This is a genomic window from Aquabacterium sp. (assembly GCF_050725395.1).
GTDB lineage: Bacteria > Pseudomonadota > Gammaproteobacteria > Burkholderiales > Burkholderiaceae_C > Aquabacterium.
Map to the genome: position 1 here is coordinate 1 of NZ_JBOHHL010000001.1, position 56158 is coordinate 56158.

Here is a 56158-nt window from a genome sequence, read left to right on the forward strand (position 1 = left end):
GGGCTGCCCAGCCAGGCAGCGCCGGCATACAGCAGACCGCCCAGGATCGCGACCAGCGGCAAGGTTTTAAGCAGGGCGGAAGTGCGCATGGGCAAATCTGGTCAGAAGGGAGGAAGCCAAGGCGGTATGTTGGGCCGGGCCTGGTCCAACCGGGTGTCGGCTGCCCGACAGTGTGGGGGAAACCTCGCGGGCTTTCAGTTCCGGGCCATCCTGCCGATAATGACCTCACCATGCCCTATGTCCTGCGCTCAACCGATGGCCAGATCCTCAGCCTGCACCGAGAGGCCGAAGAGGTGGCGGAGTTCCTGCCGCCCGACGATCCTCAGGTGCGGGCCTTTCTGCGCGGCGATGGCGATGGCGAAGGCGCACCGGCCCAGCAGTTCGCCAGCCTGGACGCCGACCTGGTGCGGGTGCTGGAAGACCTGATCGATGCGCTGATCCAGCGCAACATCCTCATGGTCACCGACCTGCCGGTGCAGGCCCAGCAAAAGCTGTTCGACCGCAAGAGCTTCCGCAGCAACCTGAAAAACTACTCGCTGCGCCTGTTCGATGCCGACCCCGACGCCTCGCGTCCCATCGAGGTGGTCCCGACGGATTTCGACAACTCCCTGTGACCCCTTGGGGTGGCCGCGGCCAGTGGCCACGCCGTCTTCGCCTGGGTGTCATGATGGCGCGATGACGACGCCGACGACCACCCGCTTCAACTGGATGACGACGCTGGGCTTGGGCCTGGTTCTGCTTACCCTGCCGCCCCAGGCCGCCGCACAAGACTTGCCCGATGTGGTGGTCACGGCCACCCGCACGCCCCAGGCCGCTTTCGACATCGCCGCCTCGGTGGACGCCGTGACCGGGCAGGCCCTGCGCCATGCCGGCCCCTTGGTCAACCTGTCGGAGGCCTTGACCCGCGTGCCTGGCCTGTCGGTGCTGAACCGGCAGAACTACGCGCAAGACCTGCAGATTTCCAGCCGTGGTTTTGGCGCGCGGTCCACCTTTGGCGTGCGGGGCGTGCGCCTGTACGCCGACGGCATCCCCTTGACCATGCCCGACGGACAGGGCCAGGCTTCTTCCATCGACCTGGGTTCGGCGCAGCGCATCGAGGTGCTGCGTGGCCCCATGTCGGCGCTGTATGGCAACGCGGCGGGTGGTGTCATCCAGGCCTTCACCGAAGATGGCCCGCCCACGCCCGAGGTGACGCTGGGCTACGCCGTGGGCCGCGATGGCTTCCACCGCGAGTCGCTCAAACTGGGCGGTGAGACGGGGCGGCTCAACTACGTGATCGATGCCAGCCATTTCGAAACCGATGGCTTCCGGGACCACAGCGCGGCGCGGCGCGACCAGGTCCATGCCAAGCTGAAATGGACCTTGCAGGACGGTGCCACGGTGACGCTGGTGGGCAGCGACCTGAACATGCCCGGGGTGCAGGATCCCTTGGGCCTGACCAAGGCGCAACTGGCGCAGAGCCGCACGCAGGCGGGCACCAATGCCCTGGCTTACAACACCCGCAAGGACATCGCCAACCAGCAGGTGGGCCTGGTCTATGACCAGCCCTTGAGCTTTGGCGAAGTCCGGGTCCTGGCCTACACAGGCACGCGCCAGGCCAAGCAGTTCCAGGCGATCACCACCAACCTGCAGGCACCGGCAGGCTACCCGGGTGGGGTGATCGACCTGGACCGCTCATTCACGGGCGTGGATGCCCGGCTGACCTGGCGCACGCAACTGGCGGCACAGCCCTTCTCGCTCACCGGTGGCGTGAACCTCGACCAGATGGACGAGCACCGGCAGGGCTTTCAAAATTTTGTTGGCGCGCAAACCGGCGTGCTGGGCGACTTGCGCCGCGACGAGGACAACCGGGCCCGCAACCAAGACCAATACCTGCAAGCGCAGTGGGACCTGGGCGAGCGATGGGTGGCCAGTGCGGGCGTGCGCCACAGCCAGGTGTCTTTCCGCTCGCGAGACCACTATGTGGTGGCGGGCAATGGCGACGACAGCGGCGGCATGGACTTCGCTGCCACCACGCCGGTGGCAGCGTTGTTGTGGAAGCTGCGGCCGGGCACGCACCTCTACGTCACGGGCGGCAAAAGCTTTGAAACACCCACCCTCAACGAAGTGGCCTACAAGACCAACGTGGGCACCGCCACCGGTTGGAACACGGACTTGAAAGCCAGCCATGGCCGGCACCTGGAAGCCGGCCTGAAGCAAGCATTGGGCGATCGGGGGTGGTGGAACCTGGCCATGTTCCGCACCCGAACGGACGACGAGATCGCCGTGGCGGTCAATTCGGGCGGCCGCGCCACTTACCAGAACGTGGGTCGCACCGAACGTCATGGCGCGGAGGCCGCCATGACGTGGCGCCTGGCCTCGAGCTGGTCGGCATACGCCTCGGCAGCCTGGACACAAGCCCGGTACCGCGATCCCTTCACCAGCGTGGCGGCAGGCAACACCAGCACCGTGCCGGCGGGCAACGACCTGCCCGGCGTGCCTCGGCAAACCGCGTTTGCTGAACTGAGCTGGCGCCCCAACCCTGCCTGGCACGCGGCCATCGAGGCCCGTCACACCGGACGCATCTGGGCGAACGACGCCAACACCGAGGCCGCTTCGGCCTACACGGCCTGGGCCTTGCGGGCAGGCTGGACGCGGTCTTTTGGCGCCTGGCGCTTGAACACGCTGGCCCGCATCGACAACCTCAGCGACCAGCACCAGGTCGGCTCCTTGATCGTCAACGAGGGCAATGGCCGCTATTACGAGCCCTCGCCCGGGCGAAGCGCCTTGCTGAGCGTGCAGGTCACTCGCGGGTTTTGAAGAAGGGGCTCAGCGGATCACCCGGTGCGTGAGTGCCGGCAACTGCTGGCGCACCTTGGCCTGGTGCGCACGGTCCAGCGCCGCCATCACCACGCCGGGTCCTTCGGCGTGCACGGCCAGCACCTCGCCCCAGGGGCCGATCAGCATCGAATGGCCAAAGGTGCGGCGGCCGTTCTCGTGTTCACCACCTTGGGCCGGGGCCAGCACGTGGCACAGGTTCTCGACCGCGCGGGCGCGCAGCAGCAACTCCCAATGCGCCTGGCCGGTGGTGTGCGTGAAAGCGGCGGGCAGCACCAGCAGGTCGCAGGGCTGGTCTTTCGTCAAGGCCCTGAACAGCTCGGGAAAGCGCAGGTCGTAGCAGACCGACAGGCCGATGCGCCAGCGGCCGCCGGCACGATCGGTCACCTCGAAAGCCACCGGCTCCGACCCCGGCAGCAAGGTGTTGGATTCGTCGTAGCGGCGCTCGCCATCGTCGAAGCAGAACAGGTGGATCTTGTCGTAGCGCGCGACGCGCTGGCCTTGTGGGTTGAAGACCAGCACGCTGTTGAACACATGCTGGTCGTCCGGGCTTTGCAAGGGCAGGGTGCCGCCGATCACCCACACGCCATTCGCCTTGGCGGCACTCGCCAGCATGGCCTGCATGGGGCTGAGCGCGGTGTCCGGAGCCAGGGCATCGGCCAAGGGCTCGGCGATCGCCAGCTTGTCGGCATCGCGCTGGCCCATCAGGCAAAAATACTCGGGCAGGGCGACCAGCTCGGCGCCGGCTTGCGCCGCTTGGGCGATCAAGGCCTGGGCCTGGGCCAGGTTCTCGTCCACGCGTGGGGTGGACACCATTTGAAGGGCGGCAACTTTCATGGCCCTATCGTAGCGCTGCGGCCCACAAATCGTCAGCGCATGTTTCCGACGTGGCGCGGCCGCGCCAGGCGGGCGTCGCCTGCGGCTATGCTCTGTGCATGGCCAACCTGGTGGACCCCCCCTTTTCGACCACGCCCGACACGGCGGCCCTGCCCGAAACGCTGCGCGCGTACATCGCGCAGATCGAGGACGCCCGCGAGCGGGGCGCCTGCCTGCGCGTGCGCGGCCACGGCAGCAAAGATTTCCTGGGCGACCCCACCCGGGGTGAGTTGCTGGACACACGGCTTTGGCGCGGCGTGGAGCAGTACGAGCCCAGCGAACTGGTGATCAGGGTGCGAGGAGGCACGCCGTTGTCGGAGGTCGAAGCCTTGCTGGCCGAGCGTGGCCAGTACCTGTCTTTCGACCCCCCCCGTTGGGCCTTTGCCCAGAGCGAGCCCTTGGGCCCCACCGTCGGTGGCATGGTGGCCAGCGGTTTCAGCGGCCCGGGCCGCGTCAGCCGTGGCGCCGTGCGTGACCACGTGCTGGGCGCGGGTGTGCTCAACGGCCGTGGCGAAGTGCTGCGCTTTGGCGGCTCGGTGATGAAGAACGTGGCCGGCTTCGACCTGTCGCGCTTGATGGCCGGGTCCATGGGCACCCTGGGGGTGATCCTGGACGTGACCCTCAAGGTGATGCCGCAGCCCGTGGCCACGGCCACCATCCGCATGGACATGGTGGAAACCGATGCCCTGGCCCAGGTCAACCAGTGGGCGGCACAGCCCCTGCCGCTGGACGCTTCCGCGTGGTGGGACGACCTGCTGGTGCTGCGCTTGCGTGGTGCCCGGGCGGCGGTGGAGTCTGCCGTGCTGCGCCTGTGCAAGGAGCGCGAGGGCGAGCTGATCGGACAGCCCGTGGCCGAACCTTTCTGGCAAGGCCTGCGCGACCACACGGACGAGTTCTTTTTGCGTGCCCGCGATGCGGTGGGCCAGGCCGGGCAGCAAGGCGTGAGCTTGTGGCGCCTGTCGGTGCCGCCCACCACCGCGCCGCTGGGCCTGCCCGGCGAGCAACTCACCGAGTGGTTCGGTGCGCAACGCTGGGTGTGCACGTCAGCGCCAGCTTCGGTGGTTCTTGACGCCGCTGCGCGGGCCGGTGGGCATGCCCAGGCTTTCTGGGGCCCGCAGGTTTTGCCTTTGGTCCACGAGCCCGCCATGTCGCCGGTGCTGCGCCGCTTGCACCAACGCGTGCAGTCCTCATTCGATCCCCACGGGGTGTTCAACACGGGGCGCCTGGCCGCCTTTGCCCATGCAAACCCAGCTGTCACCTGAATTCGAATCCACCGCCGAAGGCCAGCAGGCCAAAGGGGTGTTGCGGCAATGCGTGCACTGCGGCTTCTGCAATGCCACTTGTCCCACCTACAAGCTGACCGGCAATGAACTGGATGGCCCGCGTGGCCGCATCTACCTGATGAAGCAGGTCTTCGAGGGGCAGGTGCCCACGCGCACCACGCAGCAACACCTTGACCGCTGCATCGGCTGCAACCATTGTGAAAGCACCTGCCCCTCGGGCGTGCCCTATCACGAGCTGCTGGCCGTGGGCCAGGCCGTGGTCGATGAACGCGTGCAGCGGCCACGCCAGGAGCGCTTGATGCGCTGGGCCCTGCGCACGGTGATGCCTTCGCGCTGGTTCGCGCCGGCCTTGCGGGTCGGGCAATTCTTGCGGCCGGTGCTGCCGGCCCGTTTGCGGGCCAAGGTGCCTCTGCGCGCGCCCCTGCCGCCCCCTGCCTGGCCCGATCCCAGGAAAAGCCTGAACACCCGTCAGATGCTGATGCTCAAAGGCTGCGTGCAACCGGCTTTGCGTCCCCACATCGATGCCTCGACCGCCCGCGTGCTGGACGTGGTGGGCGTGCGCGCGGTGGTGGCACCGGCCTCGGGCTGCTGCGGCGCCATCCAGGGCCACCTGGGCGACGTGGCCGGCGCCAAGGACCGTGCCCGGCGCAACATCGACGCCTGGTGGCCATTGATCGAAGGCCAGACCCCCATCGAGGCCATCGTGGTCAACGCCTCCGGTTGTGGCGCCTGGGTGCGCGACTACGGCAAGCTGCTGGCCGACGACCCCGTGTACGCCGACCGCGCGCGCCGCATCGGCGACATGGTGCGTGACCCGGGCCAGCTGCTGCCCGACTGGGTGCCCCTGCTGTCCCGCCGCATGGCCCGCCGGCCCATTGGCTCCCTGGGGGCGGTCACTTTTCACCCGCCTTGCAGCCTCAGCCACAGCCTGAAACTCAGCAGTGCCGCCAAGCCCGGCCCGATCGAAAAAGGCCTGCGCGACCTGGGCTTCGACGTGCGCCTGGCCACCCGCGACAGCCACCAATGCTGCGGTGCCGGCGGCGCCTACAGCGTGCTGCAGCCAGAGATGTCGCTGCAACTCCGCGATCAGAAGCTGAGCCACCTGGAAGCGGCTGGCGCCCACGTGATCGCCAGCGCCAACATCGGGTGCATCTCGCACCTGCAAGGCGGCACCGCCACACCCGTCAAGCACTGGGTGGAGCTGCTGGACGAGGCCCTGTCGGGCTGAGCTGGCGGGCTCCTTAGGGCCACCCGCTTTTCAAAACCTGAAATAAGACCGCGCCGGGGGCGTTGTTTCCCCAGCGCGGTGCGCTCGCCTGCGCGACCATGTGGCATGACTGAACACCGCCTGTGTGGCATAGCCCATCGTGAAATAGGTCCGGTTTTTCCACAGGCGGAACATTCAGTAACGACTGCCGGTGCCGATATCAGTCGGAAGCCGTGGATGGTATTGGATGAAGCCGAGGTGCCCTGAATGAACAATGAACTGACTTTCTCCCGCCGTGTTGCACGGGGTTTCACCTTGATCGAGATGATGATCGTGGTGGCGATCATCGGCATCCTGTCGGCGGTGGCCTACCCGGCTTACACCGACTATGTGCGGCGTGGGGCCTTGCCGGATGCCTTCAGTGGATTGTCGAATGGCCAGATCAAGATGGAGCAGTACTACCAGGACAACCGGACCTACCTGAACGGTTCGACCTGCGGTTTTGTGCCAGATGCCACCAAATACTTCACGTTTGCCTGCGGTGATAGCCCAACGGCGAGCACCTATGTCCTGCGCGCCACTGGCCGCCTGGCCGCCGCGGGCCACGTTTACACAGTCAATCAAAGCGGCGTCAAGGCCACGGAGACGTTCAAGAATGCGGCCGTGTCAACCGCGCCAGGCACCACCTGCTGGCTGAGCAAGTCCGCGACCGAGTGCTGATGACCATGAAGTTCCAACGCGGCATTTCCATGATCGAGGTGGTGGTCACCATCGCCATCATGGGCATCCTGATGGCAGCGGCCATGCCCAGCGTGGGTGACTGGCTCCGCAATGCCAAAGTGCGCAACACCGCCGAATCCATTCAGAATGGTTTGCAGCGGGCACGCATGGAGGCGGTTCGTCTCAACAAACCGATGTCCTTTTACCTGGTTTCAGACTTGACCAGCGGATGCGTCCTGTCTGCCAGTTCCGGCACGTGGGTGGTCAGCGCCGTCAGCCCGGTGGGTCATTGCGACGCGCTCCCGTCGGCCACGGTATCGCCCATGATCGTGGCCAAGGCAACCGTCGCCGATGGCGGCGGTGCAGGTACCGTGGCTGCCACCACGGGCACGACCAACGCCACCACGGTGACTTTCAATGGTCTTGGGCAGATCACCACAGCAAGTGCTGGCACCGCGATTCGAATCGTCAATGTCAGCAATGCTGATTCGCCTTACAAGCGCCGCGTCGAAATATCCCTGGGTGGCATGGGCCGCTTGTGCGACCCTGACTTGGCAATCAATACAGGTGATTCGCGCGCTTGCAACAATGCCCTGGTCAACTGACATCGCCATGAAGATCGCGCGCCGCCAAACCGGTTTCATGCTGATGGAGGTCTTGATCAGTGTGTTGGTTTTTTCGGTGGGTGTGATTGCCTTGGTCAGCCTGCAGGCTGCCATGACGCGCGCCCAGACGGAGGCCAAGATCCGGGCCGATGCCAGTTATCTGGCGACAGAACTGGTGGGCCTCATGTGGTCTGACATCAGCAACCTGGCGAATTACGACAGTGCCAACTGCGCGGGCTACAACACCTGCAAAATGTGGCTCTCCAAGGTCAACAAAGCTTTGCCGTCTTCGGCAACCCTGACGCCGAGCATTTCAGTGGTCAGCGCGGCAGGTGCCTCGAAGGGCGATGTGTCCATCACCATCCGGTGGCAATTGCCCAGTGGTGATGTCCACAAGTATTCGATGACCACCACGATCCGTGGGGCCACTTGACATCATGCGGGTACGTGGATTCACCTTGATCGAGTTGATGGTGGCGGTGGCTTTGGGTCTGGTCGCCACGATCGTGATCGCGCAGGTTTTCCTTCAGTCCGAGGGTAACAAGCGTTCAACCACCGCTGGCAGCGATGCCCAGGTGGCCGGCGCTTCGGCCCTGTTTTCAATGCAGCGTGACATCCAGATGGCAGGCTATGGCTTGACAGGCATGCCCGCTGCGGTAGGTTGTCCCACCACGGCGAAAAAAAGCGGAACCGCGGTGTTGACCAGTGATCCGCTGGTGCCAGTTCACATTGCCAGCAGTGGCAGCAACAAGGTGTCTGACACCGTGACGGTCCTGTACAGCCAGGGCGCCATGGGCTATTCCGTTCCGATCAAGGTGACGGAAACGCACCTGCCCACCGACCCGTCCTTCTTGGTGCCCTCAACTTGGGGCGTGACCGCCGGTGACCTGTTGGTGGTCGCTCCGGCCACTTGGACGGCGGGCACCAGTGAATGCACGCTTTTCCAGGCGACGGCCTCCACGGACGCCACCCGGGTCAAGCACGATGGCGCCGTGTCGTGGAACACCAACCTTGGCACCACGATTCCTGCGGCAGGCTACCCGGCGGGCAGTGTCTTGCTCAACCTGGGCAGTGCGCCTGTGCGGCGCAGATACTCTGTCAACACGGGCACCTGGAACCTGCAAGGGCTCGAGTTGGGGGCCAGCGATGCGCGTGATCTGTTTCCTCAGATCGTGTTGCTCAAAGCGCTGTATGGCAAAGCTTCGGTGGCCAACGGGCCCGTGGTGAAGTTCGAAGTCGCCGCGCCGGCGACTAATGCAGATTGGCGTCTGGTGCAGGCCATTCGGATTGTTGTGGTGGCTCGCAGCGCGCAAAGGGAAAACCTCAAAGACCCCAAGGTGACCGCGGCCGCCAACCTGGTTTGGGACATGGGCCCATTGGCTGTGGTGAGTGGCAGCACAGCCTGCAACGGCAACAGCAAATGCCTGACGCTGGATGTCAGCGCTACCGGAACCGACTGGGAGTACTACCGCTACAAGATTTTCGACGCCGTGGTGCCCATGCGCAACGCGGTTTGGAATCAATGAGGTGAGCATGAGCCACACGCATCGCCCATGTGTGCTCGGTGCGGGCCAGCGCGCTCGGCAGAAGGGCGTGTCTCTCATTTTTGCGCTGATCACTTTGGTGTCGTTGATGTTGGCCGCCATTGCCTTGGTTCGCTCTGTGGACTCCGGGTCGCAGGTTCTGGGCAACATCGGTTTTCAACAGGACGCCACGGCCTCGACGGACCGGGTGACGCGCGAGGCCACCAACACCCTGGTGAGCTGGAAGGAGGCGGGTGTCGATCTGACCGTCAGCTCGGCTGCCACCTCGGTGAGCAACAGCAGCACCGGCTTTTATGCCACCGCCCCGGCCAATCTGGACGCCACAGGCCAGTTGGGATCGCCATCGACCCACACCTTGGTGGACTGGGACAACAACAATTGCGGGGGCGCTGCTGCCGCCTGCCTGTATCCCCACTCGGCCGACACCACCGGCATGAGCCCAGGCTCGACCGCCAGCTATGTGATTCTCCGGCTGTGTGAAACCGCCGGGCCTTTGGGCACCAGCAATTGCGCGCAGCCATTGACGTCCTCGGGTGGCAAACCCTCCAACAATGGCGCATGCATGGCAGGGCATTGCGCCATCGCTGGCGCGGCAGTCGGGCAATATTTTCGGATCATCGTGAGAGTGACGGGTGCGCGGAGCACTGCAAGCTACACCGAAACCATCGTGCAGTACTAGGTCACCAAGGATGGGACGCATCATGAACAACACATCAAGAGCAAGTCGCACACGGATGCTGGCCAAGGGTCTGCTCGCCGCTTGTTTGCTGGCCATCTTGCCGTGCCCGTCATGGGCCGCCCTCACCAGCATCTCCAGCGACCCCTTGCCCACCTTGGTGGCCAGTGGCGCCAAACCCAACATTCTCTTCATCCTGGACAATTCGGGCAGCATGGGCTTGGACTACATGCCGGACGACGCCAGCGACACCACCACCTATGGCTACAAGTCGGCTCAGTGCAATGGCGTGGCCTATGACCCGACCTTCAACTATGTGCCGCCCTTGAAGGCCAATGGCACGTCCTACCCCGACGCCAACTTTTCTGCAGCAGCGCCCAATGGCTTTGGGCCCACGCCCAGCGCGGGGAAGGCGTATCACAGCGATAGCACGGTGACCACGGGCCTGGGCACCAAATCGTTCGCCTTCACCAGCGGCTTCTTGGCCGGCTTGTTCAATGGTTTCAATTTCCTGGCAGGCGTGCCAAATTGGGCGGTGGGTGACCTCGTCACGGCCATCGACTCAGGCGATGACAACCATTGGGTCATCGGCACGATCACCAATATCTCGACGTCGGGCATCTGCGTATTCCCATTCTCATGTACACGAACCGTGACCATCAATGTGACCAGCTTCAGTGGCACCGATGCGGCCTCGGATTGGAAGGTCAACAAGCTTCAGTTGGACAACCTGGCCAACAGCACGTATTACACCTACAACAGCAATGGTAGCCAACCCAAGATGGGTTGGACATACACGGCGACGGGTTCGGTCAATTCAACCTTCAAGGCCGAGTGCAACAGCCATCCAGCCACTGACCCCAATGAACCAGGCGATAACAAGTTCACGGGGGTGACGGTCACGGCCGCGTCGGCCGAGGCGCAACGTTATGCCAATTGGTATCAGTATTACCGTACCCGCATGCTGATGATGCGCACCGCGGCTGGGCGGGCCTTCCAACCTCTGTCAGACCAATACCGCATTGGATTCTCGACCATCAACAACACGGGCATCACCGAGAGCAGCACGTTGTCCGTCATTTCTGCAGGCAATGCCTTCTTGAATGTGCGCGACTACGACAGCACTCAGCGCGGCCTGTTCATGGAGCGGCTGTACAGTGCCACGCCCAAAGGCGGCACACCACTGCGCGGGGCCTTGAGCAAGGCGGGGATGTACTTTGCCAAAAAAGTCCCCGACCAGAGCTACGACCCCATGCAGTACGTCTGCCAGCGGAACTATGCTTTCCTGTCGACCGATGGCTACTGGAATGACAACAGCAACCCCAAGCAGTTGAACAACTCCACCGACATCGGCCAGCAGGATGGCTCCGATGTCTTGCCTTTCAACGATGGCGCGTCGTCCACGTCCACCACCGTGACCACGGTTGTCGAGCGCAAGCAGACCACCACGCCCGTGACGGTCTCGCAAAATTATGCGCAGAACAAGTTGGCCTATCCTTCAGGCGGCTGTTTCCTGTCGCACATGGAAACCAAGACCCCTCAAACTGCCACCACCTCGGCCAGTGGCTTTCAAGTCGTCACGACGGACTGGACCACCAAAACCACGGTCGCCGTCACCAACACCGGGGGGGCTGTGTCGACCAATACCTCGACGGTCACCACCAGCAACCAAGTCAGTTCCACCGGCCCAACGCCGCCCTCCGCGCCTGCGGCGGCTTCTTCGGCCTGGGTCAGTGGCGCCACCACGAATACCTGCGTTTTCTCGAACTCTGCAGCCGGGGCCAGCCCAGTCGGCGGCGTGGCCACCACAGTCACAGGCCCTGTGGTGACGGCCACCCTGTCCACCACCACGACGGTGGCCCCTTCCACGGTCACGACCTCGGGCGGAGTTTCGAACACCCTGGCCGATGTCGCCGAGTATTACTACCGAACCGATTTGCGCACCAGCGCCCTGGACAACTGCACAGGCGCGCTTGGCGTGGGCACTGACGTGTGCGACAACAGCAAGCTGACGGCCGCAGGCCGCGACACGGCCACCTGGCAGCACATGAGCACCTTCACACTGGGCCTGGGTGTCAATGGCGTGCTGGCTTACGACAAAAATTACCTCAACCACGCGACAGACAAGTCCACAAGCTATGGAAAATTGATCCTTGGCAAGGACGAAAACAACAACCCTTACTACTGGCCTTTTCCCACCGAGGACAAGGCGACCACGGTGGATGACCTGTGGCACGCTGCGGTCAATGGGCGTGGACAGTACTTTGGGGCCAACAATGCCACGGACCTGACCTCTGGCTTGACAGGCGCTCTCGCCGGCATGAACAACCGTCCAGGCGCTGGTTCGGCGCCGGCAGTGAGCGATCTCAGTCCGACCAGCACGGCCTTGGTGTTTTCGGCGAAATACCTGTCCACGGAATGGTCGGGCGACCTGTGGGCTTACGCCATCGATGCCAAGGGTAATGTGGCCAGTACGCCGCTGACCGGGACAGCCCAGGCCGGGGTGGACAACCTGTCGCTGCGCGCCGCGGGTGGCACCGACAGTCGTGTCATTTACTACCGCCAGCCGGGCACGACGACATTGAGGCCCTTCACCTTTGTCAATCTCAGTGCCGATGGCCTGGGGGGGGACTTCACGAACTTCTGCTTGAAATCAGTGTCGGACACAGCCACTGTCTACCCCCTGCAATGCGCCACCCTCGACGCCACCAGGGCGGGCTATGCCAACAGCGGCGCCAACATGGTCGCTTGGTTAAGAGGCAGTTACGCCTACGAAGAAAGCACTGCCAGCAGCTCCCTCTACCGCATGCGCATGCATGTGCTGGGCGACATCGTCAACAGTGAACCGGTTTACTTGAAAACCGCGCCCTTCAGTTACACGGACTCCGGTTATGCCGCCTTCAAAACCAGCGTGGAACAACGCAAGGCCGTGGTGTACGTCGGCGCTAACGATGGGATGCTGCATGCTTTTTCTGCCGAAACCAGCGACCCCAGCAATCCCCTAGGCAAGGAGCTGTGGGCTTTTGTGCCCACGGCGGTGATGCCGAACATGAGTCGACTGGCCAACACCGACTATGGCAACCGGCACCAATTTTCCGTGGACGGTTCGCCAGCGATTGGTGACATCCGGGTTGGCTCCACCTGGAAGTCCATCCTCGTGGGCGGCTTCAATTCAGGAGGCAAAGGCTACTACGCCTTGGACATCACCGACCCTGCCAGCCCCAGGATGTTGTGGGAATTCACGCAGGCTGCCGTCGCAGACAGCACGGCCAGGAATGTCAAAGACCCCGATCTGGGCTTGAGTTACGGCAACCCCATCATCACCAAGCGGGCCGATGGCACTTGGGTGGTGGTCTTTGCGTCGGGCTACAACAACACGGGCCCGGGCTACCTGTACGTGCTCAATGCAGAAACAGGCGCCTTGCTGCTCAAGATACGGACCAACAATCCCGGCACCACGGCCGTGGGCACGGCCGCCACGCCCAGTGGCTTGGCGCCCATCAATGCGTGGGTGGACAACCCGACGGACAACACGGCCAAGCGTTTTTATGGGGGCGACCTGCTGGGCAACCTCTGGCGCTTCGACATCGACAACCTTGTTGCACCGAACGGTGCGGCCCAGCGACTGGCGTCATTCCTGGTGGGCTCCAGCGCGAGCACGCCCCAGCCATTGACCACCAGGCCTGAGCTGTCCTACGTCACCTATGGCGGGGTTGACTACCCTGTGGTTTTTGTGGGCACGGGCCGGTATCTGGCCGCCACTGACTTGACGGACACCACCGTGCAGTCCATCTACGGCATCAAGGATCGTTTGACTGCCTCGGACTGGGGTGATGTGCGGGCCAATGGCACTGTCGTACAGCAGACGGTCACGACCACCGGTAAAAACAGATCGGCGTCGTCGAATTCGGTCAACTGGTCATCCGGCGGGGTGGCGGGTTGGCGGATTGATCTGCCGGACGCCAAGGAGCGCATCCGAGTCAACATGGCGGCAAATTTTGGAATACTGGTGGCCCATTCAACTCTTCCAGGAGCCAGCAACTGCTCCGTGACCGCTGCCACGGGATGGAAATACACCATCGATCAACTCACCGGATCGAACGTGCCGGGGGCCGACTTTGGCACGTATCTGGATTCAGCCATCGCGGGATCGACTTACATGCTGATCGATGGCAAGGCAAAACTGCTCACAACCGGTGACGATGGCGGGCTCTCCGGAGGTGGCGGCGGTGGCCAGCCACCTGCCGGCGGCGGCGGCTCTTTCAAGCGGGCGTCCTGGCGCGAGCTGATCAGCAATTGAGTGTTGCGCCGTGTTTGCCAGTGAGGCTTCAATTTTCGGGATGAACCGCCGCCTGATGGCCTGTGCCTTGAGCGCCATGGCCTTGCATGGGGCGGTGCTGTCGTGGGCCATGCTTTGGCATCGTCCGTCGCAGACCGAGGCGAACGCCGCCCTTGAGCAGCCCATGCGGGTTCGCATCATGTACCCAAACGCCCAGGCCTCGCCTGTTCAGTCGGTGTTGTCGTCGGAGCCTGAAGTCAGCGTCCCTGCGCCAGCTGAGCAGCGTGTGCTGGCGGTTCAGCAGCAGACTGCCGTGGGCGGTCCTTTTGATGTGAAGTCCAGCCTGTCTGGTGAGGGTGACATGGTCGAAGACGACTACGTCCCGCGCCATCGGCTGACGGTGGTTCCTCGCCCCACGGCTTCGATCGCCGTGCCATTTCCGCAGGACTTCGAGGACAAGGCGCGCTACAAATTCACCATGAATCTGTACATCGAAGCCGATGGCCGGGTCGGCCGGGTCGAGTTCGAAGGAGCGCCTTTGCCTGACGTTCTTGAGCGTGCAGCCCGCACAACCTTTGAACACGCCCGATTCACACCCGGCCAAGTCAACGGCCGCATCGTCAAGTCACTGATCAAGATCGAAGTGGACTTCGACAACCTGGCGGCCAGTTAAAGCCGCCCCTGGTCCGCGCACCACTCGCTCCACGACCCCGCATACAGCCGCGAGCCCGCCAATCCCGCGTGCTCCATCGCCAGCAGGTTGTGGCAGGCCGTGACGCCCGATCCGCATTGATGCACCACGGTGTGCAAAGGCTGTGAGCCCAGCAGCGACGTGAACTCCTGGCGCAGCAGGTGCGGGCTCTTGAAGCGGCCATCGGCCCCCAGGTTCAACTGGAAGAAGCGGTTGATGGCACCGGGGATGTGGCCACCCACCGGGTCCAGCGTTTCGTTTTCGCCGCGAAAGCGGTCGGGGGCGCGCGCATCGACCAGTTGCATGAACTCTCGGTTGCCCAGGTGCGTCTGCACGAAGTCGATGCGGGTCAATTGGCCTTCCCGCGGCGTCAGGTCGATGTCCGATGCCGGCCGCGAGGTGGTCGCCTGGCTGACCTCGAAACCCTGCGCCAGCCATTGGGCCCAACCGCCATCCAGCACGCGCACGCGCGGGTGCCCCATCCACCGCAGCATCCACCAGGCGCGCGAGGCGAACATGCCGCCGGCATCGTCATAGGCCACGACCTCGGTGTCGGCCTTCAGTCCCCAAGCGCGCACCGTGGCCAGGAAAGCTTCCGGCGTCGGCAAGGGATGGCGGCCATTCAAGCCGGTCTTGGGGCCCGAGAGATCGCGGTCGAGGTGCGCGTACACGGCGCCGGGCACATGGCCCGCCAAGTAGGCTTGCTGGCCCGCGTCGGGCGCGGGCAGGCTGAAGCGGCAATCCAGCACGAGCACGTCGGTGCCAGGCTGGTTCAGCAGGGTGGCCAGGTCATTGGCCGAGATCAAGGTGTGGCTCATGCGTCGGTGCGGTTCAAGGCGGCTTGAAGGGCGTGGATCACGGCGGCGGGTTCTTCGTGCACCAGCCAGTGCGTGGCCTGGGGCAGCCGGGTCACGTGCAGGTGCGGTACATAGGCTTCCAGGCCGTCGAGCAGGCTGGGCGGCAGGGCGGCGTCGGCCTCGCCCCAGATGACCGTGGTCGGGATGTTCACATGCAGCATGGCCTCGGGCAAGGTGATGTGCATGACCGGGTCGGTGGGGGCCGTGGGGGGGTGCAGTGGCGAAGCGCGGTAGTAGTTCAATGGGCCGCTCAGCCCGGCCGACCAGGCTTGGCGGTAGTGGTCACGCAACCCGGGCGTCAGCCAGGTGGCGCCGCCGAATCGCTCGAAGAAGGACCACATGCCGGCGAAGTCGTCGGCCTGCAACCGCGTTTCAATGCCGGGCTGGCGCAGCAGGTTGATGTAATCGCTGGCGGCTTGTTGCTCGGGGTCATGGCGCAAGGCGTTCATGAACAGGGCGGGGTGGGGCGCGTTCAGGATCACCAGGCGCTGCATCATCTGAGGTGCCATGGCGGCCAGGCCCCAGGCGATGGCGCCGCCCCAGTCGTGCGCGATCAAGGCGGCAGCGGGCGCGCCCAGCGCCTGGATCAGGGCCAGCACATCGGCCCCGATCAATTGGGCGCGGTAGTCCTTCACCTCGGGGGGTGAATGCGAGCCGGGGTAGCCGCGCAGATTGGGGGCCACGCACCGGTAGTGCTCGCCGAAGTGCGCCAGCAACTCGTCCCAGGCGAAGGCCGCTTCCGGGAAGCCATGCAGGAAGACCAGCAAGGGCGCGTCTTCCGGGCCGGCCACGCGGCAATCGAGCCAAGGCGCGACTTGGCCGGGGCCAGGCGATGGCAGGTCGACGCGGCGGGTGGTGATGCTGGCCATGGTCGGGCGCTTCAGAACAAGGCCATGCTCAGCTTGCGGCGGTACTGGTCGATGACGGGGTCGGCGCTGGCGACCTCGTGCTTGCCCGCGATCTCCAGCTTGCCCTTGGTGTCGGCGGCCACCGCGGCTTTGGCCGAGGGCTTGGGCACCGGCTTGCTCATCACTTCCAGGATGGCGATGTAGGTCTTGCGGGCCAGCTCGTCGGACCAGGCCTTGTCGCGCATGATGATTTCGAGCAGTTCGTCCATGGCGAGCGTGAACTGGCCGACCGCGAAATGCTGGCGGGCCAGGTCGAAGCGGGCCTGGAAGTCGCGCTTGTTGGCCGCCAGGGCCTCGTTCAGCGCGGCGGCGGGACGCAGGTCGGGCGCGGCTTGTGCGGCTTCGATGTAGCGGCCGAAGGCGGTCACGCGGGGCTCGGCCAGCAGGCCCGTGGCGCGCGAGGCCATGGGTTCGAACACGCTGGCGGCGGCCACCGCGTTGCCCTCGGCCAGCAGCAGCTTGATCAGGTCGTAGCGGGCTTCATCGTTGCTGGGGTCGCGGGCCAGGGCGTCTTCCAGCAGATCAAGCGCCGAGGCGGTGTCGCCCGAAGCGGCCAGTTGCTCGGCCTGGGCGGTCTCCAGCTCGGATTCGAGGGCGCCTTCGCCGGGCACGTGCTTGTCCAGGAACTCGCGGATCTGGGCCTCGGGCAGGGCGCCCACGAAGCCGTCCACCGGCTGGCCGCCCACGAACATCACGCAGAACGGGATGGAGCGCACGCCGAACATCTGCGACAGCTGCCCGGCGATCTCTTGTTGCTCGTCGGCGTTCAGCTTGGCCAGTTGAAAGCGCCCGGCGTAGTCGACTTCCAGCTTCTCCAGCACCGGGCCGAGCGCCTTGCAGGGGCCGCACCAGGGGGCCCAGATGTCCAGCAGGATGGGCACTTGGGCGGAGCCGGCCAGCAGGTCGGTTTCAAAGTTCTCGAGGGTGATGTCGATCATGGTGGCCGGTAGCGCCTAAAATTGCAGGTTTTACGTAAGGAGCGAGCCGGTGAATGACGCGACTCCCTTGATTGGCGTGGTGATGGGTTCCAGCAGTGACTGGGACGTGATGCGCCATGCCGCCGACATTCTCACCGAGTTCGGTGTTCCCTTCGAGGCGAAGGTGGTTTCCGCCCACCGCATGCCCGATGACATGTTCGCCTACGCCGAGGCGGCGCGCCAGCGCGGGCTGGTCGCCATCATCGCGGGCGCGGGCGGCGCGGCGCACTTGCCGGGCATGCTGGCCGCCAAGACGACGGTGCCGGTGCTGGGCGTGCCCGTGCCTTCGCGCCACCTCCAAGGCGTCGATTCCCTGCATTCGATCGTGCAGATGCCCAAGGGCATCCCGGTGGCCACGTTTGCCATCGGCACGGCCGGTGCTGGCAACGCGGCCTTGTTCGCCGTGGCCATGCTGGCCCAGAACGATGCCCGCCTGCGTGACGCCCTGGACGCGTTCCGCGCCCGCCAGACCGACGTCGCTCGCCACATGACCCAAGACCTGAGCCTGGACGCCAAATGACGCTTGACGTGATCCTGCCGGGGGCCACCCTCGGGGTGCTGGGTGGCGGCCAACTGGGCCGCATGTTCGTGCACGCTGCCCAGTCCATGGGCTATGCCACGGCGGTGCTCGACCCCGATCCCGCCAGCCCGGCCGGCCTCGTGTCGCACCACCACCTGAAAGCCGACTACCTGGACGCCGCTGCGCTGGCCGAACTGGCCAAGCTCTGCGCGGCGGTCACCACCGAGTTCGAGAACGTGCCGGCCCAGGCGCTCGACGCCCTGGCGGTGAGGCGTCCCGTGGCGCCTGCGGGTGCCGCCGTGCTGGTCTGCCAGGACCGCGCTCGTGAGAAGGCCCACTTCGTGGCCAGCGGCGTGCCCTGTGCGCCCCACGCCTTGATCGAAACGCCCGAGCAACTGGCCGCCATCACCGACGACCTGCTGCCAGGCATCCTCAAAACGGCCCGCCTCGGTTATGACGGCAAAGGCCAGGTCCGCGTCAAGACCCGCGCCGAACTCGCCCAGGCCTGGGACGACCTGAAGCACGTGCCCTGCCTGCTGGAAAAGATGCTGCCCTTGGCCTTCGAGGTCAGCGTCATCGTGGCCCGTGGCCGCGATGGCCAGATCGTGCACTTCCCCGTTCAGCACAACCTGCACCGCGACGGCATCCTGGCCGTGACCTCGGTGCCCGCGCCGGGCGTCAGCGAAGCCCTGTCCGTGCAGGTGATCCAGGCCGCGCAGACCCTGGCCGCTTCCCTGCACTACGTGGGCGTGCTGTGTGTCGAATTTTTCATCTTGCAGGATGGCAGCCTCGTCGCCAACGAGATGGCGCCGCGCCCCCACAACTCCGGCCACCACACCATCGACGCTTGTGATGTGTCGCAGTTCGAGATGCAGGTGCGCGCCATGACCGGCCTGCCCCTGGTGGCGCCGCGACTGCACAGCCCCTGCTTCATGCTCAACCTGCTGGGCGACCTGTGGTTCGACGATGCCGCGCCCACCGTGCAACGCGAGCCCGACTGGGCCGCGGTGCTGGCCTTGCCTGGCACGCACCTGCACCTGTATGGCAAAACAGAAGCGCGCCGTGCCCGCAAGATGGGACACCTGACGGTGACCGGCCCCACGGCCGACCTTGCACGTGACGTGGCCTTGAAAGCAGCGGCCATCCTGGGCCTCGAGCCTTTCTAAACTGTCACCCATGCGACTGCTCGATCCCGCCACCCAACCTGACGCCATTGAACTAGCCGCTCAACGCCTTGCCGATGGCGGGCTGCTGGCCCTGCCCACCGAAACCGTCTATGGCCTTGGTGCCCGCGCCGACGACGATGCCGCGGTGGCCCGCATCTTCACGGCCAAGGGCCGGCCCAGCAACCACCCGCTGATCGTGCACGTGGCCAATGCCGAAGCTGCCTGGCAGTTCGCGTCGGCCGTGCCTTTGGTGGCCCAGCAGTTGATGGACCGCTTCTGGCCCGGCCCCTTGACGGTGATCGTGCCGCGTGCGCCCAATGTGGGCGCGGCCTCCGCTGGGGGGCAGGACACCATCGGCCTGCGTTGCCCCGACCACCCCGTGGCCTTGAAGCTGCTGCAAGCCGCCGCGCGCCTGGGCGTGCCTGGCGTGGCCGCGCCCAGCGCCAACCGCTTCGGCCGCATCAGCCCCACGCGGGCTGAACATGTCATCGACGAATTCAAGGACCAGGGCGATGGCCTGGACGAAGTCTGGGTGCTGCAAGGCGGTTTTTGCGATGTGGGCATCGAATCGACCATCGTCGATTGCACCCGCGCCCACCCGGTCATCCTGCGCCCCGGCCGCCTCACCCGTGACGAGATCGAGGCCGCTGCGGGTGAACCCGTGGGCCTGTCCACGCCTGAAGCACCAGACGCCGATGCCCCTCGCGCCTCCGGCACCCTGCTCGCGCACTATGCCCCACGCGCCAAGCTGCGCGTGATGGGCGACACGCAACTGTCATCGGCCCTGGACCTGATCGAGCCCGAGTTGGCCGCCAAGGCCATGACGAACAAATCGGCCGTCAAGCCCGGCATCGCGGTGTATTCGCGCAGCCTTTGGGCGCACCGGCCGGCCAGCCCAGGCGTGGTGCAACGCGCCATGCCGGCCGATGCCATCAGCGCGGCGCACCATTTGTTTTCCGATTTGCGCGAACTCGACGCCCTCGGCGTGGACCTGATCTGGGTCGAACAGCCCCCGGTCGATCCCGTCTGGGACGGCGTGCGCGACCGACTCGCCCGAGCGGCGGCCGCTTAACACCTCCTTTACGCGACTCTAGTAAGCTTCGGCCCTGCTCGTCGCCCCTCATCCATTTTTTGGAGTGTCCATGTTCCGCATCACCGATACCGCCCGACTTCTGAACTCACGCCGCGCGGGTGTGGCGTTGGCGGCCTGCCTGGCCACGACCGTTCTGGTGGCCGGTTGCGGTGGCGGTGACCGGGTCAAGCCCTTCCAGCCCTCGCAGATCATCGCGTTTGGGGATGAGAACAGCGCGTTCGATGACACGGCGACGACCGGTGCGCCACTGGTGGATTTCCGGACCATCACAGGGGCCCCGAGCTCGACGGCGGACGTGCCTTACCGGGCGCGCTACACCATCAACGTGGTGGCGGACCGGCCGAATTTCTGCAAGACAGCCCTGCCCACGGATATTTTCTGCGCCGGCAGCGCGGCCCTGGTCAGCACCGACTACCCCAGCAGCAGCTCCTTCTTTTTGCCGCAGACCGCCACGGCCGTGGTGGACAAGTACAGCCTGGTCAGCGGCGTGATTCCCGTCGTCAACGAGGTGGTCACGGGATCGTTCAACGATGCCGCGTCGCCCGCCCCGACCATCTACCTCACGACCGACCACGTCTACTACTGCTCCACGGACTTCGCCGATGACCACGGCAACTGGGTGCAGCGCCTGGCCCATGGCCTGGGCGGTGGCCAGTTGAACCTGGGCGGCGCCACGGGCTGTCCGCAGGATGGTGGCGGCAGCCGCTCCTATGCCAAGTGGGGCGCCAAGGTGGCCGACGTGGGGACGCAGTTCAACGACCACCGTGCGGAGTTGCGCGACGGGGTGCTCGTCACGCTTCTGGCGGGCCAGAACGACATCATGGCGGCCTATGCCGAGGTCAGGGCAGGGACGTTGAGCGCAGAGAACGCCCAGATCCGGATGCGCGAACAAGGTGCGATCCTGGGCGGGATCATCAAGAACATCGTGGCCACGGGGGCCCGCGTGGTGTACCTCACGGTGCCAGACATGGGCAGATCGCCGCGGGCGGTGCTGGATGGCAAAATCGGCTTGGCCAACGACCTGACCAAGGCTTTCAATGAGGGTTACCTCAACGTGGGCGGCCTGACCTACAGCACGGGGACCAATGGCCACAAGATCGTGAAGGTGGACGGCTACAGCCTGATCTCGTCGCTGGGCGCCACCTACTCGGACTACGCCTGCCAAACGGACCCAAGCAAGGTCACGATGCCCAACGGCAGCACGTTGCTGAGCGCATTTCCCAGCATCAACGCCGTCGGTCAGGAGAGCCTGAAGGCCAAGGCCTTGTTGCTCAATTGCCGGTCCAACAACCTGAGGGTCGTGTTGGGTGATTTCACCGCCTCGACCCCCACCGAAGAGATCCGTGGGTACTACCCCAATTACCTCTGGGCCGATGACCAGCGCCTGGCGCCCCTGGGCCATGGGAACCTGGCCAACCTGGCCATCGCCCGCATCCGCGATCAGCTCTGATCCTGAAGGTGCCCGTGGCGCACCTTCATCCCCAGGATGGTCACCGCCGCCGAGCCGATGGCCTTGACACAGGCCGGGTCCACGAAGCTGACCAGTTGTTGCTGCGGTGCGTTGTTCATCGGTCGTGCACCGTCCAATCGACCAGGGCGGCCAGCGCGGACCGGGCCGCATTCGCCTTGGGGTCGTTGATCACCCCGACGACCACGTAGCGGCGGCCTGAATCGCCCAGGGCCACCCCGGCCACCGAGGCCACGCCATCCAAGGATCCCGTCTTGAGGTGCGCCCGCCCGGTTGCGGCGCCCATCCGGCGTGCCGTGCCATCGACGCCCGCCAAGGGCAAGGAGGCGAGCAAGTCGGGCATGGCCGGGCTGGCCCACAAGGCCTGCAACCAGCGGCCCACGCACGCGGCCGAGGCCGCTTCCGTTCGCGACAGGCCCGAGCCGTTGTCCATCACCAGGGCATTGCCGGCGCAAGGCGAGGTGCCGGTGCTGGCGTCGAGCGTCGACTGCACCACGTACTGCGTCACCACCGCCCGGGCGGCGTCCAGCGTGGCGGGGCCCAGGGGGCTGCGCGCATCGGGCGCGGGCGCGCGGCCCAGCGTCAGGAACAGCTGCCGGGCCATCACGTTGTTGCTGAATTTGTTGATGTCGCGCACCACGGTGGCCAGCGGCGGCGATTCCCAGGTGAACCAGACCGGGGTCTCGGGTGGCCAGGGCCCCGAGGCCAGCACCTGGCCTTGGAGCAGCCCGCCCGCCTGGCGCCAGGCCGCGTCCAGCATGCGTTCCGTGTGGTCCTGGCGCGGCGTGCCAGGCCAATGCAAGGGCCAGTCGCGTTCGCCGCAAGCCCGGGGGTAGCGGCCTTTCAGGGCGATGGTCCAGCCCGTGGCGGGCGGCGCATCGGGGCGCAGTGTCAGGCCCATGGCTTCGCGCCAGTCGCCGCAAGGCGCCTTGTCGTCCAGCGGCACTTTGGCGTCCAGGCGAACGCCGCTCAGTTCCGGTTCCATGCTGACCCGGGCCCAAGCGGGGTTGGCCACATCGGGGCGCAGGCGCAGGGTCACGGCCTGGTGAGACAGCAAGAGGGCGTCGGGGCCAGCGTTGTGCGGTTTCAGGGGCTGGTCATCGAAGGCGGCGGGATCGTGTTCGGGCGCGGCAAAGGCCGAGCGGTCCAGCAGCCAGTCGCCCCGGATGTCGCGCAAGCCGGCGGCGCGCCATCGCAGCATCATCAGGTTGACCCGCTCGACGACCAGGCTGGGGTCGCCTTCGCCGCGCATCAGCAGCGGGCCTTCCAGCGCGCCGTCGGGCCCCAGGCGTCCGCCCAATGCCACCTGCGTGCGCCAGGTGAAGGCCGGGCCCAGGGTCTGCAAGGCCGCGCCCGTGGTGAACAGTTTCATCACCGATGCCATGGACCGCACCACGTCCGCGCCCAGGCTGAGCCGAGTGTTGCCGCCTTCGACGGGGTAGACCAGCATCGACACCGAGGCCGCGGGGATGCCGGCCGCCTGCAGGGCCTGCTGGATGGCGGGCGGCAAAAGCGGTGCCGGAGGTGGTGGGGGCGGGGCTTCGGCGGCGGCCCAACCAGCCGCGCTCCACAGTGCCAGCAAGGGCGTGAGCCGCCAGTGAGCGCCGCGGCGGTGTGAACAAGTGTGGGTCATGGCCGCATCATAGAAGGCGGCGTTGGCTACACTTCCCGCCATGCTCCCCCTTGATCCCGTTTCTCATTTGACCGCCACCGCGGCTGCCCCAGCCCGGCCCTGCCTGCTGGCGCTGGACACCGCGACCGAGGTGGTCCACCTGGCGCTGGTGGTGGGGGAGGAGGTGCGCGCCCTGGCCGTGGAGGGTGGCGCGCAGGCCTCCAGCAGCACCTTGCCAGCCCTGCAAAAACTGCTGGCCGACGCGGGTCTGGCGTGGTCCCAACTGGACGCCATCGCCTTCGGCCGAGGGCCGGGGGCCTTCACCGGTTTGCGCACGGCCTGCTCCCTGGCACAGGGCTTGGCCCTGGCGGCCGACTGTCCCGTGATCTCGCTGGACACCTTGATGGCGGTGGCGGAAGACGCCCGGCAGGCCGATCCTTCGGTCTGGGCCGAAGGCGACACCCTGTGGGTGGCCCAGGATGCCCGCATGGGCGAGCTCTACGTGGCGGCCTACCGCTGGCTTGGCACCCATTGGCAGGCGGACACCGACCCTGGCCTGTGGGCCCTGGGCGTTGCCCGCGAGCGCTGGGACGACGGGGCCGCAGGCGCGGCACGGCGGCGCATCGCCGGCAACGCCCTGCTCGCGCATCCTGCCACTTTCGAGGGTTTGAGCGCGGCCAGCTGGCCGCAAGCCGCGCCGCGCGGGGCCGCCTTGGCCGCCTTGGCCACGCGGGCCTGGTCCCGTGGCGAGGTGGTGGACGCCGCCCTGGCCCTGCCTTTGTATGTGCGCGACAAAGTGGCGCAAACCACCGCCGAACGCCTGGCGGCCAGGCGCGGGTGAGCGCGACAATCCAGCCCACCATGTTCTCGCCCCAACGTTCCACCGCTTCTTTCCTAGGCCAGCCGGCCGATGCGACCGCTTTCGCCGACCGCGTCATGACCGAGGCCGACATCCCCGCCGTGCTGGAAATGGAGCGCCTGGCCTGTCCGCACCCCGTGCACGCCTGGTCCGAGGACAACTACCGCTCCTCCCTGAACAGCGGTTATTGGATGAGGGTGCGCACGCACATCGGCACGGGCCAGATCGTGGGCGTGTGCGTGGCCATGGACGGGGTCGATGAAATGCACCTGCTCAACATCGCGATCGACAAGGCCTGGCACGGGGCCGGGCTGGCGCGCGGCCTGCTGGGCACGCTGTACGATTTCTGCCGCCAATCCGGCGTGCCCCTGCTGTGGCTGGAGGTGCGGCCGTCCAACGAGCGCGCGCTGGGGGTGTACCGGCGCCAGGGCTTTGTCCAGGTCGGGGTGCGCAAAGGCTATTACCCCGCGCCTGGCGGCCGCGAGGATGCGCTGGTGATGCGCCTTGATCTGCAGGTGGCCCCGTCATGAGCTGGTCCGAACGCCAACGCGCCATGCTGCGTGAAATGGGCATCCCGGCTTTCTGGCCGGTGCCGCCGGAAGCGCCTGCCGACGCGCCAACCTTGCCGGAGGCCGCCCCCCAGGCGCGCCCTTCGCCGGCCGAGGCCCCTTCTTCCGACCCCGTTCGCCGTCCAGAGGCCATCACGGCGGCGCCACCCCCTGCCGTGGCCCGTCCTGCCCGGCCTGAAGCCAAGGCCCCCGTGTCCCTGGCCGCCGCCGCGACCGCCGGGGTGGACGCCATCCTCCGCCACCGCCCCGAAGGCATCGACCAGATGGATTGGCCGACCCTGCGCCAGGCCGTGGCCGGGTGCACCGCCTGTGGCCTGTGCGAAAGCCGCCAGCAGACCGTGTTCGGCGTGGGCCACGAGCAGGCCAGCGTGATGATCATCGGTGAGGCCCCGGGCGAACAGGAAGACCGACAGGGCGAGCCCTTCGTGGGCCGCGCCGGCCAGTTGCTCGACCGCATGCTCCATCCCGTGGACCTGACCCGGGCCGATGCCGCCGCCAGCCGCCAGGTCTTCATCGCCAACGTGCTCAAGTGCCGTCCGCCCGGCAACCGCAACCCCCTGCCCGCCGAAGTGGCGCAGTGCGAGCCTTACCTGATGCGCCAGATCGCGCTGGTCAAGCCTCGCGTCATCATCGCCATGGGGCGCTTTGCCGCGCAGTCCTTGCTCAAGACCAGCGAGCCCATCGGCCGCCTCCGCGGGCGCCTGCACGAGGTGCAGGGCACGCCCGTGGTGGTCACCTACCACCCGGCGTACTTGCTGCGCAACCCGGTCGACAAGGGCCTGGTGTGGGACGACCTGTGCCGGGTGCGCGAACTGTTGTTGAGTTGACTAGCCGTCCAGGTACCTGCGCCGCCGGAACAGCATCACCAGTCCCACCATCACGACCGTCATCAGGGCACAGGCGACCCAGAAGCCCAGCTTGGTGTGGATCAGCGGCAGGAAGTCGAAGTTCATCCCGAAGATGCCGGTGATCAGGTTCAGGGGCAGGAAAATGGCGGTCAGCACCGTCAAGGTCCGCATGATCTGGTTGGTGCGGTTGCCCTGCAGCGAAAAGTGCATCTGCACCGCGCTTTCCGACGACGACTCCAGCCGGCGCACATGCCCCAGCACGCGCTCGATGTGCTCCTGCACATCGCGTGAGCGCACGCGCAGCACCTCGCGCTCGCGGGCGGCCGCGGGTTCGGCGGGGATGGGCCAGTCGTCCAGCGCGTCGATCCATTCCTGCACGGCGCTGCGCTGGTCTTCACAGGTGTCTTCCAGCACGTGCAGGGTGTTGCGCGCTTCCAGCAATGATTGCCAGTGGTTGAACTGGTTGCGGTCGCTGAGCAGCTCCTGCTGCAGATAGGCCGACTGCTTGGTGAGCAGGCGGCGCAGGTCCAGGTAGCTGTCGACCATGTGGTTCGTACCACGAGGTGTAGTCGTACTGCGAGGGCAGCTGGGCGTTCAGCAGGTCCAGCACGTGCAGGTCCACCAGCGTGCCGCCGGCCAGGTGCTGCAGTTGGGCCTGGACCTTGCCCAGGTTGACCTCGAACTCGCGCCGGGCCGTGGTCACCCACAGGAAGCCTTGCGTGGGGGGCGTGTCGGGCCAGTCCGGCAACTCCTGGAAGCGCTCGTTGATCAGAAAAAAACGCACTCGGGCAAACTCCCGCGCTCAGGCGCGCAACAACTCGGCCGCCTGCAGCGCGAAGTAGGTCAGCACGCCATCGGCGCCCGCGCGCTTGAAAGCCAGCAAGGACTCCATCATGGTGGCGTCGTGGTCGAGCCAACCGTTCTGGGCGGCGGCCTTGATCATGGCGTACTCGCCACTGACCTGGTAGGCGAAGGTGGGCACGCGGAATTCATCTTTCACCCGGCGCACGATGTCCAGGTAGGGCATGCCGGGCTTGACCATGACCATGTCGGCGCCTTCGGCGATGTCCATGGCCACCTCGCGCAGGGCCTCGTCGCTGTTGGCCGGGTCCATCTGGTAGACCTTCTTGTTGCTCTTGCCCAGGTTGGCGGCCGAGCCCACGGCGTCGCGGAAGGGACCGTAGAAGGCGCTGGCGTACTTGGCGCTGTAGGCCATGATCCGGGTGTGGATCAAATTTTGCGATTCGAGCGCCTGGCGGATGGCGCCGATGCGGCCGTCCATCATGTCGCTGGGGGCCACGATGTCCACGCCGGCCTCGGCCTGGACCAGGGCTTGGCGGGTGAGCACCGCCACGGTCTCGTCGTTCAGGATGTAGCCGGTGTCGTCCAGCAAGCCATCCTGGCCATGGGTGGTGAACGGGTCCAATGCCACGTCCGTCATCACGCCCAGTTCGGGAAAGCGGCGCTTCAGTTCACGCACGGTGCGGGGCACCAGGCCTTCGGGGTTCAGGGCTTCTTGGCCGTCCGGCGTCTTGAGGGCCGGGTCGATGACCGGGAACAGGGCCATCACCGGGATGCCCAGTTTCACGCACTGCTCGGCCTGGGCCCACAAGGCACTTCGGCTCAAACGTTGCACGCCGGGCATGGAGGCAATCTCTTGCACGCCGTCGTCTTGATCCAACACGAAGACCGGGTAGATCAAATCCGCTGAAGTTAGCGCGTGCTCGCGGACCAGGCGGCGTGTGAATTCGTCACGGCGCAGGCGACGGGCGCGGTGATGCGGAAAATGGTGCGTCAGCGACATGCGGAACAAGTTGTGAAAACAGTGTGAAGGAATGCAAAGAGCATAAAAAAACCGGTAGGAATCCCGGGTTTGCGGACATGGGCTAGAGACATGTCGCTGCAAGCCCTCTATAATCGATCCTGAATGATACGCCGCAAGGCCTTCATTCCCTGCTTTTCCTCCCTGAGCAGGTGCCTTACCGTGATGACAGCGTTAAGGCTTCCATAGCCCCGGCCATGCCGGGGCTCTTTTTTTTGTGCGGTCCATGTTGCACCGCGCCATTGACCCAGTCCCTGGCCATAATCAGCCATGCTCTGGATCAAAGCTTTCCACCTTGTTTTCGTCGCCAGCTGGTTCGCTGGGCTGTTCTACCTGCCGCGACTGTTCGTGAACCTGGCCATGGTGCCGAACGACAGCCACGCCGAGCGCGAGCGATTGCTGCTCATGGCGCGCAAGCTGTACCGCTTCATGTCGCTGCTGATGATCCCGGCCTTGCTGCTGGGCCTGATCCTGTGGCTGTATTACGGCATTGGCAAGGGGCCTGGCAACGGCTGGTTGCATGCCAAGCTGCTGCTGGTGATCGGCGCGATCGGTTACCACCATGTCTGCCGCAAGATCCTGCGCGAGTTCGAGCAGCTGAGCAGCCGCCGCACCCACCGCTGGTTGCGCGTGTTCAACGAGGTGTCGGTGCTGGTCTTCGCGCTCATCGTCATCCTCGTGGTGGTCAAGCCTTTCTGAGCCGCTTGGCCGAGCAGGGCTTGCCTTGATGTCGTCACACCGCAGTACCGCCTGGCCGCTCACCTGGGTGGCGGTGGCCCTGATCGTCTACGCCACCCTGTTTCCCCTGACCGGCTGGCATTGGCCCGACCGGCATGTGTTCACCTGGCAGTTGCCCAAGCTGCCGCACGAGGTGCCCTCCGACCTGGTCTCCAACCTGCTGGGTTACCTGCCGCTGGGCCTGATCCTGACGGTGGCCCACCTGCGCAGCGGGCGCAATGCTTTCCTGGCGGCCTTGCTGGCGCTGGCCTCGGGCTCGGCCTTGTCCTATCTGCTGGAGTTGGCGCAGTTCACCGTCCCCAACCGGGTGCCTTCCATTTCCGACTGGGCGCTCAACACCCTGGGCATGGCCTGGGGCGCGCTGGCGGCGGTCACGCTCAATGCCTTGGGCCTGGTCGAGGTGTGGCACCGATTGCGTGAGCGCTGGTTCATCCCGCAGGCGGGCTTTGGCCTGGCCCTGATCTGGATGTGGCCGCTGGGCCTGCTGTTTCCGCCACCCCTGCCCCTGGGCGAGGGCCAGGTCTTGCCGCACCTGTTGATCGGCTTGATGGAGATGACGCGTGACACGCCCTGGCAAGAGTGGGTGCTGCCCGACGATCCGCTGAGCCTGTGGACCGACACCATTTCGACCAGCCAGGACTCCCTGTGGATCCCGGTGCGCGAGGCCACCACGGTGGCGCTGGGGCTGCTGGCGCCCATGTGCGTGGCCTGCGCCCTGGCCCGGCCGCGCAACACCCGCGTCTTCCTGCTGGTGGGCGCGCTGGTGATGGGCGTGGGCGCCACCGCGCTGTCAACGGCCATGAACTTCGGGCCCGAACACGCCCTGACCTGGATGAGCCTGCCCACGGTCACCGGCCTGCTGGTGGGCGCCCTGGGCGGCACCTTGCTGCTGGAACGCAGCCGCACCACCTGCGCGGTGCTGGGCGTGGCCACGCTGGTGGGCCTCATCGCCCTGGTGCACCAGGTGCCTCCCGACCCGTACTACGCCCTGGCGCTCGAATCGTGGGAGCATGGCCGCTTCATCCGCTTCCATGGCCTGTCGCGCTGGTTCGGCATCCTCTGGCCCTTCGTCGCGATGGCCTGGTTGCTGACCCGGATCTTCGGGCGCGAGCGTGACGGCGCGCACTGAGGTGCAAAATCCACCCACCCCACTCATCATCACCCCACGGAGCGTGTCGCATGGTCAAGGTTGTCAAGTTGTTCGGCCAGCAGTTGGAACGGGTCGAACTGAAGGCCTTCGATGAAGCGCACTGCCTGGCCGACCACGCCAAGACCGCCGAGGTGCTGCAGGTGTCCCGCCTGGCCGACCTGGCGGTGGTGCTGATCGCTTACGCGGACGACGTCACCGCCACGACCTACGTCGGCAAGTTCTCGGACTGGACGGGCCCGAAGCTCGACGAGGGCATGAGCCAGATGTCCTCGCCCTGGGACGAGCCCGGCCCGGAGCCCCTGGATTGACGATGACCACTGATTGATTGAAACGATTGCCATGTCCCAGTACTACGAACGCCACATCTTCTTCTGCCTGAACCAGCGCATCAACGGTGAAAGCTCCTGCGGCGACCACGGTGCCCAGGAGGGTTTCGACCACTGCAAGAAGCTGGTCAAGAAAGCCGGCCTGAGCGGCCCCGGCCAGGTGCGCGTCAACAAGGCCGGTTGCCTGGACCGCTGTGCCGGCGGCCCGGTGGCCGTGGTCTACCCGGAAGGCACCTGGTACACCTTCGTCGACCAGTCCGACATCGAGGAGATCGTCGAATCCCACCTCGTCAAGGGTCAGGTCGTCGAGCGCCTGGTGCTGCCACCGGACGTCGGCCGCTGAGTTGGCGCAGAACCCCATGATCGGTCGCCCCGACTCCACCACCATCGACGGCCCGGCCGGCCTGCTCGAAGTCGTGCAGGAAGACCCCGCCACGGCCCCCATCGGCCTGGCCGTGATCGCGCACCCGCATCCGCAGATGGGCGGCACCATGGACAACAAGGTGGTCCACACCTTGTCGCGCGCTTTCGTGATGGCCGGGTGGCGGGCGGTGCGCTTCAACTTCCGGGGCATCGGCCGATCCGAGGGCGGCTGGGATGAAGGCCTGGGCGAGGTCGATGACCTGCTGGCCGTGCTGGCCCACCACCGCGCCGACCCGGCTGTGCAGCCACTGCCCTTGGCCGTGGCCGGTTTTTCCTTCGGCGGCTTCATCGCCGCCAGCGCCAGTGCGCGCCTGCCCGAGCCGCCGAGCGAACTGGTGCTGGTCAGCCCGGCCACGCGCTATGGCGTGCCCACGGTGCCGGCGCACACCCTGGTGGTCCAGGGCGAGCAGGACGACGTCGTGCCCCTGGCCAGCGTGCTCGACTGGGCCCGACCCCAGGCCTTGCCGGTCACCGTGGTGCCGGGCGTGGGCCACTTCTTCCATGGTCAACTCAATGTATTGCGCGACCGGGTGTTGCGGCACCTGCGGGGCGCCCAGGCCTGAGCCCATCTCTTTTTTCCATCCTGAATCGCCCATGTCGTTTTCCTTGTCCCGCCGCGCTTGGCTGACCGCGCTCACTGGCCTGCTGTGTGTCGCCATGCCCGCATGGCCGCAGCCGGCCGCCGTGGCGCCAGTGTTCCCCTTCGCCGCGCCCAGCGCCGCCATGCCGCAGCCGCCCGAACTGGCCGCGCGGGCCTTCATCCTGCAGGACCTGAGCAGCCAGCAGACCCTGGCCGCGCGCAACGCCGACCAGCCCGTCGAGCCGGCGTCCATGACCAAGCTGATGACGGCTTACCTGGTGTTCCAGTCCGTGAAAGCCGGCAAGCTGCAGCTGGCGCAGGAGGTGCCGGTGTCCGAGCGCGCCTGGCGCGTCGGCATCACCGGGGGCTCGCGCAGCTTCCTGGTGGCTGGCAGCCGCGTCAAGGTCGACGACCTGCTCAAGGGCATGACCATCCAGAGCGGCAACGACGCCAGCGTGGCCCTGGCCGAGGCCGTGGGCGGCACGGTCGAGAATTTCGTGGGCATGATGAACCGGCAGGCGCAGGTCTTCGGCCTCAGGGCCACCAGCTTCAAAAACCCCGAAGGCTTGACCGTGGCCGGGCACGCCAGCACCGCGCGCGAGCTGTCGGTCATCGCCCTGCGCCTGGTCACGGACTTCCCCCAATCGCTGCCGTATTACGCGGCCAAGGAGTTCACCTTCGGCGGCATCCGGCAGCCCAACCGCAATTTGCTGCTGTGGCGCGACCCCACGGTCGATGGTCTGAAAACCAGCTACACCGAGACCGCGGGCTACTGCCTGATCGCCACCGCCCAGCGCACCACGCCCGCGGGTCCGCGCCGTCTGCTGAGCGTGGTGGTCGGCGCGACCTCGCCCGAAACCCGTGCCAACGAAAGCCAGAAGCTGCTGAACTGGGGCTATGGCGCCTTCGACATGGTGCGCCTGTTCGACGCCAACCAGGCCGTGACCACGGCGCCGGTCTGGAAGGGCCAGTCGTCCACCGTGCGCCTGGGCCGAGTCGCCCCGGTCATGGTGGTGGTGCCGCGCGGCCAGGCTGCCGGCCTGAAAGCCACCGTCAGCCGCAACGACCCCTTGCTGGCTCCCTTGACCCAAGGGCAGGCCGTCGGCACGCTCAAGGTCACCCTGGCCGGGCAACCCTGGCAGGATGTCGCCCTGCACACCCTGGAGGCCGTGCCCAGCGCCGGCTGGTTCGGCCGCCTGTGGGATGCCATCCGCCTGGGCGTCAAGTAATCGTAGGAGTATTCGCATGAACCCACCCGCTGGTCCCCAAACCCCGCCCGAGATCCCGCCCGAAGAGTCGCTGATCAAGTACCCCTGCGCCTTCCCGATCAAGGTCATGGGCCTGCACGAGCCGCCCTTCGTCGAAACCATGGTGGCGCTGGCCGTGCATCACGACCCGAACTTCGACGCCAAGACCCTGGAATTGCGCCCCAGCAGTTCCGGCAAATACATGGGGCTGACCATCACGGTCAACGCCACCAGCCGCGAGCACCTGGACGGCATCTACCGGGCTTTCACGGGCCACCCCCTGGTCAAGTACGTGCTCTGAAGGGGCCTCACCCCCACGGCATACAATCGAATGGATTTGGCCCGCCTTCGTGGCCGTCCGTTTGAAGGATTTTCACCGTGTTCATTTCCGACGCTTTCGCCCAAGCCGCAGCCCCCGCCGCCAGCGGTCCTGCCGGCCTGCTCAACAGCATGTTGCTGCCGATCGTGATGATCGTGGTCCTGTACTTCGTCATGATCCGCCCCCAGATGAAGCGCCAGAAGGAGACCAAGGCCATGCTCGACAGCCTGGCCAAGGGCGACGAAGTCGTCACGCAAGGCGGCGTGATCGGCAAGATCAGCAAGCTGGGCGAAACCTTCGCCACCGTCGAAGTGGCCAATGGCGTCGAACTGCAGGTGCAGCGCTCGGCCATCGTCCAGGTCTTGCCCAAGGGCAGCTACAAGTAAATAAATCGCAGGATTTCAAACATGAACCGCTACCCCTGGTGGAAGCACCTGATCATCGCCATCGCCTTGTTCGTTGGCCTGATCTACACCTTGCCCAACTTCTTTGGCGAGGCGCCGGCCGTGCAGCTGTCCAGTGGCAAGTCCACGGTCAAGATCGACGACGGCGCGCGTGCCAAGGTGGAGTCCGCCCTCCAGGACGCCAAGATCACACCTGACTTCATCGAGTTCGACGGCAATTCCATCAAGGCGCGGTTCGCCGACACCGACACCCAGCTCAAGGCGCGTGACGTGCTCGGCCGGGCCTTCAACCCCGACCCGAAGGACGAGCGCTACATCGTGGCGCTGAACCTGGTGTCGCGTTCGCCGCACTGGCTGCGCACCCTGCACGCCAACCCCATGTTCCTGGGCCTGGACCTGCGCGGTGGCGTGCACTTCCTGATGCAGGTCGACATGAAGGGCGCGCTCACGCAGAAGATCGAAAGCCTCACCGGCGACATGCGCAGCCTGCTGCGCGACAAGGACATCCGCCATGGCGGCATCCGTCGTGACGACCAGGTCATCACCGTGCGCTTCCACGACGAGGCCACGCGCGGCAAGGCCCGCAACGTGCTGCTGGACAGCCTGCCCGACCTGCAGTGGACCGACGGCACCGACACCGATGGCAGCGGCGACCCGACCCTGGTCGGCCGTTTGAAGCCCCAATCCGAGCGCACCATCCAGGAAAACGCGCTCAAGCAGAACATCACCACCCTGCACAACCGGATCAATGAACTCGGCGTGTCCGAGCCCATCATCCAGCAGCAGGGCCTGGACCGCGTGGTCGTGCAGTTGCCTGGCGTGCAGGACACGGCCAAGGCCAAGGACATCATCGGCCGCACCGCCACGCTCGAAGTGCGCATGGTCGACGACAGCACCGAGGCCCACGCGGCCTTGGCCGGCGGCAACGTGCCCTTCGGCACCGAGAAGTTCACCGACCGCCAGGGCGTGCCCCTGATCGCCAAGCGCCAGGTGGTGCTGACCGGCGACAACCTGACCGACGCGCAACCCGGTTTCGACGAGAACCACGAAGCCGCCGTGCACCTGACGCTGGACGCCCGTGGCGCGCGCATCTTCAAGGACGTGACCCGCGAAAGCATCGGCAAGCGCATGGCCATCATCCTGTTCGAGAAGGGCAAGGGCGAGGTCGTGACGGCCCCGGTCATCCGCTCTGAAATCTCGGGTGGCCGTGTGCAGATCTCGGGCAGCATGAAGGGCGACGAAGCCGCCGACACCGCGCTGCTGCTGCGCGCCGGTTCGCTGGCCGCGCCCATGGAAATCATCGAAGAGCGCACCGTCGGCCCCAGCCTGGGCGCTGCCAACATCGAGCAAGGCTTCAAGAGCCTGCTGTATGGCTTTTGCGCCATCGCCGTCTTCATGATGGCGTACTACCTGCTGTTCGGCGTGTTCTCGACGCTGGCGCTGGCCATCAACCTGCTGCTGCTGGTGGCGGTGCTGTCCATGCTGCAGGCCACCTTGACCTTGCCCGGCATCGCGGCCATCGCCTTGACCCTGGGCATGGCCATCGACTCCAACGTGTTGATCAACGAGCGTGTGCGTGAAGAGCTGCGCAACGGCGCCGCGCCGCAGTCGGCCATCCAGGCCGGCTACGAGCACGCCTGGGCCACCATCCTGGACTCGAACGTCACCACCCTGATCGTGGGCCTGGCCTTGCTGATGTTCGGCTCGGGGCCGGTCAAGGGCTTCGCGGTGGTGCACTGCCTGGGCATCCTCACCTCGATGTTCTCGGCGGTGTTCTTCTCGCGTGGCCTGGTCAACCTTTGGTACGGCCGTCAGAAGAAGCTCAAGAGCGTGTCCATTGGTCAAGTCTGGAAGGCCGCCGCCAAGCCCGGCGCCCTGTCGACCGACGTCGACGTCCTGGACCAATGACCCCCCGCACCCCCTGAAGGACACTCGCCATGGAATTTTTCCGCATCAAGCGCGACATCCCGTTCATGCGGCATGCGCTGATTTTCAACCTCATCTCGTTCCTGACCTTTGCCGCCGCCGTGTTTTTCCTGGCCACGCGGGGCCTTCACCTGTCGATCGAGTTCACCGGCGGTTCGGTCATCGAGGTGCAGTACGCCCAGAGCGCCGACCTTGAGAAGGTGCGCCATTCGGTGGATGCGCTGGGTTATGGCGAAGTGCAGGTGCAAAACTTCGGCACCTCGCGCGATGTGCTGATCCGCCTGCCCCTGCGCGGCAGCATGAAGCAAGCCGAGGTGGTCGAAAAGGTGTTCGGCACCTTGTGCGCCGCCGAAAAAGGCGCGGTGACCATGTTGGCGCCTTCGCCAGGCCACCCCTCGTCCACCCAGGCTTGCCAGGTGGCGGGCCAGACCAGCCTGACCTTGCAGCGCAGCGAGTTCGTCGGCCCTCAGGTGGGCAGCGAACTGGCCCGCGATGGCGCCCTGGCGCTGGGCGTGTCGGTGCTGGGCATCATGATCTACCTGGCCTTCCGCTTCGAGTGGAAGTTCTCGGTGGCGGCCATCTTCGCCAACCTGCACGACGTGGTCATCATCCTGGGCTTTTTCGCCTTCTTCCAGTGGGAGTTCTCACTGTCGGTGTTGGCGGCCGTGCTGGCAGTGCTGGGTTATTCGGTCAACGAATCGGTCGTGATCTTCGACCGGATCCGTGAAACCTTCCGCCGCTACCGCAAGCTCAACACATCGCAGGTCATCGACCACGCCATCACCAGCACCATGAGCCGCACCATCATCACCCACGGCTCGACCCAGATGATGGTGGTGTCCATGCTGATCTTCGGCGGCCCGACCTTGCACTACTTCGCCGTGGCCCTGACCATCGGCATCTTGTTTGGTATCTATTCGTCCGTGTTCGTGGCGGCGGCCATCGCCATGTGGCTGGGTGTGACCCGTGAAGACCTCATGAAAAGCACCAAGAAAGACGTCGATCCCAACGACCCGAACTCCGGAGCCGTGGTGTAGAGTTGGTCAACCATGAATACCCGGCCAGGGAGTCCAGGCCGGGTCCTGCGGATCAACCGACCACATGTCATCCATAGGCTCTTCGCGTGCATTGGCCATCACGGCCCGAAAAACCTATTTGGAAACCCTCCTGAGGGGTGCCTCCGGGCTGATCCACGCCTGTGCCAATGGCGCCAAGCTGCTGGCCTCGCAAACCGCCGAGCCTGGCCTTTACATGCGCCGCCGCGACCTGGTGCTCGACATGCCCGTCAGCCTGGACGCCTGGCAGCGCGGCCTTGAACAACGCATCCAGTCCGCCCTGACGGCGGTGCGCCTGGCCCGTCCTCTGGACACCAAGCCCGTCGGGCAACTGGGGGCCGACTTCACCCTGGTGGAAGACAGCGCGGTCGAGCAGGACATGATGGCGTCACGCCTGGGCCAGTCCATCGCGGACAAGGCTGGCTGGGAATACACCGACCTGTGTTCGCGCCTGAACGCCCTCGAAGCCGGGGGCGCCAACAACCCCGATCCCGCCGGCGACGTGCTGCGCCCCCAGGTCCTGGCGCGCTGGCTGATCGACAGCTGGACCGACGCCGGCCTGGGCGCGGCCCACTGGATGACCTTGCAGACCGTGCTCCACGACGAGGCCACGCACCTGGCCCAGGAGGGCTACCACGACGCCAACCACGTGCTGCTGGACCATGGCGTCAAGCCCGAGATCGACCTGCGTCCTTTCATCCGGCGCACCAAGGACACCGGCGTGGCCCCGGCCATCCAGAAAGCCACCAGTTCCTACGTGAGCGGCAGCGCGGGCATTGGCGCCTCCATGCCCGGCACCCGCCAAGCGCAGCATTCTTCGCCCATGGTGCATTCGGGCATGGGCACGCCTTCGCAGATCGGCGGCAACAGCGGTTTGCAGCCCATGGGCAGCGCCCACGAAGAAACCCGGCTGATGACGCAGACGCCGGCCCTGCGGCGTTCGGCGGTGCCGGCCCAGGCCGTGCTGGGCAAGCTCAACCAGTTCGTGTCCAACAGGGTGCCGGGCTTTGTGCCCACCCAGGTGATGAGCGGTGGTGCCAATGTGGTCGTGGGTGTGGTGGCCCCGGCCTTGGGGCAGGCCATCCAGGACGCCAGCCAGGTGGTGCGTCGCCACGCCGAGGCCGATTCGGAAGCGCGCGCTGTCACGACACCCGCGGCCTTGCTGCAAGACCTTCAGGAGAGCAAGCGTGCCCTCAAGCAGGCGGCCAGCACGCCCAACGAGCGTGCCATCATCGAGATCGTGGCCCTGCTGTTCCAGAGCATCCTGACCGAAGAGCGCCTGCCGGCGGCCATCCGCGTCTGGTTCGCCCGCCTGCAGATGCCGGTGTTGCGCGTGGCGGTCACCGAACCCGATTTCTTCGCCACCATCGACCACCCGGCGCGCGCCCTGATCGACCGCATGGGGGCCTGTGTCATGGGCTTCGCCGCCAAGACGCGCGAGCAGGAAGACACCCTGCCCGGCGAGATCAAGCGCATCGTGCAAGTGGTCGAAGCCTACCCCGACACCGGGCGGCGGGTGTTCCAGACCGTGCTGGTCGAGTTCGAGAAATTCCTCGAACGTTATTTCCGTGACGAGAACGAGTCCAGCCGCAAGGGCGTGTCCCTGGCGCAGCAAGTCGAGCAGCGCGAGACCTGGGCCATCCAGTACACCATCGAACTGCGCAAGATGCTGGCGGACGTGCCCGTGCACGAGGGCGTGCGCGAGTTCCTGTTCCGCGTCTGGGCCGATGTGCTGGCGCACAGCGCGGTGCAGACCAGCCCGTCCAGCGAAGAAACGAAGGTGCTCAAGCGCGCCGCCGCCGACCTGATCTGGTCGGCCAGCGCCAAGCATTCGCGCGAAGACCGCGCCGACGTGCTGCGCCGCCTGCCGCCCTTGCTCAAGACCGTTCGCGAGGGCATGGCGCGGGGCGGCATGTCGGTCGAAAAGCAGGACGAACACGTCCACGAGCTCAACACCGCGCTGGCGGCGGCCTTCTCGGCGCGCTCCGCCACGATCTCGTCGGCCCACCTCAAGGAAGTCACCGAGCGCCTGGAAGCGCTGGACGACATCCTGCCCAACTTGGCCGAGGTCGAACTGGACGCGCAAACCCTGCGCGACCTGTCCGGCCATGAAAGCAGCGACCTGGAGGTGGTGGCCGAAGGCGGCACCATGCCCACGCCGGCCATGATGGCCTGGGCGCGCGAGCTCCAGATCGGCGCCTGGTTCCAGCTCGACTACCGGGGCACGCAAGAGTCCGTGCAGTTCGCCTGGTCCGGGCTGCAGAAGCAGTTGGCGCTGTTCGTCACGCCGCAAGGGCGGGGTGTGCTGTTCCAGTTGCACCGCCTGGCGGCCTTCCTGCAGGCGGGCTTGCTGGTGCCGGTCGAGGACGAGTCCCTCACCGTGCGGGCCACGCGCGAGGCCCTGGCCAAGCTGGACGCCGATCCGGCGAGGTTGCTGAACTGACGATTACAATCCGGCCGGTGTCTATGACACGTGTCGACAACATCAGGGCGGACATGACATTCAAATCAATTGTGCTGGCGGCGCTGGCTTCCACGGTATCGAGCTTGGCCATGGCAGACATGTACACGCTCGACCTGTCTGCGCCGGGCGATCGGCTCCTGGTCGTGGATTCACAGACCCACTTGGCCTGGTTGAACCTGAACAAGACCGCGGGACTGTCACTGGACCAAGTGGCCGCAGCCGGGTGGTTCGACCAGGGCTTCAGTTTGGCGACCCAGGCGCAGGTGGACACTTTGATGGCGGCGGTTTCACGCATCCCGTCCCTGGGCTTGCTGGGTGGCCAGCTCGTCTACAACTCCGCCTCCGGTGTGGAATGGTGGACGCCCAGGCTGACCGGTGCCATTGCGGGGAATTTCCTGGCTGAAGGCGGCTCGATCCCGGTCAAGAGCTTCGAGTATGGCCCCGTCCTCACGCCACCGCAAGGCAGTGAAACCGTGCCGGGCGACCGCGGGTGGTATTGGCCGGGTGAATTGGGAACTCCCTTGAGAGAGACGGTGGCGGCCAGCTACGAAGTCTTCATCAGCACGACGGCCACCTGGCTCAGCACGCAGGACAGCACGCCCGGTGCGGGCGTTTTCCTGGTCAAGACGCTGTCCGCCGTGCCCGAACCCGCCACCTGGCTGTTGATGGGCGTGGGCCTGGTGGGCTTGTTCGCCGCGTCGCGTCGCCGTCAACCCGGCTGATTCTTCGCCGTGGCCGCGATGCGCGCCAGTGCATCCTTGGCCGCACTGTCCCGGCTGTGCTCCATCAGCAGCGCTTCAAAAGCCGGCTCGGCCATCGGCCGCGCCAGGAAATAGCCCTGGCATTCGTCGCAGCCATGCGCCTTCAGGAAGGCGTTCTGCGCTTCGGTTTCCACGCCTTCGGCCACGATGCCCACCTCCAGCCGGTGCGCCATGGCGATCATCGCGGCGGCCAGGCGGCTGTCGCCGGGTGAGTTCGGCACATTGCTCAGGAAAGACCGGTCCATCTTGAGCCGGTCCACTGGCAGTTCGCGCAGGTAAGAGAAGCTCGAATAGCCCACACCGAAGTCGTCGATGGCAACGCCCACGCCCAGCGAACGCAGTTGCGTCAGCACGGCGGCGGCGCGCAGCGATTCGCGCACGACCACGCTTTCGGTGATCTCCAGTTCCAGCGCGGTGGGCGGCAGGCCGGTTTCCTTCAACACCCGGTCCACCACCTCGACGATGTCGGGCTGGTCCAGCTGGATGGCCGACAGGTTCACGGCGATGCGCATGGGCCAGCCACTGCGTTCGCGCCAGGCCTGCGCCTTCTGGCAGGCGCGGCGCAGCACCCATTCGCCCATGGGCACGATCAGGCCGGTCTCTTCGGCCAAGGGGATGAAGTCACCGGGGGGCACCAGCTTGCCGCCATGCTCCCAGCGGATCAGAGCCTCGGCGCCGGTGATGCGGCCGGTCATGCAGTCGAACTGGGGCTGGAAGTGCAGGCGCAACTCGTCGCGTTCCTGCGCCTTGTAGAGGTCGTTCTCCAGGCGCAGGGTGTCCAGCGTGGGCGACTCCATGTGCTCGGTGTACATCTGCACGCGGTTGCGGCCGTGGCTCTTGGCTTGGTACATGGCCAGGTCGGCGTGGCGCATCAGCGTGATGGCGTCGTTGCCGTGCGCGGGGTAGATCACCAGGCCGATGCTGGGCGTGACGCGCAACTCGTGCGGGCCCACGCGCAAGGGCTCGGCGAAGATGTCCAGCAACTTTTGCGCGACCACGTTGCCATCTTCGGGCAAGGCGATGCGCGGCAGCATCACCACGAACTCGTCGCCGCCCAGACGCGCCACGATGTCGGAGGTGCGCATCTCGGAGCGCAATCGGCGCGCCACCTCGATCAGCACGCTGTCGCCGATGTGGTGGCCCAGCGTGTCGTTGATCTTCTTGAAGCGGTCCAGGTCCAGGAACATCAGCGCCAGGCTGTTGCCATCGCGCTCGGCCAGGGTCACCGAGGCCTTGAGCTGCTCCTGCAGCATGTTGCGGTTGGGCAGGCCCGTGAGCGAATCGTGCAGGGCCAGGTGTTGCAGCTGGCTTTCGGCTTCGCGGCGCGAAGTCACGTCGGACGCCATGGCCAGGTAGCCGGTCATCTCGTCCACCTCGTTGCGCAGGATGGTGACGGTGATCTCGGCGGTCAGGTGGCGGCCGTCCGAGCGCACCAGGGTCCACTCGCTGGGCAGCCCGGGCGATTCCTGCGCCAGGTGCGACAACACCTGCATGTGTTCCACCGGGCGGTTCAGGCGCAGGGCCAGCATGCGGGCGCGTTCGCCGACCTCGTCGGGCTCGAAGAAGCGCTCGGCGGTGCTTTTGCCGATCAGCTCGTTCGAGCGGTAGCCCAGCAGCGCTTCGCCTGCCGGGTTCACCGTCTGGATGATGCCGTGGCGGTTGAGCACGAAGATGGCGTAAGGCGCGTTGTGCACGATGACGCGGCGCATCTCGTCCACCTCGTTGAGCTGGCGGTGCGCTTCCTGGATCGATTGCTCGGCCTGGTATTCGGAACTCAGGTCGCGCAGGATGCCGACGTACTGCTTCTCGCCATCGACCTCCATGTGGCTGATGGCGAGGTCCAGCGGCACGAGGTGGCCATCCTGGTGGCGGCCTTCCACGCGGTGGCCCACGCCATCGAAGCTCATCTGCTGGGTTTGCAGGAAGTCTTCCATGGCTTGGTCCAGGCCATGGCTGCGGATGCCGGGGATCAATTTGCTCAGGGGCTGGCCGACCATCTGCGCCGCCTCGTGCCCGAACACGCGGCTGATGGCGGCATTGACCGACTGCACGATGCCGGCCTCGTTCACGGTGACGATGCCGTCCACGGTGTTGTCGATCACCGAGCGCAGGTGTTTCTCGCTGGACACGGCCTGGCTGGCCAGGCGCCCGGCCATGCGCGCGGCCTGACCGTACTGCGTGGCGAACCCGCGCAAGGCCAGGCCCAGGCCAGCGGTGACGAACAGGCCGCTGAACAGCAAGGCCAAAGGGTAGCGCTGCCAGAGTGCATCGACCGGCGGGCGGACCATGGTCAGTTCCCAGCGGCGGCCGGCCACCTCCACGGTCTGCAGTCGGTGGTCGGCGTCCGCCACGGGGCCGGTGGGCTTGAAGGCCGTCGGGGACAGCTTGGCCGTGTCGAACAACAGTTGCGGCGTCGCGGGCGTCATGCTGCGTTCGGCTGGCCCCACGTCGCGCACCACCCACTGGCCCAGAGCCCAATCATCGGGGTTGACGATGACGCCCAAGATGGATTCGGCCTGGAAGGCGGCGCCGATCTGGCCGATGAAGGCCGCCTGGCGTTGCTCGACGGTGGCCAGCGGGCTGTGCGGCTTGTAGATGGGCGCGCGGATGACGAAGCCCAAGGCCTGGCTGTCGCCGGACACCAGGGTGAGGGGCGCGGAGGCCATGGGCTTGCCCGTGTCCCGTGCCAGCTGCGTGGTTTCGCGCCGGTTGGCTTCGTGGATCTGGTCGTAGCCCAGGATGTTGTCGTTGTGGGCGGCTGGCTCGACGTAAGTCACCGCCATGTACTCGGCGCGTTGGCCGGGCGGGTGGATGGCGTAGCCCGGGTTGCCCTGGTCGTTCAAGCTCTTGTCCGCGCGCACGGACGCTTCGAACGCGGCCTTCTGGTCGTGCGGCACCCGCCGGGCAAACTGCACGGCCACCAGGCCGGGGTAGCCGCTGTCCACGTCCAGGCTCAGGAAGTGGCGGTGAAAATCATCCCGCGACACCGCGTCGGTGGACAGGAACAGGGCTTGGAAGCTGCCCACCAGGTTGACGTAGTAAACCAGGGCTTCGCTGAGCCGGTGGGTGCTTTCCATCGAGGCGCGGTTGAAGCGGTCATCCGCATTGCGTTGCACCTCCTTGGCCGCCTGCTGCCAGGCGAGCAGGCTCAAGCAGACACCCACGACCAAAGTGACCCGGGACAGCAAGGTCCATCGGTCCGACCAGCGGGTGACTTGATCCAGCGTTTGATCCATGCCGTGTTGTCCTTGTCCTGGTGTGGCAGACGTGGCCCTCGACAAGGCGAAGGCTCGGTCTAAGGACTATCGGACGCAATCACGGGCGCTTGAACCGAAAACCGGTCCTAGGTCACGGCTTGGCGAGGTATGGCGGCCTTAAGCCGCGCCGCGAGCCATCGCCATCAAACGTTGAACGCGCTCATCGGTCGAAGGGTGCGTGGAGAACAAGCCGCGCAAACCGCCCCCCGACAGCGGGTTCATGATCATCATCTGGGCGGTCTCAGGATGCTGCTCGGCCGCGGCCATGGGCATGCCTTGCGCGTAGTGGTGGATTTTTTGCAGGGCGCTCGCCAGGGCGTGCGGGTCGCCGCTGATCTCGGCTCCGCCCCGGTCGGCCTCGAATTCGCGGGCGCGGCTGATCGCCATCTGGATCAGGCTGGCGGCCAGGGGCGCCAGCAAGGCCACGGCGATGCCGGCGATCGGGTTGTGCGGGCGGCCTTCGGAATCACGGCCGCCGAAGAACATCGCAAAGTTCGCCAGCATCGAGATGGCACCGGCCATGGTGGCACTGATGGTGCTGATCAAAATGTCGCGGTGCTTGACGTGGGCCAACTCGTGCGCCATGACGCCGCGCAACTCGCGCTCGGTCAGCACGTTCAGGATGCCGGTGGTGGCCGCCACGGCCGCGTTGTCCGGGTTGCGGCCCGTGGCAAACGCGTTGGGGGCCGACTCGTCGATCAGGTAAACGCGCGGCATGGGCAACTGGGCGCGCTGGGCCAGTTCCTGGACCATGCCGTAAAAGCGGGGCGCGGTGGTGGCATCGACCTCGCGCGCGTTGTACATCTTCAGCACCATGGTGTCGCTGAACCAGTAGCTGAAGAAGTTCATGCCCACGGCCACCAGCAACGCCACCATCATGCCGGTGCGTCCGCCAACCATCCCGCCAATGGCCATGAACAAGGCCGTGATGGCGGCCATCAGAACAGCGGTTTTCAGGATGTTGAACATGGAGAGGTCCTTCGGTCTTGCGGGAGGCCGCCATGGTGGCGGCCAGGGTTAGATGCGGGCGGCGCCGCAAGGTTCAAGGGGCGTCGGGATTTTCGTGCTGCCCGATGTCACGATCTTCGCGGGCAACAATGTGTTCAAGGCCACGGCCTTCGACACCGAAGGACACTCCGCCAACGCCGAACTGATCCTGATCGGCAGCACCTGCCTGAACCCGAAACGATGGCGCTGCTGCTGGCCCGCCTGGCCACCTGCGGCGTGGCGGCCGGTCGGCGCTCAGCCCGGCAGTTGCGCGGGTAAGCGTTCGCGCTGGCTCTGCAGGAATTCGCGGGCGGTGGCGCGTTTGCCGCCGGGTCGCTGCAGGCTGTGCAGGGCCAGGGCCTGTTCACCGCAGGCCACCACCAGGCTGTCGCCGCTGGCGTGCAGCACCTGGCCGGGCGTGCCACTGGCCGGCAGGACCGATGCGGTCCAGAGCTTGATGGTCTCGCCGTTCATCTGGAAGGTGGTGCCTGGAAACGGGTCGAAGGCGCGCACGCGCCGTGCGATCTGGCTCGCGGACTGGGTCCAGTCGATGGCGGCTTCGGCCTTGTCGATCTTGTGGGCGTAGTTGACCCCGGCTTCAGGTTGGCGCACCGGCTTCAGGCCACCGCTGGCCGCCAGCCTCAACGCTTCCACGATCATGCGGCCGCCCAGGCTGGCCAGCCGGTCGTGCAGCAGGGCGGTGGTGTCATCCGGCCGGATGGCTTCGCGTTCCATCAGCAGCATGTCGCCCGTGTCCAGGCCCTCGTCCATCTGCATGATGGTGATGCCGGTCTCCGCATCGCCTGCCTCGATGGCGCGGTGAATGGGAGCGGCACCTCGCCAGCGCGGCAGCAGTGAGCCGTGGATATTCAGGCAGCCCAATCGTGGGAGAGTGAGCGTCCACTTCGGAAGGATCAGCCCATAGGCGGCCACCACCATCACGTCGGCTTGAACCGCTTCGAGCGTCGCGCGCGCGGCCTGGGCGGCTTCGGCATGCTTGCCATCCAGCTTGAGGCTGGGCGGCTGCGCGACCGCGATGCCATGTTCCAGCGCGAACTGCTTGACCGGCGAGGCCTGCAGCTTCATGCCGCGACCAGCCGGCCGGTCGGGCTGGGTCAGCACCAAGGGGATGTCGAAACCGGCGGCGTGCAAGGCGGCCAGGGCTTCCCGGGCGAATTCGGGCGTGCCCGCGAAAATGACTTTCATGCGTGGCGGCCGGTTCAGTCGTCGCCGTCTTTGGCGCGTTTCTGCAATTTGGTCTTGATGCGGTTGCGCTTAAGGGGCGACAGGTATTCCACGAACACCTTGCCCAGCAGGTGGTCCAGCTCGTGCTGCACGCACACCGCCAGCAGTTCGTCGGCGTCGAATTCGTAAAACTGGCCGTCGCGGTTCAGGGCGCGCACCCGCACCTGGGCATGGCGTTCCACCTTGTCGTAGATGGCCGGCACCGACAGGCAGCCTTCTTCCCAGATGATCATCTCGTCGCTGGCCCGGATGATCTCTGGGTTGATCAGCACGCGCGGATCATCGCGCTCCTCGCTGGTGTCGATGACGACGACCCGCTCATGCACGTCCACCTGCGTGGCGGCCAGTCCGACCCCCTTGGCGTCGTACATGGTCTCGAGCATGTCGTCGACCAGCTGGCGGACGCGGTCGTCCACGGTGGCCACGGGTTTGGCCACTTTGTGGAGGCGAGCATCGGGGTAGCAAAGGATGGGCAGCAGGGCCATGGTACTTCTCAGCGGGTCTGGGCGGTCAAATGGCGGGTCGGATGGCGTCAGGGTGTTCCCGCTCGGATGTGGAAGCGGCGCAACGAACCCCAAGGCACCCGGCAAGAATCAGCGGGCAAGTGAGGACAATTTTCGTTGCGACGGCTTGTCTTTTCCGGGCAGAATCAAACGATCATTGACCAGATTTTGCCGGTTATTGGGAATCCTTATTGTCAGGGATCTCATCGGCGGGTGGATTGGAGAGAGTTTTCATGACCCAGCGATTGCTGCCCCTTGCTCATGCCATGGCCTTGTCGGTTGCGGTGTCCCTGGGTATTTTGGCCACCACCGCGCACGCCGCCGACGGTCCCAATTTCCCGATCACCCCGCAGCAAAAGGCCACGGCCAAGCAGGTCGCGCAAGCTGGGGTTCCCCTGTCCGAATTGTCTCCCACGGCCCCCGACTCCTACGTCGTCAAGCGTGGCGACACCCTCTGGGACATCTCCAAGCTCTTCCTCAAAAGCCCTTGGCGCTGGCCCGAGCTGTGGGGCATGAACCTTGAACAGATCCGCAACCCGCACCTGATCTTCCCGGGGCAGGTGCTTTACCTGGACAAGTCCAATGGCCTGGCACGCCTGCGCCTGGGTCAACCGGTGGGGGCCAGTGGTGACGCCCGCCTGTCGCCCCGTGTGCGTGAAGGCTCGCTGGAAGACGCGATCACGGCCGTGCCCCTGCACTTGATCGAGCCCTTCTTCAATGAAGCGGTGATCTTCGACACCAGCCAGGAATTGCTGCGGGCGCCGCGCGTGGTGGCCACGCAAGAGGGCCGGGTCATGCTGTCGCGTGGCGAAACCGCCTATGTGCGTGGCGAATTGGGTGGCCGCCGCGAGTTCCGTTTGTTCCGCCAGCCCAAGCCCCTGCGCGATCCCACCACCAAGGAAGTGCTGGGCTTCGAGGCCGCCTACGTGGGCACCATGAACCTGGTCCGCGAAGGCGTGGAAGGCACGGGCGCCGACGGCAAGCCCATGGTCATCCCTTCTACCTTCACCACCAGCATCCTGCGCCAGGAAGGCATGATCGGCGACCGCCTGGCCCCCGTGCCCCCGCGCGAGTTCGACAACCTGGCGCCCCACGCGCCCACGCAAGAACTCAGCGGCCAGATCGTGTCCATCTACGGCGAAAGCTTGACGGCCGGCCAGAACCAGATCGTGTCCTTGAACAAGGGCACCCGCGATGGCGTGGAACGCGGCCACGTGCTGGCCTTGTGGCGCGAGGGCAATACCGTGCGCGACATGACCTTGCCCGACAAGCCCCAGATCAAGCTGCCCGACGAGCGCCACGGCCTGCTGTTCGTGTTCCGCACCTTCGACCGCATGTCCTATGCCTTGATCCTCAATGTGCAGGAGCCCGTCAAGCCTGGGGACAAGTTCACCCAGCCCTGATGGGCTGGTGACGATGGCCTGAGAGATCCGAGACGAGACATGGACCGCGACGAAATTGGCGCGTGGCTGAGGCTGTTGCTGACGCCACGTGTGGGCCCGGCGTCAGCCCGGCGCCTGCTGGCCGCCCTGGGCTCGCCCCAGGCGGTGTTCACGGCCCCCCGGGAAACGCTGCTGAGCGTGTTGCCCACGCGGGAAACCAACGAGCTCCTGAAGTTGCCCGCCGACCTGGCCGATCAACTGGACGCCACTGTGGCCTGGTTGGCAGGCGCCCCGGCCGGGCAGGACCGCGCCCTGATCACCTTGGGCGACACGCGTTACCCGGCTGCGCTGCTGGAAACCGCCGACCCACCCTTGCTGTTGTTCGCGCAGGGCAGGGTGGCTTTGTTGTCGTCGCCCAGCGTGGCCATCGTGGGCAGCCGCAACCCTTCCGCGCAAGGCAAGGAAAACGCTCTGGCGTTTGCGAAGGCCTTGAGCCAGGCGGGCATCACCGTGGTCTCGGGCTTGGCCTTGGGCATCGACGGGGCGGCGCACGAAGGGGCCTTGGCGGGGGCGCTGGGTGGCACCATTGCCGTGGTCGGCACGGGCCTGGACCGCGTCTACCCCAAGGCCCACCATGATCTGGCGCACCGCATCGCGCAAGACGGCCTGCTGGTCAGCGAGTTCACCTTGGGCACGCCGCCTTTGTCGGCCAATTTCCCCAAGCGCAACCGCATCGTGGCGGGGCTGACCCGCGGCACCCTGGTGGTCGAGGCGGCGGTGCAATCCGGCTCGCTGATCACGGCGCGCCTGGCCATGGAGATGGGCCGCGAGGTGCTGGCCATCCCCGGCTCCATCCATGCGCCTCAGGCACGGGGTTGCCATGCGCTGATCAAGCAGGGTGCCAAACTGGTGGAAACCGCGCAGGATGTGCTGGAAGAAATGCGCTGGTCGAGCAATGCGCCCGCCATCCACCAGGATGAGCATGGCGACGATGCCGAAGGTGATGGCCAGGAAGACCTGGTGCTGAGCGCCATGGGCCACGACCCGGTGGGCCAGGATGCCTTGTCGGCGCGCACCGGCATGGGCCCGGCCGACCTGGGCGCGCGCCTGCTCGAACTGGAAATGGCGGGCCACGTGGCGCGCCTGCCGGGGGCCTTGTTCCAGCGCGTGGGGATGGGCTGATGCTGCGCCAAACACTGGGCCGGGTCGATTACGCACCCACGGCCCAGGCCATGCAGGCCTTCACCGAGGCCCGCACCCCCGACACCCCCGACGAACTCTGGTTGTGCGAACACCCGCCCGTGTTCACGCAGGGCCTGGCGGGCCAGGCCGGCCATGTCTTGTTCAACCCGCCAGGGCCCGACCACATCCCGGTGGTGCAAACCAACCGGGGCGGGCAGGTGACCTACCACGGGCCTGGCCAGGTGGTCGGCTACCCGCTGGTCGATCTGCGCCGCCAGGGCATCTACGTCAAGGAATACGTGTTCCGCCTGGAGCAGGCCATCATCAAGGCGCTGGAGGCCTTGGGCGTGACGGGGCACCGCGTGGCGGGCGCGCCGGGCATCTATGTTCGCCTGGCCGATCCGGCCGGCCATGCCGCCCTGACCGAGCCCGCCGACCCGCGTGATCCCTTCAAGGGCCTGGGCAAGGTCGCCGCGCTGGGCATCAAGGTCAGCCGGCATTGCACTTACCACGGCGTGGCGCTGAACGTGGCCATGGACCTGTCGCCCTACGATCGCATCAACCCCTGTGGCTACACGGGCTTGAAGACCGTGGACCTGGCTTCGCTGGGGGTGAAGGTGTCCTGGGACGAGGCCGCGGCGCTGCTGGGCCAAAAGCTGCACACCTGGCTTTCGCCCTGATCGGCTAAAGTGGCGGGATGGCCACCGAAACCACGCCCCCCGAGTCTCCGGCTGTTGTCCTCCCGCAGTACGACCCCACCATCAAGCAAAAAGCCGAGGCCAAGATGGCCCGCATCCCCATCAAGGTGGTGCCCATCGGCGAAGTGCTGAAAAAGCCCGACTGGATCCGCGTGCGCGCCGGCTCGCCCAGCACGCGCTTCTACGAAATCAAGCAGATCCTGCGCGAGCACAAGCTGCACACGGTTTGCGAAGAAGCTTCCTGCCCCAACATCGGCGAATGCTTCGGCAAGGGCACGGCCACCTTCATGATCATGGGCGACAAGTGCACCCGCCGCTGCCCGTTTTGCGATGTGGGGCACGGCCGTCCCGATCCGCTCGATGTGGACGAACCGCTCAACCTGGCCAAGACCATCGCCGCCTTGAAGCTCAAGTACGTGGTGATCACCAGCGTGGACCGCGACGACCTGCGCGACGGTGGTGCTGCCCACTTCGTGGAATGCATCCGCCAGGTGCGCGAATTGAGCCCGGCCACGCAGATCGAAATCCTGACGCCCGATTTCCGGGGGCGCATGGACCGCGCGCTGGAGATCCTCAAGCTGGCGCCGCCCGACGTGATGAACCACAACCTGGAAACCGCGCCGCGCCTCTACAAGGAAGCGCGCCCAGGGTCTGATTACCAGTACAGCCTGAACCTGCTCAAGCGCTTCAAGGAATTCGCGCCGCACGTGCCCACCAAGAGCGGCATCATGGTCGGCCTGGGCGAGACCGACGAAGAGATCCTGCAGGTGATGCGCGACATGCGCGCGCACGACATCGACATGCTCACCATCGGCCAGTACCTGGCGCCCAGCGGGCACCATTTGCCGGTGCGCCGCTACGTGCACCCCGACACCTTCAGGATGTTCGAGGAAGAAGCCCGCAAGATGGGTTTCAGCCACGCGGCCGTGGGTGCCATGGTGCGCTCAAGCTACCACGCGGACCAGCAGGCGGCGCACGCCGGGGTTTGACGATGGGGTTGGCGCGGATGGGCTGATGGCGGGCTACACTGGTTCGCCCATGGACACACCGTGACCCAGCCCCAACAGCCGCCTTTGCCCCCAGCGTTGCCGCTGGCCATTCCGCACACGGATGGCGAGCTGGCCCGCTTGCGCCAGCGCCTGGACGACCACGACGACCTGCTCGCGCTGGTGGGACACGAATTGCGCAACCCGCTGCACTCCTTGTCGCTGATGGTGTCGGTGGCGCGGCTCAGCGCCCAGTCGGAACAGGCCCACGACACCCTGGACCGCATCACCAAGGTGCAGGCCAACCTGCAGCGCTACGTGCACCGCGTGACGGTCCTGCTGGATTTGCTGAGCCACGAGGGCCAGGCTTTTCCGGCCAAGCACCAGACGGTGGAACTGGGCCAGGCCCTGGCCAACATCCTGGAAGGCCTCATGCCCGAAGGCCAGTATCGCCAGGTCGCGGTGCATTTCCACGGCCCGTCCGATCCCTGCCATGCCGTGCTGGACATGCTGGTGCTGGAGCAGATCGTGGACAACCTGATGCTCAACGCCTTCAAGCACGCGGCCTGCACCAATGTCACCGTGACGATGGCCTGCGCGCAAGGCTGGGCCGAGATCGCCATCGCGGATGACGGCCGAGGCATCGAAAAAAATGATCAGGAGCGCGTGTTCAACAAGTACGCCGTGGCGGAGAATTCGGGCCGAGGTACTGGCAGCGGCCTGGGCCTGTGGATCGTGCGTCGACTGAGTCAGGTGCTGGGAGGCAGCGTATCGCTGACCAGCACGCCGGGCCAGGGCTGCACCTTCACCTTGCGGATCCCTTTGAATCAACCTGCGCACAACGCGACGACATGACCATGCCCTCTTCCACGCTTACCACTCTCCAGCGGCTGTCCAGTGGTGTGCCTGGCCTGGACCAGGTGCTGGGCGGCGGCTTTTTCCAGGCGGGCGTGTACATCGTGCACGGGCTGCCTGGCAGCGGCAAAACCATTTTGGCCAACCAGTTGTGCTATCACCAGGCGGAGCAGGGCGGTCGTGCGGTCTACGTCACCCTGCTGGCCGAGTCGCACTCGCGCATGTTGCAGCACATCCACACGCTGAGCTTCTTCGACGAGACCGCCATCCCTGAGCGGGTGTCCTACCTCAGCGCCTTCAATGTGCTCGAAGCCGATGGCCTCAAGGGGCTGATGACCGTGCTGCGCCAGGAAATGCGCTCGCTGGCCGCCAATGTGCTGGTGCTCGATGGCCTGGTGGCCGCGGCCGAAGCCGCCCCCACCGACCGGGACCTCAAGAAGTTCATCCACGAATTGCAGACCAGCGCCGTTTTTCACGGCTGCACGGTGTTCCTGCTGACCAGCGGCACGCCCCAGCGCATCAGCGCCGAGCACACCATGGTCGACGGCATCCTCGAACTCGAAGAGCGCCTGTACGAGGCCCGCTCCGAGCGGGCCATCCAGGTGCGCAAGTTCCGGGGCGCGGCCTCGCTGCGCGGCAAGCACCCGCTGCGCATCACCGACGCCGGCCTGCAGGTCTTCCCGCGCATCGAGTCGATGTTCGCGAAACCGCCCGAGCCCCAGGAAGAACCTGGGGTGCTGAGCACGGGCATCGCCACCCTGGACGCCATGATCGAAGGCGGCGGGTTGCCAGGTTGCAGCGCCAGCGTGGTGGTGGGGTCCACCGGCACGGGCAAGACCACCATGGGCTTGCATTTCCTGTCGCGCAGCTCGACCGAGGAGCCGGGCCTGCTGTTCGGCTTCTTCGAATCGCCGGGGCGGCTGCGTGCCAAAGGCCGCAAGATGGGCCTGAACATCGATGCGCTCGAAGCCTCCGGCGCCCTGCACCTGATGTGGACTTCGCAAGGCGAGCACGTGCTCGACGAGATGGGTCACCGCCTGCTCGACGCCGTGCAGCGGCTGAACATCAAGCGGGTGGTGATCGATGGCCTGTCCGGCTTCTTCGAGTCGGCCGTGCACCCCGAACGGATCACCCGCTACTTCTCTTGCCTGGCCAATGAATTGCGCCGCCGGGGCGCCACGGTGCTGATGACGCTGGAGACGCGCGACGTGGTCGGCTCCTTGGTGTCGCTGCCTTATGGGGTGTCCGGCTTCGTGGACAACCTGTTCTTCCTGCGCTTCGTGGAAGACCAGGGCCACGTCAAGCGCCTGCTGACGGTCACCAAAATGCGCGATACCCAGTTCGAGCTTGGGCTGCATGCCTTTCACATCGGCAACCAGGGAATGCTGATTGCTGGTCTCCACACGGCCAATGGTGATGTCATCCCATCCGCCTCAGTGGCCTCCGGCTCCCCTCCACCCGACGCTTGACAGTACCTTGTGTTGAAAACCATTCTGATCGTCGATGACGAACTGGGCAATGCGGAAGTGCTGAGCCTCATCCTGGAAGATGAGGGGTATCGGGTTTTCTGCGCCGCCAATGGCCGTGACGGTCTGGACAAGGTGCGCGAGGTGGGCCCCGATCTGGTGGTGCTCGACTTCATGATGCCGGTGATGAATGGCGCCGAGATGGGCCATGCCTTGCGCGCCAGTCCACAAACCGCCCACATCAAGATCCTGATGAACAGCAGCTTGCCGGAAGCCTCGGTGGCACAGCGGTTTCCTTTGTACGACGCCTTCCTGCGCAAGCCCTACAGCATCGACGACGCGCTGGACACCATCCGGACCTTGATCGCGTAACTTCAGCCGTGTTCTGACGGGGTGGGCAAGCCAATTGCCACGGCATGGGTGCAAGGAGCTCATCATGCCGAATTCAATCACCACACTTTCTTTTTGGCGCGCCACGCCGTTGTTGCTGGCCGCGCTTCTGACAGGGCTGCCGTTCTGGGCCCAGGCTCAAACCGCCTCGGGTTCGTCCGCGCCGGAATTGCGCGCCAAGTTCGATCAGCTGGGCCCATCCCTGCAGAGCAATGCCTTCCGCCGGCCCCTGGTCATCGATTCGAGCGAGTCATCGGGCCAGGTGCGGGGTGACGTCTACGCGGTGGTGGAGCACCCTTTCACCAAGGTGCAGCAAGCGCTGCGCGATCCAGCCCGCTGGTGCGATGTGATGATCCTGCACCCCAACACCAAGCAATGCGAATCGCCCCCGACCGGGCAATCGGTGTTGAAGGTCGCCATCGGCAAGAAGCTTGAACAACCGGCAGAAGATGCCTACCCCTTGAACCTGAGCTATTCGCTGGCCTCCAGCGCGCCCGACTATTTTCAGGTGCAATTGCGCGCCGCAGAGGGGCCATTGGGCACCAGCAATTACCGTTTCGTGGTCGAGGCGGTGTCACTGCCCAACAACCGCAGCTTCATCCACCTCTCGTATTCCTACGCCTCGAGCATGGCGGGCCACCTCGCCACCAAGGCCTACCTGGCCACGGCGGGTCGCTCCAAGGTCGGCTTCAGCCGGACCGGGACGGACGATCAGGGCAAGCCGGTGTACATCGGTGGCGTGCGCGGCGCGGTCGAGCGCAATGCCATGCGCTACTACCTGGCCATCGACGCCTGCCTGCAGTCCATGGACGCGCCCGCCGACCAGCGTTTCGACCGGCGCCTCAAGCGCTTTCTGGCTTCCATGGAGCAATACCCCCGGCAGTTGCACGAGATGGACGGCGACACCTTCCTGGACATCAAGCGGCGGCAGCACGAGCGCCAGCGCACCGTGCTGAGTTCGCAGGCCGAGGTGAACTAACCCCCGGGTGTTCAGGGCGGGGCGGTTTGGCTGGGGTTTGGAGCGAGCGACTGGGACTTCAGGTACTGGATCAGCAAGCGGCGTTCTTCGGCCGATTTGACCCGCACGTCCATTTCCTGACCAGGGATCAAGGCTTCGGGATTCCTGAGCCAGCGGTCCAGCATCTCCTCGGTCCAGACCACGTTTGAGTTCTTCAGCGCGGCCGAATACATGAAATCGGCCACCGAGCCGGCGCGGCGGCCCACCACGTTTTGGTGCCTGGGGCCCACATGGTTCGTGCTGATGGCGTGGCATTTCATGCAGTGCGATTCGTACAGCGCCTGACCCTGTGCCAAATCGATCTGCGTGGCTGCGTGGCTTGCGCTATGCCATCCCAGCAAGGCCAAGGCCGAAAGGGCCAGTGCGGTTTTCATGAATGTGGTCGGGTTTGCTTCGTCTGACACCGTACGCGCATGCCCGCCCAGTGGATGCCGGGAGAAGCGGCCATATTGCCGTTTTCGGCGGCGAATGCCCTTTGGGTCAGGCGGCTGGCACGACTTGCTTGCCCGCGCCGCGCCGCGCATATTCGATGCAGGCCTTGAACACCGCCAGGTTGTTGTGCAGGACCTCGTTGAGCGGGGTCTTGCATTTTTCGGCCACCCATTGCGTGGCGATGCGGTTGCTGGCCCCCACCAGGGCGTCGGCCACGATGGTGGAGTTCAGGCCCAATTCGGCCATGTTGGGGAAAAACTGGTGCACGAAGGTGCCCACCAGTTGGGCGTAGTCCTGGCTGGCCTTGTTGGCCAGGGCGTTCATGCCTTCGCCCACGTTCAGGGCGTCGATCAAGGCCACGCGGGCGCGCCGGGGGTCTTGCTGGATGAACTCCAGGAATGTGCGCAGCGAGGCCTCGGCCAGTTTCTCGGGATCGGGCGGGCACTGGGCCAGGGCGATGATGGTTTGCTGCATCAGCTCGCGGCTGATCGTGGCGTACACGGCCTTGAACAGGCCTTCCATGCCATCGAAGGACTCGTAAAAGTAGCGCGAGGTGAGCTGCGCCTCCTTGCAGACGTCGCGCACGGTCGATGGGTGGTAGCCATTGGCGCCGAAGACCGCCAAGGCGGCTTCGATCAAACGGGCCTTGCGCTGGCGTTGCCGCTCCTCTGGATCGACCCCGCCATAACGACGGCCGAGGGTCCCCGGGGTCGAGGGGGCGTCGGGGTTAACCCTGGTTCTGGAAACAGTCATTGTCAAATACTATTTTGAAGTTGACCATTGTCAAAATGGTGCAGTGCCGCAGGATTCGGAGACAAGATGCATGAGTGAGCGAGCGAGTGTTCTGATCGTTGGCACGGGTTTTTCAGGCCTGTGCGCGGCGATGTGCAGTCGCACCTTCATTCGCATTCCTTCGAGCCCGACCCCGATCGGACGCGTCAATTCGCCCTCCAGCCCGAGACCTGGTCCTGTCTGCGCCGTTGTGCAGAGCAGTACGGCATCTTGCCCCACATTCGCGACAACGCCAATGCGGTGGCGTCGCGTTTTGACGAAGCATCCTCTACTTGAGTGGTCGCCGAGGCTTCCGCTACCCCACATCACCAGTTCATTCAACCTGCGCGACTACGCCATCAAAGCCAAGTAAGCCATCCATGAAAAATTTCAAGAACAAAGTTGCCGCCATCACCGGTGCGGCCTCCGGCATGGGCCGTGAGTTGGCGGTCGAGCTGGCCCAGCGTGGCTGCCACGTGGCCCTGTCCGATGTGAACGAAACCGGCCTGGCCGAGACGGCCGCGCTGGCCCGCAAGCACGGCGTGAAGGTCTCGACCACCAAGCTGGACGTGTCCAAGCGCGAGGCCGTCAACGCCTGGGCCGACCAGGTGGCCAGTGAGTTCGGCCAGGTCAACCTGGTGTTCAACAACGCCGGCGTGGCCCTGGGCGCCACGCTCGACAAGGTCAAGCCCGCCGACTTCGAATGGATCATGGGCATCAACTTCTGGGGCGTGGTGTGGGGCACGCAAGCCTTCCTGCCGCACCTGAAGAAGTCGGGCGATGGCCACATCGTCAACACCTCCAGCCTGTTCGGTTTGATGTCGCAGCCCACGCAGGGCACCTACAACGCCAGCAAGTTCGCGGTGCGCGGTTTCACCGAATCGCTGCGGCAAGAACTGGACGTCGAGAACTGCGGCGTGAGCGCCACCTGCGTGCACCCGGGCGGCATCCGCACCAACATCGCCAAGGCGGCCAAGCTGGACCCGTCGATGGCCAAGCCCGGCACCGACCTCGAACTGGCGCGCCGCCGCTTCGACAAGCTGCTGAACACGACCACGGCCAACAGCGCCGCGCGCACGATGATCCGCGCGGTCGAGAAAAACAAGCGCCGCGTGCTGGTCGGCCCCGATGCGGTCTTCCTGGACAAGCTGGTGCGCCTGACCGGTTCCTGGTACCAGCCGCTGGTGACCTTCTTCTTCAAGAAGATGATGGGCTGAGCCATGACGAGCTTGCCCCAAGACCGTGCCGCTGGCGAGGCCGTGATCCGCCGCTATCCGCCGCTGCCCGGCGCGCTTGAAACCGTGACCGCCGGGGCCATGCGCTTCGCTTTGCGGACTTTCTTCAAGTCGATCATGAAGCCGCCCTTGCCACCACAACTGCAGCGCGGCGTGCTGCACATGCTGTCGGTGGCGATGCCGGGCACGACGGGCGTCACGGTCGAGAAGACCAAGGTGGGCAACATGACGGCCGAGCGCCTCACGCCCAAGGGCGCCAAGCCCAAGCATGCCATCCTGTACCTGCACGGCGGCGCCTTCGTCGCGGGCAGCCCGCGCAGCCACCGCAGCATCACCAGCCGCCTGGCCAAGTTCGCGAACGCGCAGGTGCTGGCCATCCACTATCGGCGCGTGCCCGAAGCGCCGTTCCCTGCGCAGATCGACGATTCGGTGGCCGGCTACAAGCAGTTGCTGAAAGACGGCTTCAAGCCCGAGAACATCGCCGTGGCGGGCGATTCGGCCGGTGGCACGCTGACCTTGCTGGTCACCAAGGCGCTGGAGCTCGAAGGCGTCGAGGCGCCCGGGTGCCTGGTGATGATGTCGCCGGCCTTCGACCCCAAGCTCGACAGCCAGAGCGTCAAGAAGTACCGCAAGCTCGACCCGATGATCAACATCGAGTGGGGCCACCAGGGCTTCACCTGGTACCGCCCGCAGCACGACCACCCGCTGGCCTTCCCCAAGCGCCAGAACCTGGCCACCTTGCCGCCCACGCTGGTGCAGGTGGGGGAGATCGAGGTGCTGCACGACGACTCGGTGTGGCTCGCGCACGCGGCCAAGCGCTTTGACCGCCATGTGGAGCTGGAGATCTACGAGCAACGCTGGCATGTGTTCCAGATTCACGCGGGCATCATGCCCAGTGCCACGCTGGCCCTGCAACGCCAGGCGGCGTTCATGAAGCAGCACTGGGGTTCTTGAGACGAAG

At 65.8% G+C, this 56158-nt stretch carries 53 protein-coding genes and 1 pseudogene; 40 read left to right on the forward strand and 14 right to left on the reverse strand.

Annotated elements, in window-relative coordinates; genetic code table 11:
* Positions 1-230 precede the first annotated feature (230 nt).
* Both ACREB4_RS00005 and ACREB4_RS00010 read left to right on the forward strand, forming a co-directional pair.
* Positions 231-614, forward strand: a complete 384-nt coding sequence (locus ACREB4_RS00005) for a hypothetical protein (protein WP_431586127.1) — start codon at positions 231-233, stop codon at positions 612-614.
* A gap of 61 nt (positions 615-675) precedes the next feature.
* Positions 676-2799: a TonB-dependent receptor family protein gene (locus ACREB4_RS00010; protein ID WP_431586128.1), complete on the forward strand. Its 2124-nt coding sequence runs from the start codon at positions 676-678 to the stop codon at positions 2797-2799.
* Between the two features lie 9 nt (positions 2800-2808).
* Here the strand turns inward: ACREB4_RS00010 and ACREB4_RS00015 are convergent, their stop codons facing one another.
* Positions 2809-3654: a carbon-nitrogen hydrolase family protein gene (locus ACREB4_RS00015; RefSeq protein ID WP_431586129.1), complete on the reverse strand. Its 846-nt coding sequence runs from the start codon at positions 3652-3654 to the stop codon at positions 2809-2811.
* Positions 3655-3704: 50 nt separating this feature from the next.
* On the opposite strand from ACREB4_RS00015, the gene glcE reads away from it, so the two are divergent.
* The 9 genes from glcE to ACREB4_RS00060 all read left to right on the forward strand — a co-directional run bounded on the left by glcE (position 3705) and on the right by ACREB4_RS00060 (position 14680).
* Entirely contained in the window at positions 3705-4955 is a 1251-nt protein-coding gene (gene glcE, locus ACREB4_RS00020; protein ID WP_431586130.1) for a glycolate oxidase subunit GlcE, read from the forward strand.
* Positions 4933-6204, forward strand: a complete 1272-nt coding sequence (glcF, locus tag ACREB4_RS00025) for a glycolate oxidase subunit GlcF (RefSeq protein ID WP_431586131.1) — start codon at positions 4933-4935, stop codon at positions 6202-6204. Before glcE ends, glcF begins: the two co-directional genes overlap by 23 nt.
* A gap of 246 nt (positions 6205-6450) precedes the next feature.
* On the forward strand, positions 6451-6903 hold the full coding sequence (locus ACREB4_RS00030; protein WP_431586132.1) for a type IV pilin protein: 453 nt from the start codon (positions 6451-6453) through the stop codon (positions 6901-6903).
* A gap of 5 nt (positions 6904-6908) precedes the next feature.
* On the forward strand, positions 6909-7508 hold the full coding sequence (locus tag ACREB4_RS00035; protein ID WP_431586398.1) for a GspH/FimT family pseudopilin: 600 nt from the start codon (positions 6909-6911) through the stop codon (positions 7506-7508).
* Between the two features lie 7 nt (positions 7509-7515).
* Positions 7516-7941 (forward strand): type IV pilus modification PilV family protein, encoded by a 426-nt coding sequence (locus tag ACREB4_RS00040; RefSeq protein ID WP_431586133.1) that lies wholly within the window; start codon positions 7516-7518, stop codon positions 7939-7941.
* A 4-nt stretch (positions 7942-7945) separates the two neighbouring features.
* Positions 7946-9034 (forward strand): PilW family protein, encoded by a 1089-nt coding sequence (locus ACREB4_RS00045; RefSeq protein WP_431586134.1) that lies wholly within the window; start codon positions 7946-7948, stop codon positions 9032-9034.
* A gap of 7 nt (positions 9035-9041) precedes the next feature.
* Positions 9042-9731, forward strand: coding sequence for a pilus assembly PilX family protein (locus ACREB4_RS00050; RefSeq protein WP_431586135.1), 690 nt, complete (start codon positions 9042-9044; stop codon positions 9729-9731).
* A 22-nt stretch (positions 9732-9753) separates the two neighbouring features.
* The gene (locus ACREB4_RS00055) at positions 9754-14028 is read left to right on the forward strand and encodes a pilus assembly protein (RefSeq protein WP_431586136.1); all 4275 of its coding nucleotides are present in this window, start codon (positions 9754-9756) and stop codon (positions 14026-14028) included.
* A 40-nt stretch (positions 14029-14068) separates the two neighbouring features.
* Entirely contained in the window at positions 14069-14680 is a 612-nt protein-coding gene (locus ACREB4_RS00060; RefSeq protein WP_431586137.1) for a hypothetical protein, read from the forward strand.
* On the opposite strand, the gene ACREB4_RS00065 is transcribed toward ACREB4_RS00060, so the two are convergent.
* From ACREB4_RS00065 to ACREB4_RS00075, 3 genes are read right to left on the reverse strand one after another with little or no spacing between them, the layout of a single operon-like run.
* The gene (locus ACREB4_RS00065; RefSeq protein WP_431586138.1) at positions 14677-15516 is read right to left on the reverse strand and encodes a sulfurtransferase; all 840 of its coding nucleotides are present in this window, start codon (positions 15514-15516) and stop codon (positions 14677-14679) included. The two genes, ACREB4_RS00060 and ACREB4_RS00065, sit on opposite strands and share 4 nt — an antisense overlap.
* Complete coding sequence (locus tag ACREB4_RS00070; protein ID WP_431586139.1) at positions 15513-16424, reverse strand: alpha/beta fold hydrolase; 912 nt, start codon at positions 16422-16424, stop codon at positions 15513-15515. The genes ACREB4_RS00065 and ACREB4_RS00070 overlap by 4 nt, the downstream gene beginning before the upstream one ends.
* An 11-nt stretch (positions 16425-16435) precedes the next feature.
* Complete coding sequence (locus ACREB4_RS00075; RefSeq protein WP_431586140.1) at positions 16436-17401, reverse strand: tetratricopeptide repeat protein; 966 nt, start codon at positions 17399-17401, stop codon at positions 16436-16438.
* Positions 17402-17483: 82 nt separating this feature from the next.
* Here ACREB4_RS00075 and purE point away from each other — a divergent pair, with 82 nt between their 5' ends.
* The 4 genes from purE to ACREB4_RS00095 all read left to right on the forward strand — a co-directional run bounded on the left by purE (position 17484) and on the right by ACREB4_RS00095 (position 21669).
* The gene (purE, locus tag ACREB4_RS00080) at positions 17484-17960 is read left to right on the forward strand and encodes a 5-(carboxyamino)imidazole ribonucleotide mutase (protein ID WP_431586399.1); all 477 of its coding nucleotides are present in this window, start codon (positions 17484-17486) and stop codon (positions 17958-17960) included.
* Positions 17957-19126 (forward strand): 5-(carboxyamino)imidazole ribonucleotide synthase, encoded by a 1170-nt coding sequence (locus ACREB4_RS00085; RefSeq protein ID WP_431586141.1) that lies wholly within the window; start codon positions 17957-17959, stop codon positions 19124-19126. The genes purE and ACREB4_RS00085 overlap by 4 nt, the downstream gene beginning before the upstream one ends.
* 10 nt (positions 19127-19136) lie before the next feature.
* Positions 19137-20198: an L-threonylcarbamoyladenylate synthase gene (locus ACREB4_RS00090; protein ID WP_431586142.1), complete on the forward strand. Its 1062-nt coding sequence runs from the start codon at positions 19137-19139 to the stop codon at positions 20196-20198.
* 70 nt (positions 20199-20268) lie between these two features.
* Positions 20269-21669, forward strand: a complete 1401-nt coding sequence (locus ACREB4_RS00095) for a hypothetical protein (RefSeq protein WP_431586143.1) — start codon at positions 20269-20271, stop codon at positions 21667-21669.
* On the opposite strand, the gene ACREB4_RS00100 is transcribed toward ACREB4_RS00095, so the two are convergent.
* Both ACREB4_RS00100 and dacB read right to left on the reverse strand, forming a co-directional pair.
* Entirely contained in the window at positions 21660-21788 is a 129-nt protein-coding gene (locus ACREB4_RS00100) for a hypothetical protein (RefSeq protein WP_431586144.1), read from the reverse strand. The two genes, ACREB4_RS00095 and ACREB4_RS00100, sit on opposite strands and share 10 nt — an antisense overlap.
* A complete protein-coding gene (gene dacB, locus ACREB4_RS00105; protein WP_431586145.1) occupies positions 21785-23320 on the reverse strand; it encodes a D-alanyl-D-alanine carboxypeptidase/D-alanyl-D-alanine endopeptidase in 1536 nt (511 codons plus the stop codon). Before dacB ends, ACREB4_RS00100 begins: the two co-directional genes overlap by 4 nt.
* 67 nt (positions 23321-23387) lie before the next feature.
* Here dacB and tsaB point away from each other — a divergent pair, with 67 nt between their 5' ends.
* The 3 genes from tsaB to ACREB4_RS00120 are packed head-to-tail and all read left to right on the forward strand — an operon-like array spanning position 23388 to position 25554.
* Positions 23388-24140: a tRNA (adenosine(37)-N6)-threonylcarbamoyltransferase complex dimerization subunit type 1 TsaB gene (gene tsaB, locus ACREB4_RS00110; RefSeq protein WP_431586146.1), complete on the forward strand. Its 753-nt coding sequence runs from the start codon at positions 23388-23390 to the stop codon at positions 24138-24140.
* Entirely contained in the window at positions 24137-24688 is a 552-nt protein-coding gene (gene rimI, locus ACREB4_RS00115; RefSeq protein ID WP_431586147.1) for a ribosomal protein S18-alanine N-acetyltransferase, read from the forward strand. The genes tsaB and rimI overlap by 4 nt, the downstream gene beginning before the upstream one ends.
* Positions 24685-25554, forward strand: coding sequence for a uracil-DNA glycosylase (locus ACREB4_RS00120; RefSeq protein WP_431586148.1), 870 nt, complete (start codon positions 24685-24687; stop codon positions 25552-25554). Before rimI ends, ACREB4_RS00120 begins: the two co-directional genes overlap by 4 nt.
* Here ACREB4_RS00120 and ACREB4_RS00125 read toward each other — a convergent pair.
* Positions 25555-26359: pseudogene (locus ACREB4_RS00125) on the reverse strand (CorA family divalent cation transporter).
* Between the two features lie 18 nt (positions 26360-26377).
* A complete protein-coding gene (hemB, locus tag ACREB4_RS00130) occupies positions 26378-27379 on the reverse strand; it encodes a porphobilinogen synthase (protein WP_431586149.1) in 1002 nt (333 codons plus the stop codon).
* Between the two features lie 288 nt (positions 27380-27667).
* Between hemB and ACREB4_RS00135 the strand changes: the two genes are divergently transcribed.
* From ACREB4_RS00135 to ACREB4_RS00190, 12 genes are all read left to right on the forward strand, one after another.
* The gene (locus ACREB4_RS00135) at positions 27668-28096 is read left to right on the forward strand and encodes a CopD family protein (protein ID WP_431586150.1); all 429 of its coding nucleotides are present in this window, start codon (positions 27668-27670) and stop codon (positions 28094-28096) included.
* A 28-nt stretch (positions 28097-28124) separates the two neighbouring features.
* Positions 28125-29264 (forward strand): VanZ family protein, encoded by a 1140-nt coding sequence (locus ACREB4_RS00140; protein ID WP_431586151.1) that lies wholly within the window; start codon positions 28125-28127, stop codon positions 29262-29264.
* A gap of 50 nt (positions 29265-29314) precedes the next feature.
* Positions 29315-29593, forward strand: a complete 279-nt coding sequence (locus ACREB4_RS00145) for a hypothetical protein (RefSeq protein WP_431586152.1) — start codon at positions 29315-29317, stop codon at positions 29591-29593.
* Positions 29594-29624: 31 nt separating this feature from the next.
* Positions 29625-29954 (forward strand): (2Fe-2S) ferredoxin domain-containing protein, encoded by a 330-nt coding sequence (locus tag ACREB4_RS00150; protein WP_431586153.1) that lies wholly within the window; start codon positions 29625-29627, stop codon positions 29952-29954.
* A 16-nt stretch (positions 29955-29970) separates the two neighbouring features.
* On the forward strand, positions 29971-30597 hold the full coding sequence (locus tag ACREB4_RS00155; RefSeq protein ID WP_431586154.1) for an alpha/beta hydrolase: 627 nt from the start codon (positions 29971-29973) through the stop codon (positions 30595-30597).
* 94 nt (positions 30598-30691) lie between these two features.
* A complete protein-coding gene (locus tag ACREB4_RS00160; RefSeq protein ID WP_431586400.1) occupies positions 30692-31843 on the forward strand; it encodes a D-alanyl-D-alanine carboxypeptidase family protein in 1152 nt (383 codons plus the stop codon).
* A 16-nt stretch (positions 31844-31859) separates the two neighbouring features.
* Positions 31860-32162: a YbeD family protein gene (locus ACREB4_RS00165; RefSeq protein ID WP_431586155.1), complete on the forward strand. Its 303-nt coding sequence runs from the start codon at positions 31860-31862 to the stop codon at positions 32160-32162.
* A gap of 77 nt (positions 32163-32239) precedes the next feature.
* Positions 32240-32566, forward strand: coding sequence for a preprotein translocase subunit YajC (gene yajC / locus ACREB4_RS00170; RefSeq protein WP_230177251.1), 327 nt, complete (start codon positions 32240-32242; stop codon positions 32564-32566).
* Positions 32567-32587: 21 nt separating this feature from the next.
* Positions 32588-34492, forward strand: coding sequence for a protein translocase subunit SecD (gene secD / locus ACREB4_RS00175; protein WP_431586156.1), 1905 nt, complete (start codon positions 32588-32590; stop codon positions 34490-34492).
* Between the two features lie 29 nt (positions 34493-34521).
* Complete coding sequence (secF, locus tag ACREB4_RS00180; RefSeq protein WP_431586157.1) at positions 34522-35547, forward strand: protein translocase subunit SecF; 1026 nt, start codon at positions 34522-34524, stop codon at positions 35545-35547.
* Positions 35548-35611: 64 nt separating this feature from the next.
* Positions 35612-38008, forward strand: a complete 2397-nt coding sequence (locus tag ACREB4_RS00185) for a DUF1631 family protein (RefSeq protein WP_431586158.1) — start codon at positions 35612-35614, stop codon at positions 38006-38008.
* Positions 38009-38061: 53 nt separating this feature from the next.
* On the forward strand, positions 38062-38751 hold the full coding sequence (locus tag ACREB4_RS00190) for a PEP-CTERM sorting domain-containing protein (protein WP_431586159.1): 690 nt from the start codon (positions 38062-38064) through the stop codon (positions 38749-38751).
* On the opposite strand, the gene ACREB4_RS00195 is transcribed toward ACREB4_RS00190, so the two are convergent.
* From ACREB4_RS00195 to def, 4 genes are all read right to left on the reverse strand, one after another.
* Complete coding sequence (locus tag ACREB4_RS00195) at positions 38739-42026, reverse strand: bifunctional diguanylate cyclase/phosphodiesterase (protein ID WP_431586160.1); 3288 nt, start codon at positions 42024-42026, stop codon at positions 38739-38741. The genes ACREB4_RS00190 and ACREB4_RS00195 overlap by 13 nt on opposite strands.
* Before the next feature lie 138 nt (positions 42027-42164).
* The gene (gene htpX / locus ACREB4_RS00200) at positions 42165-43016 is read right to left on the reverse strand and encodes a zinc metalloprotease HtpX (protein WP_431586161.1); all 852 of its coding nucleotides are present in this window, start codon (positions 43014-43016) and stop codon (positions 42165-42167) included.
* A gap of 273 nt (positions 43017-43289) precedes the next feature.
* On the reverse strand, positions 43290-44240 hold the full coding sequence (fmt, locus tag ACREB4_RS00205) for a methionyl-tRNA formyltransferase (RefSeq protein ID WP_431586162.1): 951 nt from the start codon (positions 44238-44240) through the stop codon (positions 43290-43292).
* A 14-nt stretch (positions 44241-44254) separates the two neighbouring features.
* Positions 44255-44764: a peptide deformylase gene (def, locus tag ACREB4_RS00210; protein WP_431586163.1), complete on the reverse strand. Its 510-nt coding sequence runs from the start codon at positions 44762-44764 to the stop codon at positions 44255-44257.
* Positions 44765-45015: 251 nt separating this feature from the next.
* On the opposite strand from def, the gene ACREB4_RS00215 reads away from it, so the two are divergent.
* The 8 genes from ACREB4_RS00215 (at position 45016) to ACREB4_RS00250 (ending at position 52720) form a co-directional block, all read left to right on the forward strand.
* Positions 45016-46185, forward strand: a complete 1170-nt coding sequence (locus ACREB4_RS00215) for a LysM peptidoglycan-binding domain-containing protein (protein WP_431586164.1) — start codon at positions 45016-45018, stop codon at positions 46183-46185.
* Between the two features lie 39 nt (positions 46186-46224).
* On the forward strand, positions 46225-47346 hold the full coding sequence (gene dprA, locus ACREB4_RS00220) for a DNA-processing protein DprA (protein WP_431586165.1): 1122 nt from the start codon (positions 46225-46227) through the stop codon (positions 47344-47346).
* Positions 47346-48026: a lipoyl(octanoyl) transferase LipB gene (lipB, locus tag ACREB4_RS00225; protein WP_431586166.1), complete on the forward strand. Its 681-nt coding sequence runs from the start codon at positions 47346-47348 to the stop codon at positions 48024-48026. The genes dprA and lipB overlap by 1 nt, the downstream gene beginning before the upstream one ends.
* A 17-nt stretch (positions 48027-48043) precedes the next feature.
* Positions 48044-49033 carry a lipoyl synthase gene (gene lipA / locus ACREB4_RS00230; protein ID WP_431586167.1) on the forward strand — a complete coding sequence of 330 codons (990 nt, stop codon included), beginning with the start codon at positions 48044-48046 and terminating at the stop codon, positions 49031-49033.
* A 60-nt stretch (positions 49034-49093) separates the two neighbouring features.
* Positions 49094-49885, forward strand: a complete 792-nt coding sequence (locus ACREB4_RS00235) for a sensor histidine kinase (protein WP_431586168.1) — start codon at positions 49094-49096, stop codon at positions 49883-49885.
* Positions 49882-51354, forward strand: a complete 1473-nt coding sequence (locus ACREB4_RS00240; protein ID WP_431586169.1) for an ATPase domain-containing protein — start codon at positions 49882-49884, stop codon at positions 51352-51354. Before ACREB4_RS00235 ends, ACREB4_RS00240 begins: the two co-directional genes overlap by 4 nt.
* A 9-nt stretch (positions 51355-51363) precedes the next feature.
* Complete coding sequence (locus tag ACREB4_RS00245) at positions 51364-51723, forward strand: response regulator (RefSeq protein WP_431586170.1); 360 nt, start codon at positions 51364-51366, stop codon at positions 51721-51723.
* A 64-nt stretch (positions 51724-51787) separates the two neighbouring features.
* Entirely contained in the window at positions 51788-52720 is a 933-nt protein-coding gene (locus ACREB4_RS00250; protein WP_431586171.1) for a hypothetical protein, read from the forward strand.
* Positions 52721-52731: 11 nt separating this feature from the next.
* On the opposite strand, the gene ACREB4_RS00255 is transcribed toward ACREB4_RS00250, so the two are convergent.
* Positions 52732-53133, reverse strand: coding sequence for a c-type cytochrome (locus tag ACREB4_RS00255; RefSeq protein ID WP_431586172.1), 402 nt, complete (start codon positions 53131-53133; stop codon positions 52732-52734).
* A 106-nt stretch (positions 53134-53239) separates the two neighbouring features.
* Positions 53240-53944 (reverse strand): TetR/AcrR family transcriptional regulator, encoded by a 705-nt coding sequence (locus ACREB4_RS00260; protein ID WP_431586173.1) that lies wholly within the window; start codon positions 53942-53944, stop codon positions 53240-53242.
* A gap of 398 nt (positions 53945-54342) precedes the next feature.
* On the opposite strand from ACREB4_RS00260, the gene ACREB4_RS00265 reads away from it, so the two are divergent.
* On the forward strand, positions 54343-55179 hold the full coding sequence (locus ACREB4_RS00265; protein WP_431586174.1) for an SDR family NAD(P)-dependent oxidoreductase: 837 nt from the start codon (positions 54343-54345) through the stop codon (positions 55177-55179).
* A gap of 3 nt (positions 55180-55182) precedes the next feature.
* A complete protein-coding gene (locus tag ACREB4_RS00270; RefSeq protein WP_431586175.1) occupies positions 55183-56151 on the forward strand; it encodes an alpha/beta hydrolase in 969 nt (322 codons plus the stop codon).
* Positions 56152-56158 lie beyond the last annotated feature (7 nt).

What these genes read in the sequence shown, in the direction of transcription:
- ACREB4_RS00005 (WP_431586127.1), top strand. Translation starts at nt 231, where the DNA reads ATGCCCTATGTCCTGCGCTCAACCGATGGCCAGATCCTCAGCCTGCAC.
- ACREB4_RS00010 (WP_431586128.1), top strand. Translation starts at nt 676, where the DNA reads ATGACGACGCCGACGACCACCCGCTTCAACTGGATGACGACGCTGGGC.
- ACREB4_RS00015 (WP_431586129.1), bottom strand. Translation starts at nt 3,654, where the DNA reads ATGAAAGTTGCCGCCCTTCAAATGGTGTCCACCCCACGCGTGGACGAG.
- glcF (WP_431586131.1), top strand. Translation starts at nt 4,933, where the DNA reads ATGCAAACCCAGCTGTCACCTGAATTCGAATCCACCGCCGAAGGCCAG.
- ACREB4_RS00030 (WP_431586132.1), top strand. Translation starts at nt 6,451, where the DNA reads ATGAACAATGAACTGACTTTCTCCCGCCGTGTTGCACGGGGTTTCACC.
- ACREB4_RS00035 (WP_431586398.1), top strand. Translation starts at nt 6,909, where the DNA reads ATGAAGTTCCAACGCGGCATTTCCATGATCGAGGTGGTGGTCACCATC.
- ACREB4_RS00040 (WP_431586133.1), top strand. Translation starts at nt 7,516, where the DNA reads ATGAAGATCGCGCGCCGCCAAACCGGTTTCATGCTGATGGAGGTCTTG.
- ACREB4_RS00045 (WP_431586134.1), top strand. Translation starts at nt 7,946, where the DNA reads ATGCGGGTACGTGGATTCACCTTGATCGAGTTGATGGTGGCGGTGGCT.
- ACREB4_RS00050 (WP_431586135.1), top strand. Translation starts at nt 9,042, where the DNA reads ATGAGCCACACGCATCGCCCATGTGTGCTCGGTGCGGGCCAGCGCGCT.
- ACREB4_RS00055 (WP_431586136.1), top strand. Translation starts at nt 9,754, where the DNA reads ATGAACAACACATCAAGAGCAAGTCGCACACGGATGCTGGCCAAGGGT.
- ACREB4_RS00060 (WP_431586137.1), top strand. Translation starts at nt 14,069, where the DNA reads ATGAACCGCCGCCTGATGGCCTGTGCCTTGAGCGCCATGGCCTTGCAT.
- ACREB4_RS00065 (WP_431586138.1), bottom strand. Translation starts at nt 15,516, where the DNA reads ATGAGCCACACCTTGATCTCGGCCAATGACCTGGCCACCCTGCTGAAC.
- ACREB4_RS00070 (WP_431586139.1), bottom strand. Translation starts at nt 16,424, where the DNA reads ATGGCCAGCATCACCACCCGCCGCGTCGACCTGCCATCGCCTGGCCCC.
- ACREB4_RS00075 (WP_431586140.1), bottom strand. Translation starts at nt 17,401, where the DNA reads ATGATCGACATCACCCTCGAGAACTTTGAAACCGACCTGCTGGCCGGC.
- purE (WP_431586399.1), top strand. Translation starts at nt 17,484, where the DNA reads ATGGGTTCCAGCAGTGACTGGGACGTGATGCGCCATGCCGCCGACATT.
- ACREB4_RS00085 (WP_431586141.1), top strand. Translation starts at nt 17,957, where the DNA reads ATGACGCTTGACGTGATCCTGCCGGGGGCCACCCTCGGGGTGCTGGGT.
- ACREB4_RS00090 (WP_431586142.1), top strand. Translation starts at nt 19,137, where the DNA reads ATGCGACTGCTCGATCCCGCCACCCAACCTGACGCCATTGAACTAGCC.
- ACREB4_RS00095 (WP_431586143.1), top strand. Translation starts at nt 20,269, where the DNA reads ATGTTCCGCATCACCGATACCGCCCGACTTCTGAACTCACGCCGCGCG.
- ACREB4_RS00100 (WP_431586144.1), bottom strand. Translation starts at nt 21,788, where the DNA reads ATGAACAACGCACCGCAGCAACAACTGGTCAGCTTCGTGGACCCGGCC.
- dacB (WP_431586145.1), bottom strand. Translation starts at nt 23,320, where the DNA reads ATGACCCACACTTGTTCACACCGCCGCGGCGCTCACTGGCGGCTCACG.
- ACREB4_RS00120 (WP_431586148.1), top strand. Translation starts at nt 24,685, where the DNA reads ATGAGCTGGTCCGAACGCCAACGCGCCATGCTGCGTGAAATGGGCATC.
- hemB (WP_431586149.1), bottom strand. Translation starts at nt 27,379, where the DNA reads ATGTCGCTGACGCACCATTTTCCGCATCACCGCGCCCGTCGCCTGCGC.
- ACREB4_RS00135 (WP_431586150.1), top strand. Translation starts at nt 27,668, where the DNA reads ATGCTCTGGATCAAAGCTTTCCACCTTGTTTTCGTCGCCAGCTGGTTC.
- ACREB4_RS00140 (WP_431586151.1), top strand. Translation starts at nt 28,125, where the DNA reads ATGTCGTCACACCGCAGTACCGCCTGGCCGCTCACCTGGGTGGCGGTG.
- ACREB4_RS00145 (WP_431586152.1), top strand. Translation starts at nt 29,315, where the DNA reads ATGGTCAAGGTTGTCAAGTTGTTCGGCCAGCAGTTGGAACGGGTCGAA.
- ACREB4_RS00150 (WP_431586153.1), top strand. Translation starts at nt 29,625, where the DNA reads ATGTCCCAGTACTACGAACGCCACATCTTCTTCTGCCTGAACCAGCGC.
- ACREB4_RS00155 (WP_431586154.1), top strand. Translation starts at nt 29,971, where the DNA reads ATGATCGGTCGCCCCGACTCCACCACCATCGACGGCCCGGCCGGCCTG.
- ACREB4_RS00160 (WP_431586400.1), top strand. Translation starts at nt 30,692, where the DNA reads ATGCCCGCATGGCCGCAGCCGGCCGCCGTGGCGCCAGTGTTCCCCTTC.
- ACREB4_RS00165 (WP_431586155.1), top strand. Translation starts at nt 31,860, where the DNA reads ATGAACCCACCCGCTGGTCCCCAAACCCCGCCCGAGATCCCGCCCGAA.
- secD (WP_431586156.1), top strand. Translation starts at nt 32,588, where the DNA reads ATGAACCGCTACCCCTGGTGGAAGCACCTGATCATCGCCATCGCCTTG.
- secF (WP_431586157.1), top strand. Translation starts at nt 34,522, where the DNA reads ATGGAATTTTTCCGCATCAAGCGCGACATCCCGTTCATGCGGCATGCG.
- ACREB4_RS00185 (WP_431586158.1), top strand. Translation starts at nt 35,612, where the DNA reads ATGTCATCCATAGGCTCTTCGCGTGCATTGGCCATCACGGCCCGAAAA.
- ACREB4_RS00190 (WP_431586159.1), top strand. Translation starts at nt 38,062, where the DNA reads ATGACATTCAAATCAATTGTGCTGGCGGCGCTGGCTTCCACGGTATCG.
- ACREB4_RS00195 (WP_431586160.1), bottom strand. Translation starts at nt 42,026, where the DNA reads ATGGATCAAACGCTGGATCAAGTCACCCGCTGGTCGGACCGATGGACC.
- htpX (WP_431586161.1), bottom strand. Translation starts at nt 43,016, where the DNA reads ATGTTCAACATCCTGAAAACCGCTGTTCTGATGGCCGCCATCACGGCC.
- fmt (WP_431586162.1), bottom strand. Translation starts at nt 44,240, where the DNA reads ATGAAAGTCATTTTCGCGGGCACGCCCGAATTCGCCCGGGAAGCCCTG.
- def (WP_431586163.1), bottom strand. Translation starts at nt 44,764, where the DNA reads ATGGCCCTGCTGCCCATCCTTTGCTACCCCGATGCTCGCCTCCACAAA.
- ACREB4_RS00215 (WP_431586164.1), top strand. Translation starts at nt 45,016, where the DNA reads ATGACCCAGCGATTGCTGCCCCTTGCTCATGCCATGGCCTTGTCGGTT.
- dprA (WP_431586165.1), top strand. Translation starts at nt 46,225, where the DNA reads ATGGACCGCGACGAAATTGGCGCGTGGCTGAGGCTGTTGCTGACGCCA.
- lipB (WP_431586166.1), top strand. Translation starts at nt 47,346, where the DNA reads ATGCTGCGCCAAACACTGGGCCGGGTCGATTACGCACCCACGGCCCAG.
- lipA (WP_431586167.1), top strand. Translation starts at nt 48,044, where the DNA reads ATGGCCACCGAAACCACGCCCCCCGAGTCTCCGGCTGTTGTCCTCCCG.
- ACREB4_RS00240 (WP_431586169.1), top strand. Translation starts at nt 49,882, where the DNA reads ATGACCATGCCCTCTTCCACGCTTACCACTCTCCAGCGGCTGTCCAGT.
- ACREB4_RS00250 (WP_431586171.1), top strand. Translation starts at nt 51,788, where the DNA reads ATGCCGAATTCAATCACCACACTTTCTTTTTGGCGCGCCACGCCGTTG.
- ACREB4_RS00255 (WP_431586172.1), bottom strand. Translation starts at nt 53,133, where the DNA reads ATGAAAACCGCACTGGCCCTTTCGGCCTTGGCCTTGCTGGGATGGCAT.
- ACREB4_RS00260 (WP_431586173.1), bottom strand. Translation starts at nt 53,944, where the DNA reads ATGACTGTTTCCAGAACCAGGGTTAACCCCGACGCCCCCTCGACCCCG.
- ACREB4_RS00265 (WP_431586174.1), top strand. Translation starts at nt 54,343, where the DNA reads ATGAAAAATTTCAAGAACAAAGTTGCCGCCATCACCGGTGCGGCCTCC.
- ACREB4_RS00270 (WP_431586175.1), top strand. Translation starts at nt 55,183, where the DNA reads ATGACGAGCTTGCCCCAAGACCGTGCCGCTGGCGAGGCCGTGATCCGC.